Source organism: Paraburkholderia sp. BGA-UO-ETr-F12 (assembly GCF_059567945.1).
Genome location: NZ_JCAQOZ010000037.1, coordinates 1 through 57671, shown reverse-complemented (window position 1 = coordinate 57671; position 57671 = coordinate 1). Strand labels below are relative to the sequence as shown.

49 protein-coding genes (1 of these 49 running past the window's edge) are annotated in these 57671 nt (G+C 63.1%); 36 read left to right on the top strand and 13 right to left on the bottom strand.

Annotation, left to right across the window (positions count from 1 at the left end; all coding sequences use genetic code 11):
- The 9 genes from mhpD to AC57B6_RS16860 all read left to right on the top strand — a co-directional run.
- Nucleotides 1-810: the 3' portion of a 2-keto-4-pentenoate hydratase gene (gene mhpD, locus AC57B6_RS16900; RefSeq protein WP_281663175.1), read on the top strand. The gene continues 12 nt to the left of window position 1, outside the view; 810 of the gene's 822 nt are visible here — the last part of the coding sequence; the start codon falls outside the window, past its left edge; the stop codon is at nt 808-810.
- Nucleotides 811-821: 11 nt separating this feature from the next.
- A complete protein-coding gene (locus tag AC57B6_RS16895) occupies nt 822-1766 on the top strand; it encodes an acetaldehyde dehydrogenase (acetylating) (protein ID WP_106353601.1) in 945 nt (314 codons plus the stop codon).
- A gap of 25 nt (nt 1767-1791) precedes the next feature.
- Entirely contained in the window at nt 1792-2832 is a 1041-nt protein-coding gene (dmpG, locus tag AC57B6_RS16890) for a 4-hydroxy-2-oxovalerate aldolase (RefSeq protein WP_496421755.1), read from the top strand.
- Complete coding sequence (locus tag AC57B6_RS16885) at nt 2829-3602, top strand: 2-keto-4-pentenoate hydratase (protein WP_496421754.1); 774 nt, start codon at nt 2829-2831, stop codon at nt 3600-3602. The genes dmpG and AC57B6_RS16885 overlap by 4 nt, the downstream gene beginning before the upstream one ends.
- Nucleotides 3599-4030, top strand: a complete 432-nt coding sequence (locus AC57B6_RS16880; protein WP_496421753.1) for a RidA family protein — start codon at nt 3599-3601, stop codon at nt 4028-4030. The genes AC57B6_RS16885 and AC57B6_RS16880 overlap by 4 nt, the downstream gene beginning before the upstream one ends.
- Before the next feature lie 33 nt (nt 4031-4063).
- Nucleotides 4064-4588: a 3-hydroxyanthranilate 3,4-dioxygenase gene (locus tag AC57B6_RS16875; RefSeq protein ID WP_030103440.1), complete on the top strand. Its 525-nt coding sequence runs from the start codon at nt 4064-4066 to the stop codon at nt 4586-4588.
- Between the two features lie 15 nt (nt 4589-4603).
- Nucleotides 4604-5626, top strand: a complete 1023-nt coding sequence (locus tag AC57B6_RS16870) for an amidohydrolase family protein (protein ID WP_496421752.1) — start codon at nt 4604-4606, stop codon at nt 5624-5626.
- A gap of 56 nt (nt 5627-5682) precedes the next feature.
- Entirely contained in the window at nt 5683-6912 is a 1230-nt protein-coding gene (gene kynU, locus AC57B6_RS16865; RefSeq protein WP_408276125.1) for a kynureninase, read from the top strand.
- A gap of 137 nt (nt 6913-7049) precedes the next feature.
- Nucleotides 7050-8450, top strand: a complete 1401-nt coding sequence (locus AC57B6_RS16860) for an amino acid permease (protein WP_496421751.1) — start codon at nt 7050-7052, stop codon at nt 8448-8450.
- 932 nt (nt 8451-9382) lie between these two features.
- Here AC57B6_RS16860 and AC57B6_RS16855 read toward each other — a convergent pair.
- The 6 genes from AC57B6_RS16855 to AC57B6_RS16830 form a co-directional block, all read right to left on the bottom strand.
- Nucleotides 9383-9709 carry a c-type cytochrome gene (locus AC57B6_RS16855; protein WP_082094261.1) on the bottom strand — a complete coding sequence of 109 codons (327 nt, stop codon included), beginning with the start codon at nt 9707-9709 and terminating at the stop codon, nt 9383-9385.
- Between the two features lie 111 nt (nt 9710-9820).
- Nucleotides 9821-11614 carry an LVIVD repeat-containing protein gene (locus AC57B6_RS16850; RefSeq protein ID WP_102857346.1) on the bottom strand — a complete coding sequence of 598 codons (1794 nt, stop codon included), beginning with the start codon at nt 11612-11614 and terminating at the stop codon, nt 9821-9823.
- A 19-nt stretch (nt 11615-11633) separates the two neighbouring features.
- Nucleotides 11634-12674 (bottom strand): porin, encoded by a 1041-nt coding sequence (locus AC57B6_RS16845; protein WP_046565941.1) that lies wholly within the window; start codon nt 12672-12674, stop codon nt 11634-11636.
- 203 nt (nt 12675-12877) lie between these two features.
- Nucleotides 12878-13903 (bottom strand): porin, encoded by a 1026-nt coding sequence (locus AC57B6_RS16840; RefSeq protein WP_030103447.1) that lies wholly within the window; start codon nt 13901-13903, stop codon nt 12878-12880.
- Nucleotides 13904-14093: 190 nt separating this feature from the next.
- Complete coding sequence (locus AC57B6_RS16835) at nt 14094-15074, bottom strand: 2-hydroxyacid dehydrogenase (RefSeq protein ID WP_496421750.1); 981 nt, start codon at nt 15072-15074, stop codon at nt 14094-14096.
- Nucleotides 15071-15499: a VOC family protein gene (locus AC57B6_RS16830; RefSeq protein ID WP_028646208.1), complete on the bottom strand. Its 429-nt coding sequence runs from the start codon at nt 15497-15499 to the stop codon at nt 15071-15073. Before AC57B6_RS16830 ends, AC57B6_RS16835 begins: the two co-directional genes overlap by 4 nt.
- 218 nt (nt 15500-15717) lie before the next feature.
- Between AC57B6_RS16830 and AC57B6_RS16825 the strand changes: the two genes are divergently transcribed.
- Together AC57B6_RS16825 and AC57B6_RS16820 are read left to right on the top strand one after the other, a co-directional pair.
- Nucleotides 15718-16674, top strand: a complete 957-nt coding sequence (locus AC57B6_RS16825; RefSeq protein WP_106353587.1) for an alpha/beta hydrolase — start codon at nt 15718-15720, stop codon at nt 16672-16674.
- Between the two features lie 69 nt (nt 16675-16743).
- On the top strand, nt 16744-17691 hold the full coding sequence (locus AC57B6_RS16820) for a dihydrodipicolinate synthase family protein (protein WP_496421749.1): 948 nt from the start codon (nt 16744-16746) through the stop codon (nt 17689-17691).
- A gap of 119 nt (nt 17692-17810) precedes the next feature.
- Here the strand turns inward: AC57B6_RS16820 and AC57B6_RS16815 are convergent, their stop codons facing one another.
- Nucleotides 17811-18470, bottom strand: a complete 660-nt coding sequence (locus AC57B6_RS16815; RefSeq protein ID WP_030103452.1) for a GntR family transcriptional regulator — start codon at nt 18468-18470, stop codon at nt 17811-17813.
- 253 nt (nt 18471-18723) lie between these two features.
- On the opposite strand from AC57B6_RS16815, the gene AC57B6_RS16810 reads away from it, so the two are divergent.
- The 17 genes from AC57B6_RS16810 (at nt 18724) to AC57B6_RS16730 (ending at nt 40883) form a co-directional block, all read left to right on the top strand.
- A complete protein-coding gene (locus AC57B6_RS16810) occupies nt 18724-19644 on the top strand; it encodes a fumarylacetoacetate hydrolase family protein (RefSeq protein ID WP_496421748.1) in 921 nt (306 codons plus the stop codon).
- 66 nt (nt 19645-19710) lie between these two features.
- A complete protein-coding gene (locus AC57B6_RS16805) occupies nt 19711-20742 on the top strand; it encodes an ABC transporter substrate-binding protein (protein ID WP_106353583.1) in 1032 nt (343 codons plus the stop codon).
- Nucleotides 20743-20826: 84 nt separating this feature from the next.
- Complete coding sequence (locus AC57B6_RS16800) at nt 20827-21444, top strand: VOC family protein (protein WP_028646310.1); 618 nt, start codon at nt 20827-20829, stop codon at nt 21442-21444.
- A gap of 12 nt (nt 21445-21456) precedes the next feature.
- Nucleotides 21457-22200 carry an ABC transporter permease gene (locus tag AC57B6_RS16795; protein WP_454805306.1) on the top strand — a complete coding sequence of 248 codons (744 nt, stop codon included), beginning with the start codon at nt 21457-21459 and terminating at the stop codon, nt 22198-22200.
- Nucleotides 22200-23051 carry an ABC transporter ATP-binding protein gene (locus AC57B6_RS16790; protein ID WP_496421747.1) on the top strand — a complete coding sequence of 284 codons (852 nt, stop codon included), beginning with the start codon at nt 22200-22202 and terminating at the stop codon, nt 23049-23051. Before AC57B6_RS16795 ends, AC57B6_RS16790 begins: the two co-directional genes overlap by 1 nt.
- Nucleotides 23052-23953: 902 nt before the next feature.
- Nucleotides 23954-24457 (top strand): 2-thiouracil desulfurase family protein, encoded by a 504-nt coding sequence (locus tag AC57B6_RS16785; protein WP_030103457.1) that lies wholly within the window; start codon nt 23954-23956, stop codon nt 24455-24457.
- Nucleotides 24458-25006: 549 nt separating this feature from the next.
- A complete protein-coding gene (wecB, locus tag AC57B6_RS16780) occupies nt 25007-26194 on the top strand; it encodes a non-hydrolyzing UDP-N-acetylglucosamine 2-epimerase (protein ID WP_106353577.1) in 1188 nt (395 codons plus the stop codon).
- A 189-nt stretch (nt 26195-26383) separates the two neighbouring features.
- Nucleotides 26384-28588 carry a cellulose biosynthesis cyclic di-GMP-binding regulatory protein BcsB gene (locus AC57B6_RS16775; protein ID WP_338138178.1) on the top strand — a complete coding sequence of 735 codons (2205 nt, stop codon included), beginning with the start codon at nt 26384-26386 and terminating at the stop codon, nt 28586-28588.
- On the top strand, nt 28585-30798 hold the full coding sequence (locus AC57B6_RS16770; RefSeq protein WP_496421746.1) for a glycosyl transferase family protein: 2214 nt from the start codon (nt 28585-28587) through the stop codon (nt 30796-30798). Before AC57B6_RS16775 ends, AC57B6_RS16770 begins: the two co-directional genes overlap by 4 nt.
- Nucleotides 30795-33356 carry an NfrA family protein gene (locus AC57B6_RS16765; RefSeq protein WP_496421745.1) on the top strand — a complete coding sequence of 854 codons (2562 nt, stop codon included), beginning with the start codon at nt 30795-30797 and terminating at the stop codon, nt 33354-33356. The genes AC57B6_RS16770 and AC57B6_RS16765 overlap by 4 nt, the downstream gene beginning before the upstream one ends.
- Nucleotides 33357-33371: 15 nt before the next feature.
- Nucleotides 33372-34073, top strand: coding sequence for an alginate O-acetyltransferase AlgF (locus AC57B6_RS16760; protein ID WP_496421744.1), 702 nt, complete (start codon nt 33372-33374; stop codon nt 34071-34073).
- A 105-nt stretch (nt 34074-34178) separates the two neighbouring features.
- Complete coding sequence (locus tag AC57B6_RS16755; RefSeq protein WP_496421743.1) at nt 34179-35207, top strand: alginate O-acetyltransferase AlgX-related protein; 1029 nt, start codon at nt 34179-34181, stop codon at nt 35205-35207.
- Nucleotides 35207-36514: an alginate O-acetyltransferase AlgX-related protein gene (locus AC57B6_RS16750; RefSeq protein WP_496421742.1), complete on the top strand. Its 1308-nt coding sequence runs from the start codon at nt 35207-35209 to the stop codon at nt 36512-36514. Before AC57B6_RS16755 ends, AC57B6_RS16750 begins: the two co-directional genes overlap by 1 nt.
- A 5-nt stretch (nt 36515-36519) precedes the next feature.
- Nucleotides 36520-38205: an MBOAT family O-acyltransferase gene (locus tag AC57B6_RS16745; RefSeq protein ID WP_496421741.1), complete on the top strand. Its 1686-nt coding sequence runs from the start codon at nt 36520-36522 to the stop codon at nt 38203-38205.
- A gap of 33 nt (nt 38206-38238) precedes the next feature.
- Nucleotides 38239-38475 carry an acyl carrier protein gene (locus AC57B6_RS16740; protein WP_030103466.1) on the top strand — a complete coding sequence of 79 codons (237 nt, stop codon included), beginning with the start codon at nt 38239-38241 and terminating at the stop codon, nt 38473-38475.
- Nucleotides 38476-38482: 7 nt separating this feature from the next.
- A complete protein-coding gene (locus AC57B6_RS16735) occupies nt 38483-39982 on the top strand; it encodes an AMP-binding protein (RefSeq protein WP_496421740.1) in 1500 nt (499 codons plus the stop codon).
- Complete coding sequence (locus AC57B6_RS16730) at nt 39975-40883, top strand: alpha-amylase family protein (RefSeq protein WP_496421739.1); 909 nt, start codon at nt 39975-39977, stop codon at nt 40881-40883. The genes AC57B6_RS16735 and AC57B6_RS16730 overlap by 8 nt, the downstream gene beginning before the upstream one ends.
- A 49-nt stretch (nt 40884-40932) precedes the next feature.
- Here the strand turns inward: AC57B6_RS16730 and AC57B6_RS16725 are convergent, their stop codons facing one another.
- Nucleotides 40933-41559 (bottom strand): LysE/ArgO family amino acid transporter, encoded by a 627-nt coding sequence (locus AC57B6_RS16725; protein WP_030103469.1) that lies wholly within the window; start codon nt 41557-41559, stop codon nt 40933-40935.
- A 97-nt stretch (nt 41560-41656) separates the two neighbouring features.
- On the opposite strand from AC57B6_RS16725, the gene AC57B6_RS16720 reads away from it, so the two are divergent.
- Complete coding sequence (locus AC57B6_RS16720; RefSeq protein ID WP_030103470.1) at nt 41657-42550, top strand: LysR family transcriptional regulator ArgP; 894 nt, start codon at nt 41657-41659, stop codon at nt 42548-42550.
- 67 nt (nt 42551-42617) lie between these two features.
- Here AC57B6_RS16720 and AC57B6_RS16715 read toward each other — a convergent pair whose 3' ends face one another.
- Complete coding sequence (locus tag AC57B6_RS16715) at nt 42618-44063, bottom strand: NAD(P)/FAD-dependent oxidoreductase (RefSeq protein ID WP_496421738.1); 1446 nt, start codon at nt 44061-44063, stop codon at nt 42618-42620.
- 155 nt (nt 44064-44218) lie between these two features.
- Here AC57B6_RS16715 and AC57B6_RS16710 point away from each other — a divergent pair, with 155 nt between their 5' ends.
- The 3 genes from AC57B6_RS16710 to AC57B6_RS16700 all read left to right on the top strand — a co-directional run bounded on the left by AC57B6_RS16710 (nt 44219) and on the right by AC57B6_RS16700 (nt 48546).
- Complete coding sequence (locus tag AC57B6_RS16710; protein ID WP_035520682.1) at nt 44219-45202, top strand: LysR family transcriptional regulator; 984 nt, start codon at nt 44219-44221, stop codon at nt 45200-45202.
- Nucleotides 45203-45470: 268 nt separating this feature from the next.
- The gene (locus tag AC57B6_RS16705) at nt 45471-47087 is read left to right on the top strand and encodes a purine-cytosine permease family protein (protein ID WP_496421737.1); all 1617 of its coding nucleotides are present in this window, start codon (nt 45471-45473) and stop codon (nt 47085-47087) included.
- A 67-nt stretch (nt 47088-47154) separates the two neighbouring features.
- Complete coding sequence (locus AC57B6_RS16700; RefSeq protein ID WP_102857367.1) at nt 47155-48546, top strand: NAD(P)/FAD-dependent oxidoreductase; 1392 nt, start codon at nt 47155-47157, stop codon at nt 48544-48546.
- 93 nt (nt 48547-48639) lie between these two features.
- On the opposite strand, the gene AC57B6_RS16695 is transcribed toward AC57B6_RS16700, so the two are convergent.
- On the bottom strand, nt 48640-49011 hold the full coding sequence (locus AC57B6_RS16695) for a cupin domain-containing protein (RefSeq protein ID WP_030103475.1): 372 nt from the start codon (nt 49009-49011) through the stop codon (nt 48640-48642).
- Between the two features lie 203 nt (nt 49012-49214).
- Between AC57B6_RS16695 and AC57B6_RS16690 the strand changes: the two genes are divergently transcribed.
- Nucleotides 49215-50663, top strand: coding sequence for an aldehyde dehydrogenase family protein (locus tag AC57B6_RS16690; RefSeq protein ID WP_496421736.1), 1449 nt, complete (start codon nt 49215-49217; stop codon nt 50661-50663).
- Between the two features lie 90 nt (nt 50664-50753).
- The gene (locus tag AC57B6_RS16685; RefSeq protein WP_030103477.1) at nt 50754-51212 is read left to right on the top strand and encodes a hypothetical protein; all 459 of its coding nucleotides are present in this window, start codon (nt 50754-50756) and stop codon (nt 51210-51212) included.
- Nucleotides 51213-51223: 11 nt separating this feature from the next.
- Here AC57B6_RS16685 and AC57B6_RS16680 read toward each other — a convergent pair whose 3' ends face one another.
- Both AC57B6_RS16680 and AC57B6_RS16675 read right to left on the bottom strand, forming a co-directional pair.
- Nucleotides 51224-52600 (bottom strand): ATP-grasp domain-containing protein, encoded by a 1377-nt coding sequence (locus AC57B6_RS16680; RefSeq protein WP_496421735.1) that lies wholly within the window; start codon nt 52598-52600, stop codon nt 51224-51226.
- Between the two features lie 172 nt (nt 52601-52772).
- Complete coding sequence (locus AC57B6_RS16675; protein ID WP_030103479.1) at nt 52773-53723, bottom strand: LysR family transcriptional regulator; 951 nt, start codon at nt 53721-53723, stop codon at nt 52773-52775.
- A gap of 118 nt (nt 53724-53841) precedes the next feature.
- Between AC57B6_RS16675 and AC57B6_RS16670 the strand changes: the two genes are divergently transcribed.
- Both AC57B6_RS16670 and AC57B6_RS16665 read left to right on the top strand, forming a co-directional pair.
- Nucleotides 53842-55014, top strand: coding sequence for a M20 aminoacylase family protein (locus tag AC57B6_RS16670; protein ID WP_474633937.1), 1173 nt, complete (start codon nt 53842-53844; stop codon nt 55012-55014).
- A gap of 67 nt (nt 55015-55081) precedes the next feature.
- Nucleotides 55082-56437, top strand: a complete 1356-nt coding sequence (locus AC57B6_RS16665) for an MFS transporter (RefSeq protein ID WP_496421734.1) — start codon at nt 55082-55084, stop codon at nt 56435-56437.
- An 804-nt stretch (nt 56438-57241) separates the two neighbouring features.
- Here AC57B6_RS16665 and AC57B6_RS16660 read toward each other — a convergent pair.
- Entirely contained in the window at nt 57242-57532 is a 291-nt protein-coding gene (locus tag AC57B6_RS16660) for an integrase core domain-containing protein (RefSeq protein WP_496421733.1), read from the bottom strand.
- Between the last annotated feature and the right edge of the window lie 139 nt (nt 57533-57671).

Below are 57671 nucleotides of genomic sequence, written 5' to 3'. Positions count from 1 at the left end.
GACCTGAACGCCGCGCAGCGGATCGCAAACACACTCTGGCAGGCGCAGCAGAACGGCACACCGGTCGCGCCGGTACGCGCTGCTATCGCGGAGCTCGGCGGCGATGCGCTCGAAGCCGCTTACGCGGTGCAGCGCTTGAATACCGAGCGAAAGCTGGCGAGCGGCCGGCGCCTCGTGGGACGCAAGATCGGTCTTACGTCGAAAGCGGTGCAGACGCAACTCGGCGTCGATCAACCGGACTTCGGCATGCTTTTCGACGATATGTCGATCGCCGATGGTGAAGAAATCGCGATGTCGCGCACGCAGCAACCCAAAGTGGAAGCCGAGATCGCGCTGATACTCGCGCACGATCTGCCGCACGAACGGCATACGATCGCCGACCTGATTCGTGCAACCGCGTACGCGTTGCCCGCCATCGAGATCGTCGGCAGCCGGATCGCCAACTGGGATATCCGTTTGACGGATACCGTCGCCGACAACGCGTCGAGTGGTCTGTTCGTGCTCGGCAATCGCCCCGTCAAGCTTGATGCTTTCGATGCAATCAACTGCGGCATGGTCATGGAGCGGCGCGGCGATCAGGTGAGCATCGGCGTGGGTGCGGCGTGCCTCGGCAATCCGCTTTACGCGGCCGTATGGCTCGCCAACACGATGACCCGGGTCGGCGCGCCGTTGAAGGCCGGCGACATCGTGCTAACGGGTGCGCTGGGACCGATGGTCGGCGTCAGCGCCGGCGATGTCTTCACCGCCCATATCGAAGGACTCGGCTCCGTGAGCGCGAGTTTTGCCCATCACGCGGAATCCGCATCGTGAACGGAAACGCCATGCAAGAAAAACTGGACAAACAAGCCGTCGCCATCATCGGCTCCGGCAATATCGGCACCGATCTGATGATCAAGGTATTGCGCAACGCGAAGCACCTTGAAATGGGCGCAATGGTTGGCATCGATCCCGCCTCGGACGGTCTGGCGCGTGCCGAACGCCTCGGCGTGCCAACCACGGCGAAGGGGATCGAAGGTCTGGTCGGGATGCCGAACTTTGGCGATATTCGCATCGCGTTCGATGCGACCTCAGCCGGCGCGCATCATCGCCATGCGGCGGTGCTGCGTGAGCACGGCGTGACCGTGATCGATCTGACGCCGGCCGCTATCGGTCCGTTCGTGGTGCCGGTGGTGAATCTGTTCGCGCATCTCGACGCGCCGAATCTGAACATGGTCACCTGCGGCGGCCAGGCGACGATTCCCATCGTTCACGCGGTATCGCGCGTGGCGCCGGTGCGGTACGCGGAGATCGTCGCGTCGATTGCGAGCCGTTCGGCCGGTCCGGGAACGCGCGCCAATATCGACGAATTTACCGAGACCACCTCGAAGGCGATCGAAACCGTCGGCGGCGCGGCGCGCGGCAAGGCGATCATCGTGCTCAATCCGGCCGAACCGCCGCTGATGATGCGCGACACCGTCTACTGCCTGACCGAAGAAGACGCCGACACCGATGAAATCGAAAGCTCGATTCACGCGATGGTCGCGGCGGTGGCGAGTTACGTGCCCGGTTATCGTCTGAAGCAGGCGGTGCAGTTCGACCGCTATAGCGCGGAAAACCCGCTTGCGCTGCACGCGAACGAACGCCGCGCGGGGCTGAAGGTGAGCGTGTTCCTCGAAGTGGAGGGCGCCGCGCATTATCTGCCTTCCTATGCGGGGAATCTGGACATCATGACTTCGGCGGCGCTCGCCGCGGCCGAGCAGATCGCGGCTAGCCGCGTGGCGGCATGAGAGCAACACGCAAGGGAAACACACAATGACCGATAGCAACAAGAAAATTTATGTGTCGGACGTGACGCTGCGCGACGGCATGCACGCGATTCGCCATCAGTACTCGTTGGACGACGCCGTAGCGATCGCGCGAGCGCTCGATGAAGCCGGCGTCGACAGTATTGAAGTCGCGCACGGCGACGGTCTCTCAGGTTCGAGCTTTAACTATGGTTTCGGCGCGCACACCGATCTCGAATGGATCGCAGCGGTCGCGGGCACGGTCAAGCGCGCGCAAGTGGCGACGCTGCTGTTGCCCGGCATCGGCACCGTCCACGATCTGCGGGCGGCGTACGACGCCGGCGCGCGCATCGTGCGGATCGCCACGCATTGCACCGAAGCGGATATCTCGAAGCAGCACATCGAATACGCCCGCTCGCTCGGCATGGACACCGTCGGCTTCCTGATGATGTCGCATATGACCACGCCCGACGCCTTGGCGAAGCAGGCGAAGCTGATGGAAAGCTACGGCGCACAATGCGTCTATGTGGTCGATTCGGGCGGCGCGCTGAATATGCGCGACGTCGCCGAGCGTTTCGACGCTTTCAAGGCGGTGCTCGATCCGGCCACGCAAACGGGTATGCACGCGCATCACAATCTGTCGCTAGGCGTGGCGAATTCCGTGGTCGCGCTTGAACACGGCTGCGACCGCATCGATGCATCGCTGACGGGCATGGGAGCGGGCGCGGGTAACGCGCCGCTCGAAGTGTTCATCGCCGCGGTAGACCGGATGAAACTCAATCACGGTTGCGATGTGAAGAAACTGATCGACGCCGCGGAAGACGTCGTGCGTCCGTTGCAGGAGCGGCCGGTGCGCGTGGATCGCGAAACGCTGGCGCTCGGCTATGCCGGCGTGTATTCGAGCTTTCTGCGCCACACTGAGGCGGCTGCGGCGAAATACCGCCTATCGGCCTTCGACATCATGGTCGAACTCGGCAAGCGCCGCATGGTCGGCGGCCAGGAAGACATGATCGTCGACGTCGCGCTGGATATGCTGAAGGCGCGCGAATTCGCGAAGGAGGCCGCATGATCGACCTCGATGCGCTCGCGCAACGTATCGACGACGCCGCACGCCACGCGGAACCGATCGCGCAACTCACCGCGTCCACGCCGTTCTCGCTGGACGACGCGTACGGGATTCAACGCGCCTCGATCGAGCGGCGTATTCATCGCGGTGAAAGCATGGTCGGCGTGAAGCTCGGTTTCACGAGCCGCGCGAAGATGATCCAGATGGGCGTGGATAGCCTGATCTGGGGCTGGCTCACCGATGCGATGCTCGATGAAGACGGTGGCCGTGTTGCACTCGATTGTTTCATTCATCCGCGTGTTGAGCCGGAGGTCTGCTTTCTGACGAGCCGCGAGATCGACCGCCCATTGACGATGCTTGAAGCGTCGCGCTATCTGGAAGCGGTGGCCCCGGCGATGGAGATCATCGATTCGCGCTACCGCGACTTCAGGTTCACGCTCGAAGACGTGGTCGCCGATAACTGTTCGTCGGCGGGACTGGTGATCGGCCCGTGGAGCAAGGGTTTCGACAGTCTGCGCAACGCGGGCGTCACGATGCGAATCGACGGGCGCATCGTGCAGGCCGGGTCGACCGCCGCAATTCTCGGCGATCCGTTGCGTTCGATCGTGCAGGCTTCGCGCCTGATCGCGCAAAGCGGCCTCGTATTGCCCGCCGGCTCGCTGATCATGGCAGGCGCCGCTACCGCCGCTCATCCGCTGCCCGTTGACGCGCATGTGCATTGCGTCGTCAACGGCCTCGGCAGCACCGAATTCACAACCTATCGACTCTCATGACCAACGAACCGACCATTCAGGGGCGCGTAGTGCCCGGCAAAACCAAACCGCGTGGCCGTTTTCCTCACGTGACGCGGGCGGGCGACTTCCTGTTCGTCTCCGGCACGAGCTCGCGCCGTCCGGACAATACGATCGCGGGCGCCTGCGCCGATGAACTCGGCACGGTGCAACTCGACATTCGTGAGCAGACGCGCGTGGTGATCGAGAACATTCGCGATATTCTTCAGAGTGAAGGCGCGGACCTGTCGAACCTCGTCGAGATCTCGTCGTTCCTCGTCAACATGAACGACTTCGGCGGCTATAACGCCGTCTACGGCGAGTACTTCGACGAGACGGGTCCGACGCGCACGACGGTGGCCGTGCATCAATTGCCGCATCCGCATCTGCTGATCGAGATGAAGGCGATTGCGTACGCGCCGAAAAAGTAAACACGCATAGAAAACTAAACGACAGAGACAGCCATGCTTACGTACGGCAAACCGTTCAATTTCCAGCGCTGGATCGACGATCACGCGCATCTGCTGAAACCGCCTGTGGGCAATCAGCAGGTGTGGCAGGACAGCGATTTCATCGTCACGGTGGTAGGCGGCCCGAATCACCGCACCGATTATCACGACGATCCGCTCGAGGAATTCTTCTATCAGTTGCGCGGCAACGCGTACCTGCACCTATGGATCGACGGCAAGCGCGAGCGTGTCGACCTGAAAGAAGGGGATGTGTTTCTACTGCCGCCGCATGTGCGTCATTCGCCGCAACGGCCGGAAGCGGGCAGCGTTTGCCTCGTAATCGAGCGGCAACGCCCGCAAGGCGTGGTGGACGGTTTCGAATGGTACTGCGATGACTGCGGCCATCTCGTTCACCGCGTCGAGGTGCAACTGAAAAGCATCGTCAATGACTTGCCACCGCTTTTCAACGCGTTCTATGCGTCGGAAGAGAAACGCCGCTGTGCGCATTGCGGTCATGTCCACCCCGGCCGCGCCGTCTAAACAAACAGAATCACGATGACACTTCGAATCGACATGCATTCCCACTTTTTCCCGCCGATCACGCGGGAAGAGGCCGCGCGCCTGGACGCGGAACACGCGCCCTGGCTGAAGATCGACGCGGACGGCGAACGCGGCATGATCATGACCGGCGAGAAAAGCTTTCGCCCGGTGTATCGCGCGCTGTGGGACGCGGCCACACGGATTGCCGAAATGGATGCACTCGGCGTGGATATCCAGTTGATGTGTGCGACGCCTGTGATGTTCGGCTATCGCTACGATGCGGCCGCCGCGCACGATTGGGCCGCGCGGATGAACGACCACGCGCTCGAACTTTGCGCGCATGCGCCTGATCGGCTGATGGCGCTGGCACAGGTGCCGTTGCAGGACATTGAGCTGGCGTGCCGCGAGGCTACGCGCGCTCATCGCGCAGGGCATCGCGGCGTGCAGATCGGCAATCATCTCGGTCCGCGCGATCTCGACGACGAACACCTCGTGACGTTCCTCACGCACTGCGCGAACGACGGCATTCCGGTGCTCGTGCATCCGTGGGACATGATGACCGACGGCCGCATGAAGAAATGGATGCTGCCATGGCTGGTCGCGATGCCGGCGGAAACGCAATTGAGCATGGTGTCGCTGATTTTGTCGGGCGCATTCGAGCGGATTCCGAAATCGCTGAAGTTGTGTTTCGCGCACGGCGGCGGCAGCTTTGCCTTTTTGCTTGGCCGGGTGCAGAACGCGTGGGAGCAGCGCGACATTGTGCGCGAGGATTGCCCCAATCCGCCAGTGTCGTATCTCGATCGATTCTACGTGGATAGCGCGGTATTCGATCAGGGCGCATTGCGTCTGCTAGTCGACACGATGGGCGAAGACCACGTGCTACTCGGCTCCGACTATCCGTTCCCGCTCGGTGAGCAGAAGATCGGCGACCTGGTCGCGAATCATCCCCAACTGAGCGACACGGCGAAGACCAAGATCCTTGGCGCCAACGCTCAGCGCTTTTTCGATTTGCCCATGACGGTTGCACACACCGCCTAAACAGCAGATACCCCAGACTTTGCAATAGCAAGAAGAACACATAGGAAATTAGCCAGATGATCACCCGGGAACACTGCGCCGCGCTCGACGCCGCCGATACCTTGGCCCACTGCCGCGCGCGCTTCGATCTGCCCGCTGACACGATTTATCTCGACGGGAATTCGCTGGGCGCGATGCCTGCCAATGTGCCCGCGCGTATCGAACGGGCTTTGAAACAGGAATGGGCACACGGTTTGATTCGTTCGTGGAACGACGCTGACTGGTATCCGGCGCCACAACGCACCGGCAACAAGATTGCCCGCTTGATCGGCGCTGGACAGGACGAAGTGATCGTTGCCGATTCGACCTCGGTGAATCTGTTCAAGGTACTGGTCGCCGCCACGCGCATGCGTCCGGGCCGCAATGTGATCCTTGCCGAGCGAACCAATTTCCCCACTGATGTGTATATCGCTTCGAGCGTCGCCGAGATGACAGGTTGCGAATTGCGCTGTGTTGATCCGGATGACATCGTCGCGGCGATCGACGATACCGTGGCGATCGTGTCGCTCACGCACGTCAACTACAAAACCGGCAAGCGCTATGACATGGAAGCGGTGACGCGTCTCGCGCACGAAGCTGGTGCGCTGATCGTATGGGACCTTTGTCATTCGGCGGGGGCGATGCCGGTGAATCTGAACCGCTGCGACGCCGATTTTGCGGTGGGCTGCGGCTACAAGTATCTGAACGGCGGCCCGGGCGCACCGGCATTCGTGTTCGTTGCGTCGCGTCACATCGAAGCAGTGCGTCAGCCGCTGACCGGTTGGCACGGTCATTCGAAACCGTTCGAATTTACTCATGACTACGCGCCGCATCCCGGCATCGACCGGATGTTGACCGGCACCGCGCCGCAACTCGGCGTCATTGCGCTGGAGAGCGCACTGGAAGCATTTGACGATGTCGATCTCGACGTGCTGCGCGACAAGAGCGTGGCGCTCGGCAATCTGTTTATCGAGCTGACCGATCAGGAGTTGCAGGGTCTCGGTTGCACACTCGCTTCGCCGCGCGATGCCGGGCAACGCGGCAGCCAGGTCTCGCTGGGTCATGCGCAAGGCTACGCGATCATGCAGGCGCTGATTGCACGCAACGTGATCGGCGACTTCCGCGCACCGGACATTCTGCGCTTCGGTTTTGCGCCCCTGTATGTGCGTTACGTGGATATCTGGGACACCATCGCGCAACTCAAGGACATCATCGCAACGGATGCATGGAACACCGAGGAATTCAAAGCGCGCAAATCGGTGACGTGAGTGATGGCAAGAATACGGTGACTCAAAACGATTCAATGAACAGACAAGCGCCGCGATTCGAACGTACCAGGTAATACGACCGCGGCACCGGCGGTTGCGTCCAGGTACGCGACCGCATCCCAGGAGGAGACAGAAAAATGACGCAAGAGCAGCGAGGCTTCGACACGATTGTCGAACGTGAGAAGGGGTTGCACCGTGGGTTATCGACGGGGCAGTTGTCGATGATTGCGATTGGCGGCGCGATTGGCACCGGCCTGTTTCTTGGCAGCGGATTTGCGATCGGCTTCGCCGGCCCGAGCGTACTGGTGAGTTACGCGATTGGCGCGCTGATCGCATTGTTGTTGATGGGGTGCCTTGCCGAGATGACGGTGGCGCATCCGACCTCGGGATCCTTCGGCGCCTATGCCGAGCACTACATTGCGCCGTGGGCGGGATTTCTGGTGCGCTATGCGTACTGGTCGTCGATTGTGTTCGCGGTCGGCACCGAGGTGACGGCGATTGCTGTGTATATGAAGTACTGGTTTCCGGCGGTGCCGGGCTGGTACTGGATTGTGGGGTTCTCCGCGGCGCTGATCGGCATTAACTCGGTGAGCGTGAAAGTATTCGGCGCGGTCGAGTATGTGTTTTCGATGTTGAAGATCGTGGCGATTGTCGGCTTCATCCTGCTGGGTGCATATGTCGTGTTTGGCGCGCCGGCGAATTCGGGGATCGGGTTTGGTAATTACACGTCGCACGGCGGCTTCTTTCCGAAGGGCGTGTGGGGCATGTGGGTGGCGGTGATCGTATCGATTTTCAGCTATCTGAGCATCGAGATGATCGCGGTGGCGGCGGGCGAGGCACGCGATCCACAGAAGGCCATTACACGGGCGTTTCGCGCGACGATGTTCCGGCTGGTGTTTTTCTATTTGCTGACGTTGGCGCTGATGCTGGCGATCGTGCCATGGAGTGCGGCGGGTACGGATGAGAGCCCGTTTGTGCGGGTGATGGCGGCGACGCATGTGCCTGGCGCGGCGGGCGTGATTAATTTTGTGATTCTGGTGGCGGCGTTGTCGGCGATGAATAGCCAGCTCTATATCACGACGCGGATGATGTTCAGTTTGTCACGGGCGGGGTATGCGCCGAGGCGTCTGGGGGCTTTGAATAGCAAGGGCGTGCCGGTTGCAGCGCTTTGGCTGTCGACGATCGGGATTGCGTTGGCTACCGTGTTGAATGTGATTTATCCGGATGCTTCGTTTGTGTTGATGATGTCCGTGTCGATGTTTGGGGCAATGTTTACGTGGTTGATGATTTTTGTTACGCACTTCTTTTTTCGCCATCGGCATAGGGGTGTGCCTTTGGCGTTCAGGATGTGGGGGTATCCGGTTACTTCTCTGCTTGGCGCCGGGCTGATGGTGAGTGCGTTGGTGACTACGTGGTTTACTCGCGAGTTTCGGATGACGCTTGTGATTGGGGTGCCGTTTGTTGTTGCGTTGCTGGTGGTTTATTTTGTCTGGTATCGGGGGAGAGCCGCTGGGGCGGCTCGTGCTGAGATGGTATGAGGGTGGGGTTTTGGTTTTGCCTGCCCGGCAGGGGGGGCTTCGCGGCGCTTTTTCGTTGTTGGTCGGATTCTTTGGCCTTTCCTTGCTTTGTTAGTGGTCCGCTCTGTTGTTGGTCTTTTGGCCTTTCCTTGTTTTGTTAGTGGTCTATTAGCGTTGCCCCTGTGCGGGGCGGCACCTACTTTTCTTTGCCTGCCGCAAAGAAAAGTAGGCAAAAGAAAGCGGCTCAAACCGCCAGCTCATAAGTGGGTCCCCTGGCTTGGAGGGGGTAGTGGTGCATCTGGAATCTGTGTCCTCGCACATTCGGCGCCGGTGACAAGGGCGTCATACCTCCGGCGGCGCTGCGCGCGCCGATGCCCAGTTCATAAAACCGTCGGCTAATTTTTCCGCCCACGCGTCAGCCGGCGCAGTGGCGCAGGCTGTATTGTCCGCACTCCGCACTCCGCACTCCGCACTCCGCACTCCGCACTCCGCACTCCGCACTCCGCACTCCGCACTCCGCATTCCACATTCCACATTCGGCATTCGACATGCAGCGCTTCGCCGAGGCGAAGCCGATGGCCCCTGGTGCGCGAAGCAAACCCGCTGGTTTCCCAGGCAGACCCGTCCGCGACGCACGTAGTGCGGAGTGGGAGCTGATGAGTCCTTTGTCGCTCGCGCGGAGTGTGCGAGGCGACAGATTCCAGATGCACCACTACCGTGGCTGTGCGGGGGACCCGCTTAAGAGCTAGCGGGGTAAAGCCGCTTTCTTTTGCCTACTTTTCTTTGCGGCAGGCAAAGAAAAGTAGGTGCCGCCCCGCACAGGGGCAACGCTAATAGACCACTAACAAAGCAAGGAAAGGCCAAAGGCCCAAAAGACCAACACCAGAACAGACCACAAACCCATAGCACTAACAACCCGCCGAGCAGGCTTCTCAACCCGCCGAGCAGGCTCCCTATTTAATCCCCAAAATCCACCGAGCAAACCTCTCAGCGTCAGCATCCGAAATCGCATTGGCCGGCATCGCGGCCCCTGTACCCCACTTCCCGGAACTCCCCTCCAACATACTCTTCTTCAGCTTCGCGACCGCATCAGACTCCCCCCGATATCGCTCCGCGATAGCCCGAAACGGCGGCCCGACCTTGGTCGTGTCAATCGAGTGACAAGCGCGGCAAGTCTGCTCGCTAGCAGAAACCCCACTCGCAATACCAATCCCACCTCCGGGCGTCGCAGCAAACGAACTCCCACCCAAAACCCCAGCCAGCGCAGCAACAAAAACCATTCCTCTCACAATCCCACTCCAGTAAAAAACAAAAAACCCCGCCGGCGAAAACCACCGGCAGGGCAAAGCGCTCGACAAATCATCAAGAGAAAAGAAACGAACCCAATCGCGTTACCGCGGCGGCCACGGTTTGGACGGCGCGCCAATCACCGGCTTACCCAGCAACGGCGTCGACAACGCATACGCCCCATTCTCCGTAAAGGCCCAAATGATGTTGCGGTCATACTCGGTATAAATCGCCAGCACACCCTTGCCGAGGGTATAACTCGGCAGCTCGCTCTCGTCCGCCAACGCCGGCACAAAATACCCGGCGATAGTCGGCTTCTCCGGATTGCGTACGTCGAAAATCTGCACGCCGGCGTTATAGAACGAATACGGAATCACACCCTGACGCGCACCACCCGGCTGACCAATCGCGTTCGAACGCTTAGGACCGAAGTTGCCGCCACGCTGGCAGAAACTCGTGAACGGCGCACCCTCAGGCGGTGTCGGCTGCGGCAGCTTGCCCGCTACCTTCAGATGCGACGGATCGCGAGCATCGACGACGAAAATGTCCTTGTACGGCTCGTAGCAATCGCGGTTCATCGGATAACCACTCGTCAGCACGAAGCCCGTGCGTTCGTACTGGCTGACGTCGGCATTGTCGTACTCGGTACCCGCAAAGCTCGGCGCCGTATTCACGTTGCCAAGAATCTTCGGCTGCGCCGGATTGGACAGGTCGAATGAATAAAGACCCAGACCGCCCATCGCGCCGAAACCAATCTTGCCGCCTTGTTCCAAAGGCTTGGGCAAGAAGATTGGAATCCGTGAACCCATCCACGAAGTGCGATTGCCGGCGCGCGGGTTCAGCAGATAAGCCTGCTCGTCAGCTTCATTGCCGACTTTCTGCCCCGGCACCGAGATCTGCGAGACGAACTTCGGATCGGCGGGGTCCGACATGTCCCAAACCTGATAACCCGGCGAATACAGATAGTTCGGGTACTCGGTCAGCGCGTAGCTGTCATCCGGCGCGGCCGACAGGATCATGTACTTGCCGCCGTAATATTCCGGCGCGTCAAGCGAGCCCGAACCCTGCTGCTGGCCGACCGGCGCATCGGGATGCTTGTAGTCGGTCGTGCGCGTGGCGATCAGCTTCCATTGGCTCGGCAGCGGGCCGTCCATTTCGAAGACCTTGAAGCCCTTGAGCGAGTTGTAGTGGCGCTGCGCTTCAACCTTATCCGGCTGCTCGCTCTTGTCGGTCATCAGACCGTAGCGGCCAATTTCGAACGAGGCAACCAGCACGGGCTTGCCGAGCTTCTTGCTCCATACGATCGTGGCGCCGCCGAGATAGTCATGCACGTTGTTCGGATCGAACTTCTCGGTCGGTCCCTTGGGTCCCCACGTGCCGCCCTGCGAAAACACGATCTTGCCGTTGGCGGGATCGGTGACGTCCATGATCCGCATGTAGTCGCGATCGTGGATATAGAGGTAACGGCGGCCGTTGAAGTCGGCGATATTGTTCCAGGCGTGGAAGGGCGAGTCGACAAGAGGGTAGAAGGCCAGAACCTTGACGTCCTTGGCATAGCTCTTCTTGTCCCATGTGGTCATTTCCCCCGGGAAGTGCTGGCCCTGATGCACTTCAGGAGTGGCCTTCGGCCACACGAACTGGCCGGTTGCCGGGTCCATCCCGTAGTCGACGCCCGGCTTGAGCGGGGCAGGCCGGCGATCGGGCGTCAGGCGCAGCCACTGGGCAAGGTAGGGGTCCTTGACATTCGGCGTGCCGGGCGTCACTTGTGCAGCCGATGCCGCGGCGTCCGGCGCCGACGCGGCCGGCGCATTTTCCGTGGCGGCACAAGCCGCCGCGGACACGAACGTCAACAGGACGCCTGTTGCGAGAGTGGATTTGAAATTGCGTTTGCGAAGCATTGGCTTCCTCCTTTTTATATTAGAACGCGTGACGAATCCCGAACTGGAAGCCGCTCGGATTCTGTCCGCCGTTCGGATACACCTGGAACGTGACCGGATAGGGAACAGGCACATCATGCTGATGCGTCACGTGCGCGAAAGTCGCATACAGGTCGGTCCGTTTCGACAAACCGTAGATGTAGCCAATCACGCCACCGGTCGCGCTGGAAATGCTGGTGTTGTTGTCGTCGTGACGATGCACCACGCTCACGTACAGACGATTGCGCCCGTCGATGTTCCAGCGCGCGCCGATCTGTGCGTCCCACCCTTGCGAATTGAAGGCCACGTAAGGCGGATACGCGTAGTAGCCGTTGTACGTGTGATAGATAAACGTCGGCTCGAAACCGCCGAACTTGTAGACGGCGGAGAAATAGTTGTCGCGCGACGAATGAATCTGCGAGGACTTGAAAATATCGCGCGTGTATTGCAATTCGCTCACGGCGCCGAGGAAAACCGGTCCGTGCCGATATTCGATACTGGTGCTCAGGAAACGCCCCGCGCGCGTGCTGTCGCCCACGCCGGTGGTCGCCATGATCCGGCCGGTGAAGCCGTAGAAGCTCGGCGTCTTGTACTGGATCGCGTTATCCACGCGATACGACGCGTAGAAGAACTCCATGTTGTTGACCATACTGAAGTCGGCGGCCCAGCTCGGATCGGCGTAGCCCGCAATCCAGTACGAGGGCGTGAACTGCCGGCCCATCGTCACTTCACCCCAGTTGCCTTTCAGGCCCACGAACGACTGGCGGAACTGCGTCGACTGCACGCCGGTGTTGGCGGAGAACATCGGCTCGACGGTGAACACGGCCTTGTTGCCGCCGCCCAGATCTTCGACGCCGCTCAAGTTGAAGCGTGAGTTGTTCAGGCCGCCGCTCGACATGCGGGTCACGTTTCCGCCGGAACCGGACGAGATCAGATGTTCGATGTTTATGTCGACATAGCCCGACAGCCAGACGCTCGACTGCGCGTGTGCTCCGGCGCATGCAAGCATGACGGCGCCGGACACGAGTGCTTTCTTTTTCATTCAGTCTCCAAACCGATCGTTGTTTTTTTCGAGTGAGTGAGAGTGCTGTCGTCGCGCGCGACAGCCGCGGTTACATCCTTTTTCGTCGTGTATACACAAACTGGAGAAAATTATACCCACGGCAAAATTTGGATTCCGAGCTTTATTTTTTTATACAAAACAGCGGTTTAGTTATAGCGGGTTGACCCTGATGGCATCGCGCGTCAAAACAGATGCCTGATTCCGGCTGCATAGGTCATTGCGGTCCCAGAACCGGAAAGCTTGTCGTAGACAGTTACCAGGTAAAGATCGGTGCGTTTGGAGAGGAAGTAGTCGAGGCCCGCGGAGCCCGTATTGCGGCCGGTGACGGCGCTCTTCGGCGCGCTGCGGCGGGTGTACGACCATTCGGCGAGTGCGCTGAGTTGCGAGGTCAGCGGAACCGAGAGACCGGCTTCGTAGGTGTGTGCGCCGATGTCGGCCGCATCGGTACGCAGACCTTGCAGCGCGCCGTACAGTTTGAAGAGCGAAAAATCATAGGCGGCGCCGACGAGGTACGCGTTCTGTGTCGGCGACGCCACACCGGCGACCACCCGTGTGCGTTGTACGGTCGCGACAGCGGTGAGCGAGCCGCCTGCATAGAGGGTCGAGAGCGCGGCGTTGTACGTGCCGTTCGCACCCGCGAAACCGCCGGGCGCATACACCGCGGTGGTGGTCAGTCCGTTCAGGTTGGGGCTGGTGTACTGAATGCCGTTGTTCCAGACGGTATCGCCCGCAAGCGCACCGCCGTAAGGCGCGGTGAAGGTTTGCATGACCAGTGGCGAGAACAGGATCGAGGCCTGAAACGGATTGACCGCCTGCTCGGCAAGGTAGAGCAGATTGGTATGCCGGCCGAGCGTCACGCGTCCGAACGGCCCGGCGATGCCCACATATGAATTGCGCCCCCAGAACGGATCGGCGGCGGTGCGGCCGATGCCACCGTTCGTCGGCTGGAAGAAGCTTTCGAGCACGGCGATCGCGCGATAGCCGGCGCCGAGTTCCTCGTTGACGCGGATGCCCCAGTAAGGTGCCGTCAATCCCGGGCTCTGTTCGGCGATGGCGGCGGACGGCCCGTTGCTGCGTTTGGTGCTGGCGATATCGAGCCCGACGAGCCCATACAGGGTGACGGAGGTTTGCGCGTTGACGGCATGGGACGCAAGTCCCCATGCGGCGGCGCAACTGAGCGCGAGCGCGCCCAGCGATCGAACGTTCATGGCGGATCCTCTTATGCGGTTGGGAACAGCGAGAGCACAGCGAGATTGCAACGGGACATCAGCAGAACACCGGCGGGACGGCGATGAGGCAACAACATGACGGCAACAGGACAGCGACAGGACGACCCGGGACGACAGCAGTACAGCAATGCAGCATCAGGTGGCGGCGCGACGCTGCGCCGCCACGTTTTCAGGCCGTGCGCACCGCGAATTCGATAGGAGCGCGCGCGAAGTGCTGGGACAGACTGGCGAGTAACGCGTCCCGCTGCGCAATCAATGAAGCGGGCGAGCGGCCCGCGATGTGCGGGGTGATCAGCACATCGGGATGATCGACCAGGGCGGCCGGCACCACGGGTTCGTCTTCGATCACGTCGAGCCCGGCACCGGCGATCGCGGCGTGAGCGAGCGCGTCGATTAACGCTTGCGTGTCGAGCACGGAACCGCGCGACACGTTCACCACGTAGCCGTGCGGCCCCAGCGCTTGCAGCACTTCGCGATTGACCAGATGCCGCGTCGCGGCGCCGCCGTTGCAGGCGATGACAAGAAAATCGCTGTCAGCGGCCAGTTCGGTGAGTTCCGCGTAGTAGCGGCCCGGCGCGTCGGCGTGCGGCCGGCGTGCGTGATAGCCGAGCGTCATGTCGAAGCCCTGGGCGCGCGCCGCGATTAGCCGGCCGATGCGCCCCATTCCGAGCAGCCCCAGGCGGGCGCCGGTCAGGGTGGGCCGCTCGGCGCGCGAGGCCTGCCAACGCCCGGCACGCACCGCGTAGGTGAGCGGTGCATAGCCGCGTGCGAGCGCGAGCAGCAGACCGATTGCGTGATCGGCGACGGTCGCCGCATTCGCGCCGGGCGCATGGGTCACCACGATGCCGTGCCGCGTGGCGGCGGCCACGTCGACGTTCTCGTAGCCGGCGCCGAACGCGCTGACGATTTCCAGCGCGGGCAGCGCGGCCATCTGCGCAGCGGATAAGCCGGTCGAGCCGTTGGTCACCACCGCGCGCAGGGTCGCCGGATCGACCTCGGCTGACAGGGCCGCGTCCCACCCGTCGGGATGATAGTGAAGCGTATAGCCGCGCCGCAGCGCATCCAGTGTCGCGTCCGGCAGTGCGATCAGCGCGAGCACATGCGTGCCGCTCGCGCTCTCGTTGACGTTGACGCTGACAGGCGCGCTCATGCTTGTGGATCGGCGGCTTGCGCGGCAGGCGCGACTTCCTTCACCGCACCTTTCCAGCCGTTTTCGGTGATGTCGAACACGGTGCCGTCGGGCATGCGGTACTTCACTTCGTAGAACACGTTCGGATCTTTCTCGTGGCGCCCCGTCAGATAGGTGCCGCCCGCCGCGACCACGCGCGCCGCGGTGTCTTCGACGCTGTCCACCCACATGCCGAAGTGAATCACGCCGCGCACGTCCTTCAGCCCCGCGTAACCGGGAACGGTCTCGTCCTTGAAGTTGAGGAGCGCCACGTTCATCGTGCCGTCCGTCATATAGATGCCGCGCATCGCGTTACCGGCTCGGCGCATGCCGAATGCCTGTTCGAAAAATTGCGCGGCGGCTTCGGGATCTTCGACCGAAAGCGCGATGTGGCGGAGCTTGTCCATGAGATGTCCTTGGGTTGTCCCGGGGTTGTTCTGCTGGGTGAATCGCCTGTCGGCGTAGAGAGGGTTGTCGTCACTTTGAATCAAGTGTGTCCGCAACTTCACCAGGTATACTACGTATAATAAATGTATACACAAAAACGATTTGATATACCAGAATGGTTCTCATACGCGGATCGGTGCCGTTAGCGCCGATTCGCCGCACTGTATGAGGACCACCGATGCACACCTTGCAGGAACCGTTGGGCAGTCTTTCCGCCACGCTCAGGGAGCGCTTTGCGCGGATCGGACCGGTCTGGGGGCGCGATATCAATGCGCATCGCGACCTGGTGATCGCCGCGTATTCGCCTTTGGTGGCTGCTGCGCGCGATGCGGGAGAACCGCTCGAGGTAGCGCGCGATATTGCCTACGGTGACCACGAGCGGCAGCGTCTGGATGTGTTTGCGTCCGCGCGATCGAGGGAGAAGGGCAATGCCGATGTCGTGCTGTTCGTCCATGGCGGCGCATTCCTGCGCGGCAGCAAGAGTTTCAACGGACTCATTTACGACAACGTGTCGCGCTGGTTCGCCCGTCAGGGTTGTGTCGCGCTGAACGTCGAATACCGGCTCGCGCCTGAAGCGCCGTATCCCGCCGGCGCGGACGACGTCGCCGCTGCACTCGCGTGGGCACAGAAACACGTCGCCGGTTTCGGCGGCAATCCGCAAAGAATCTTTCTGGTCGGACATTCGGCGGGCGGCGCGCATGTGGCCACGTATCTGTGCGATCCGTTGTATGCCGGGCTGCGTGAAGGCGCTTCGGCTGTCGCCGGTGCGGTGTTGATCAGCGCCCGGCTGGCCGCCGACGTGCTGCCCGATAACCCGAACGCAGCCGGTGTGCGCGCCTATTTCGGCACGGACGAAACACGCTACGCCGTGCGCTCGCCGCTGACCCACGCGGCGCATTTCGACGCGCCGCTGATGGTGGTGGTCGCCGAATACGAGAACCCTTATCTGGACGCCTACGGCGCGGCTTTCTTCGAGCGCGTTCTGCTGGCGCGTCAACGTGCCGGCGACGGCGCACCCAAACGCGCACCGCGCTTCGTGCAGATGCTGCGGCACAACCACACATCGGTGGTCGCGCATTTCGATTCGGGCGAGACCTTGTTAGGCGATGCGATGCTCGATTTTTTCAGCGCCTGATTGTCCACGTCCGCGCCCACGTCTGCGTCCACGTCTACGCCTATCCGTCCAGCTAATCAGGAGATCCGCATGTCCGTCAGCCGTCTATCTGCTTTTGCCAAACCGCGCGTGTTTGCGCCGGTGGTTACGCCGTTCACCGCCGGGCTGGACGTCGATGCAGCGCGCTTTGTCGCGTTTTGCCGCTGGCTGGTCGGGCAGGGGGCCGGCCTCGCGCTGTTCGGCACGAATAGCGAAGCGAATTCGCTGAGTCTTGCCGAACGCCACGCGTTGCTGGATCAGGTGCTCGAAGCCGGTATCGCCCCCGCCCAGATGCTGCCCGGCACCGGTGCATGCGCGTTGCCTGACGCGATCGCCTTGACCCGTCACGCGGCCGAAGCCGGCTGCGCCGGCGCCTTGATGCTGCCGCCGTTCTTTTATAAAGGTGTCAGCGACGACGGCCTGTTCGCGTACTACTCGGACGTGATCCAGGCCGTCGGCTCGGATCAGTTGCGCGTGCTGCTGTATCACATCCCGCAGTTCACCGGCGTGCCGATCACCCATACGCTGATCGAGCGGCTGATCGCGGCCTATCCGCAAACCGTGGTCGGGATCAAGGACAGTTCAGGCGACTGGGCCAACACCGCGGCGATGCTTGAGAAGTTTCCCGGCTTCGCCGTGTTTCCCGCGTCCGAGGCTTTGCTCGGCAAAGCACTGCCGCTGGGCGCGGCAGGCTGCATTTCGGCTACCGCGAATATTCAGCCGCACGCGATCGCGAGTCTGCTGAACGCGGCGACGCGGGAAGAAAGGGCGATATGGGAAGGCAAGGTCACGACGGTTCGCCTCGCCGTGCAAGCACAACCGATGATCCCCGCGTTGAAAAGCATCGTCGCGCACTTTGCGCACGACCCGGAGTGGACGCGGGTGCGCCCACCGCTCACGCCGATGAATCCGGCGCAGTCGGGCGCGTTGTTGCAGCAGCTTCAGGCATTGGATTTTTCGATGCCGTCGGTGGCATCGCTGGCGGTGGTGGCTGCGTGAACGGGCCGCGATTTCAGCCGGCGCATCGGTGGCGAGCGGTGCCGCCCATGTCGCCTATGTCATCGGGGCAAGCCGCGAAGCGTCGGCAGGGTGCGCATGATCGCGCTACGCCCAGCGTTTCAGGCGTTTTCACGCTCGGTGCGTTGGCGCTTGAGCCGGCCGAGTACAACGATAGACAGCCGCGCCGTATGGTCGCGCATCGCGTTGTACGCACGTTCCGGCTCGGAGTTGAGGATCGCGGAGACGATCTCGCGATGCTCGTCGGTTGCCGCCTCGAAGCGCGACGGCGAAGCCGGCTGCGCGGCGCGAAAACCCGCCAGACGCTGCCGCTGAACGGACATGATCGACGCCAGCGATTTGCTTTGCGCGCCCTTGCAGATCAGTTCGTGGAATTCGCGATTGAGCTGGAAGTACTCCGTTTCATCGCCGCGCGCGATCGCGGCGTTCATTTCGGTCTGGAGTTCTTCGAGCTGCTTCTTCTCGACGAGGCTCATACGCTGCGCGCTCAACCGGCAGCACAGCGCCTCGAGTTCGCACATCGCTTCGAGCATATCGGCGAGTTCGTCGATGCTGAACTGCGCGACCACCACACCCTTGCGCGGCGTCAGTTCGACGAGGCCACGCGCGGCGAGCTCGCGCAGCGCCTCGCGGATCGGTGTGCGCGACGCGTTGAAGCGTTCGGCGAGTGCCGCTTCTTCGAGCTTCTGGCCCGGTTCAAGCGTGCCTTCGATGATCTCGTCGCACAGCAGGCGGTAAATCTTGGAGGAGAGCGTCGTCATCGTGATGGTTGTGGGTTGAGCGAAACCGTGAGCAAGCGGCCCCATTATGCGCCAGCGGCCCAACCGCCTCAATCGCCACCGCGCATATCCGGCCTCCGTAAGCCCATGCAGTGTAAGCGTGAACGTGTTCATGCCCCGATTGGTGTATACGAGAATTTCAATAAAAATACACAGATGACTGAATGTATACGAATTATTGAACCCTCGACCGCAGCTAACTAATCCCCTACAAACGCAAAAAGCGAGGCAATACGTGACCTGGTTTGGTATCGCAACTTATGAATTGAACGGCCGCACGGCCACTGGCCTGGCGGTTGGCGACAAGCTGTATGACGCGCGGGCGGTATTGAAGCAAAGCGCTTCGGCGCTGCCGTTTGCCGACGTCGGCGCGCTGATCGCCGCTTGGGAGACGGACGGTGCGGCGGCCGTCGAACGGCTCGAAGCCGCTGCGCGCGCGCTCGAGGCGGGCACGCTCGACGCCGCGCCGCCCGCCGGCCACACGCTGTGCGTGCCGTATCAGCCGCGCCGCATTTTCGCGGCGGCGTCGAACTATTACGAACACGCGCAGGAGATGGGAACCGAGCTGGCGCCGCGCGAAGAGAGCACGCCGTACATGTTCATGAAGGCCGAGACGAGCGTGGTGCCGACTCTTGCGAACGTGGTCATTCCACCGCACGCGGAGCGGGTCGACTGGGAGGTGGAACTGGCCGTGGTGATTGGCAAGGCCGGCCGCCACATCGCGAAAGAGGACGCTTACGACTACATTGCCGGCTACACGATTCTCAACGACGTCAGCGCGCGCGACCTGAATCGCCGCTCCGACTATCCGTTCAAACACGACTGGTTTCGCGGCAAGAGTTTCGATACCTTTGGCCCACTCGGCCCGTGGTTCGTGCCGAGCGCGTGTATCGCCGAGCCGCAGAATCTGCGCATGCGCCTCGCGGTAAATGGCGAAATGATGCAGGACGGCAACACGTCCGCGATGATTTTCAACATCGCCGAGCAGATCGAATATTTATCGACGATCCTCACGCTGCAACCGGGCGATCTGATCGCCACGGGCACGCCGACCGGCGTCGGCATGGGGCGAGGCATTTATCTGAAGGCGGGTGACGTGATGGTCGCTTCGATCGACGGGATCGGTTCGATCGAGAATCCGCTGGTCGCCGGCTGAGCGTCAGCAGGCTCCCGGTACTTTCCATTCACCCCACTCACTCCACTCATAGACGGGGAACACGACATGTTGCAGCGGATACGGCGCGCGGTACGACAGTGGGTTCGGCCACTCAGTCGGCGGGCTGCGTTGAGCGCGGTGGCATTGACCGCCACCGCGCTTTTCACGAGCGCCCATGCGGCCGACAAGGTGCGCGTCAATCTGGCGTGGCTGCCGCAGGGCAGCACCGGCGGCATCCTGCTCGCGCAGGCCAAGGGCTACTACCGCGACGCGGGCCTCGACGTCAGCGTGATGCGCGGATATGGCGGCCAGCGCACCGTCAATGAAGTGGACGAGGGACTGTTCGAGTTCGGCTATGGCGACCCCGTCAGCGTGATGCTGAACCGCGCGCATGGCGGCCATGCGGTGATGGTCGGCGCGATCAACACGCGTTGGCCCGGTGCGATGTGTTATCTCGAGCGGCCCGGCTTCAAAGTGACGACACTAAAGGATCTGTCGGGGATGACGCTCGGCGGCGGCGGTGCGTCGCCGGTGCAGAACATCATGCCCGCATGGCTGAAGCAGAACGGCATGGCGCCCGACGCGATCAAGACCGTGCGCCTCGATCCGGCCGTGATCAATACCGCGCTGCTGCAAAAGCGCATCGACCTGTCCGAGTGCTGGGAAGGCGCGAGCCTGCCGGTGCAAGCCGCGTTGGCGAAGCGGGCCGGACAGCAGCTCGGCAAGGTTTTCTACCGGGATTTTGGTCTGGACATGATGGGCAACGGTATTGTCACCACCGATACCTTTGTGGCGCAGCATCCCGACGTGGTCAAACGATTTGTCGCCGCGACTTATCGCGGTTATGCGCTGATGCGCGAGCACCCGCAGGAGGCCGCCGATGCGATTGCCGGGCTCTATCCGGTGCTCGACAAGACGATCCTGTTGCAGCAGATCGTCGAGACCAATGGACTGATCGCCGACGATCCCGCGCAGCACAAGACCGGCTGGTTGCGGCCCGCGCGCATGGATGCCACCGCCGCGTTTGTGTCGCGCGCGTTCGGCACCGGCTCGAAGGTGAAGGCGGCCGATCTTTATACGAATCAGTTTGTCGAGTAAACCCTATTGGGGGTGACGCGTCGTTGAAACGGCGCGCTCACTCCAACCAGCCCGCGCGAGGCGTGGGCACTGAGGAGACAGGCAATGAACAGTTTGCGTCCGAAGCGGCTTGGGCACATGGTGCTGATGGTGCGCGACATCCAGAAGTCCGCGCAGTTTTATACCGACGTGCTGGGCCTCAAAGTATCCGACTGGATCGGCGACCAGATGGTATTTCTGCGCGCCGGCAGCGATCACCACGATCTCGCGCTCGCGCAACTGCCGAAAGATTCCGCCGATTTCAACGACCTGCCGCGCTATTCGCGCCCCGGCCTCGAGCACTTTTCGTATCTGATCGACAGCTACGAGGAGATGGAACGCTCGGTGAAGGTCTTGCAGGAGCATGGTGTCGAGATCGTGCGTGGGATCGGCCGGCATGGTCCTGGCAACAACCTGTTCCTCGTGTTCAAGGACCCGGATGGCAACAACGTCGAGGTGTACTGCGAGATGACGCAGATCGGCGAGCGCGACGCACACGAGCCGCAGGTTTGGGAGCGCACGATCGAATCGTTCGACCAGTACCGCTTCGAACGCTTTGTCGTGCCGCCGCCACCGCATCTGGTGGCGCAAAAATCGGCGCAGGCAGCGGCGGCGACTGCGGCGTCGGGCGCCCCGCAAGATTCAACGAAAGCCGATCCGTCCAGCTCGGCTGATAGTGAATAATTCGGAAACCTCATGAAGAGAATGTTCGAAACCGTCCTGTTCTGGATCGTGATTGGTCTGATCTGGGAATTCGGCGTGCGTTGGACGGGCACGCGGGACTACGTGCTGCCGGCGCTGTCGCAGGTCTTTGCGGCCGGTTGGGAGATGCGTGGACAGTTGCTGTCCGACACCTTGGCTACCGCGTGGGAAGTGTTCGCCGGCTTCGCGCTGGCGCTGGTCGGCGGCCTGACGATAGGCTTGCTGGCGAGCATGTCGAGCATTGCGCGGCGTACCTTGTTTCCGCTGGTCACCGCATTGCAGAGCATGCCGAAGATCGCGCTTGCACCGTTGTTGATCGTGTGGTTCGGTTACGGGTTTGCATCGAAGCTGGCGGCGGCCGTGCTGTTCGCGTTCTTCCCGATCGTGATCGCGACGATGGGCGGCCTCGCCGGTGTGCCGCGCAACCTGGACGAGCATTTTCGGGCGCTCGGTGCGTCGCAGGCCAAGACCTTCTGGTATTTGCGGTTGCCTGCCGCGTTGCCCGCGCTGATCGACGGTTTGAAGATCGCGATGCCGCTGGCGGTCATCGGGGCGATTGTCGGCGAGTTCATTGGGTCGGAGTCGGGGCTTGGGCACCTGATCGTGTTTGCGACATCGAATGCGCAGACTGCGTTGTCGTTTGCCGCGATCCTGATGGTGACCGTGCTGGCGATGCTGTTTTACTGGGCTGTCGAACTGGTTTCGCGCGGCGTGTGGTGGAGAGGAGTGACGGTCTGATGGCACTGGTCGACAAGTTGCGTATTGTGCAGCGCGCCGCGGCAACCGGCGCACAGGTTCATCCTTTGCATCGCGACGAAGCGGCGCCTGCGCTGATTTCCGTCGAACAGGTCGGTAAGCGCTTTGCCGCGCGGGGTGGGGCGGAGGCATTCAGCGCGCTTGACGATGTATCGATGCAGATTCGCCAGGGCGAGTTCGTCTCGATCCTGGGGCCGAGCGGATGCGGCAAGAGCACCTTGTTGCGGATGGTGGCCGGGTTGGTGCCATCAGATGGCGGCCGGATTCTGCTTGGTGCTGAGCCGATCAGCGCGCCGGTGCCGGATATTGGCGTGGTGTTTCAGACCAGCAATATGCTGCCCTGGCTGAGCGTGGGGGCGAATATCCGGCTGGGCGCGAAGTTGCGGAATGTGCCGCGGGCGCAGGTGGAGGAACGGCTTCCTGGCTTGCTTGAGACTTTGGGGTTGACGGCGTTTGCCGACCGGTATTCGCATGAGTTGTCGGGTGGGATGAGGCAGCGGGCGGCGATTGGGCAGATTCTGTTGCTCGAGCCGCGGGTGATGTTGATGGACGAGCCGTTTGGGGCGTTGGATGCGTTGACGCGGGACCGGTTGAATGTCGAGCTTTTGCGGATCTGGCAGCGGAGTACGCTGACGGTTTTGCTGGTGACTCACAGTATTCATGAGGCGGTGTTTTTGTCTGACCGGGTGCTGGTGATGTCGGAGCGGCCGGGGCGGGTGATTCACGATGTGAAGATTGAGTTGGCGCGGCCTAGGGAACCTGATCAGGTTAAGAGTGATCCCCTGTACGGGGAGTATGTTTCGGTGCTTTCCAGGTTGATGGGGGTGTTTTAGGGGCTGCGCGGGCTATGGGGTTGGTTTTGCCTGCCCGGCAGGTGGGGGCCTTCGCGGCGCTTTTTGTTGGTGATCTGGATTTTGGGTGTTGGCTTGGTGTGGTAGTGGTCTGTTCTGTTGTTGGTCCTTTGGCCTTTCCTTGTTTTGTTAGTGGTCTATTAGCGTTGCCCCTGTGCGGGGCGGCACCTACTTTTCTTTGCCTGCCGCAAAGAAAAGTAGGCAAAAGAAAGCGGCTCACACCGCCAGCTCATAAGCGGGTCTCCCGCACAGCCACGGTAGTGGTGCATCTGGAATCTGTCGCCTCGCACATTCCGCTTTAGTGACAAAGCAGTCATACTTCCGGCGGCGCTGCGCGCGCCGACACCCAGTTCAAGAACCATCAGGTATGCCAAGCGTTGGCGAGGTTTCCCTGGCAGACCCGTCCGCGACGCACGTAGTGCGGAGTGGGAGCTGATGAGCGCCTTGTCGCTAACGCGGAGTGTGCGGGGGCACGGATTCCAGATGCACCACTACCGCGGCTGTGCGGGGGACCCGCTTATGAGCTGGCGGTGTGAGCCGCTTTCTTTTGCCTACTTTTCTTTGCGGCAGGCAAAGAAAAGTAGGTGCCCCCCGCACAGGGGGAACGCTAATAGACCGATAACAAAACAAGGAAAGGCCAAAAGACCAACAACAGAGCGGACCACTAACCCAGCAAGGAAAGGCCAAAAGACCAGCACAGGCAAATCCCAACGCCATAGGCAAACCACCGATACCGATACCAACACCACCGCCAACGGCAAAAAACAAAAAAATCAGCATCCCTAACAACAGAATAAAAAAACCACACCACAAAACAACCGAACCAAACCCGATTACAATCCCTCCACCCCCAAGCCAGCCCGCAGGGCAAAACCTCATCTTTTATGCTGAAGATCCTGATCAGCGCCTGCCTGGTCGGCCACCCCGTCCGCTACAACGGCAAAGCCAAAGCCAACCCCATCCACGACACGTGGCTAACCCACTGGCAGGCCGAAGGCCGCCTCATCACCGTTTGCCCCGAAGTGGCAGCAGGCTTCCCGACCCCGCGGCCGCCAGCCGAAATACAACTGCGCCGTACCGGCGCCGACGTCCTCGCGCATCGCGCCATCATCAACGACAACACCGGCACAGACGTCACCGCGCTCTTCATCGCAGGCGCCCAGCACGCGCTAAACCGCGCAAAAGCAGAAAATTGCCGCTACGCATTGCTCGCCGACGGCAGCCCCTCCTGCGGCAGCACCTTCATCCACACCGGCAAATTCGACGGCCAAACCCATCCCGCCACCGGCGTCACTGTCGCGTTGTTGCAACAACACGGCATCCGCGTGTTCGCAGAATCGCAGATCGCCGAACTGGCCGCGGAAATCGAACGCGCCTCCAGCAACTGAGACACACTGTCAAATCGACCTGACAATTCGTGATATTGATCCGCTCACCCAAAATTCCCCGGTAACGTTTGCGTAGCCTTAATCAGCGGGAAATTCAAATCGAGCCAGTGAGACGGAGTAAATGTTAATCAAGATTTGACATTTACAAAATCTGAAAATTATTGATCTGAATTTAACCTTCCGATAACTATTTGGAAAACGTTTGCGCCGCTTAATCCCCCGGCTTCGTCGGCAAAAATCACGCCTTCAGGTCAGCAAGCCAGAGTATCAAACGCCGGATGCAGCGGAAATCCGTTGTAAAATTGCGGAAGATACACGCTAGAATGCGCGTCGATTCATCGCTAATGACCAATCGTTCAAACGATGTTCGCGTGAGTCCAGTCGGCAAGTAATTGCATCCGATCGAATCGTTTCCCGCGCAGACGGGAATCGCCGGTAATTACCGGCTCAAGGCCTGTCAGATCGGTAAATACGGGGAAGCAATATTAACGCTTGCTCCGCAATGCCTGCCGCCAATAAAACATTTGTGTGAGATGCGGGGTATTGCCAATGAGGATTCTGTCGATTTTCGGCACACGGCCGGAAGCCATCAAAATGGCGCCGTTAGTCAAGCAACTGGAAGCCGATACCGGCATCGAGTCGATTGTTTGCGTCACCGGGCAGCATCAGCAGATGCTCGATCAGGTGCTCGAGCTGTTTCAGATCAAGCCGCATCACAACCTCGCGCTGATGACCGGCAACCAGACGCTCAACGGTCTGGCCTCGCGTCTGATCGCCTCGCTCGACGAAGTGCTCGCTGCCGTACAACCCGATCGCGTGCTGGTGCACGGCGATACGACCACCGCGTGCGCGGCGGCGCTAGCTTCGTTCCACCGGCGCATTCCAATCGGTCACGTCGAAGCAGGGCTGCGTACCGGCAATCTGATGCAGCCGTGGCCGGAAGAAATGAACCGCCGCGTGGTCGACGTGATGAGCGATCTGATGTTCGCGCCCACCGCGAGCTCGAAAGCAAACCTCGCGCACGAAACGCTGCACGGCAAGATCATCGTCACCGGCAATACGGTGATCGACGCATTGAACCTCACCACCGCGCGCATCGACCAGGACGCGGCATTGCGCGCCGAACTCGACGCACGCCTGCCGTTTCTCGATGGCGCCCTGCCGGTGCTGCTCGTCACGGGCCATCGCCGTGAGAGCTTCGGTGCGGGCTTCGCGAACATTTGCGCGGCCCTTGCCGAACTCGCGAAAACCAACACGGTGCAGATCGTCTATCCGGTCCACCTGAATCCGAATGTGCGCGGTCCCGTGCAGGAAACCCTCGGCACGGCGCGCAACGTTCATCTGATCGAGCCGCTGGATTACCTCGGCTTCGTGCGCCTGATGCAGCGTGCGTCAATCATCCTCACCGACTCGGGCGGCGTGCAGGAAGAAGCGCCCGCACTCGGCAAGCCGGTGCTGGTGATGCGCGACGTGACCGAGCGGCCGGAAGCGGTGGCGGCCGGCACGGTACGCCTCGTCGGCACGGAGCGCGAAGCGATCGTGCGCGCGGTGACAGGTTTGCTCGCAAACGCGGGCGAGCGTGACGATTTTGCGCATCGCGTCAATCCGTACGGCGACGGCCATGCATCGCAACGAATCGTCGCGGCGCTGAGCGGGCGTCCGTTCGACGAGTTCGTGAGCGGCGCAGCGGGCAGCACCGCGCAGCTGGCGGGCGCATTGGCCGTGCACGCACTGTAAGACTGACGTTCGCCGGCCGCCGTCGATCGCGACGCGCCGGCAAAGCTTCCGGCAATACGCACTGCCAAAGCGGCCTGCAAAAAAGCGGCCTGCCAAAGCGGCCTGCCAGAACCGGCATCGCAGTTTCAAACAATCCATGCAGCGCAAATTCGCCTCACTGTTTGCGCGCTAATTTCGAGACAAGACAACGTGACCACCCATTCGCTCATGCGCCGCCTGGCGCGCCCTCACCTGAAGGTTCTTGCCGCGCTGCTGTTGCTGGCGTCGACGGCCTATGCCCAGCAGCCGGCCGATGTCGCCGGCAGCTTCGCGCAGCTCGGCAGCGGCCGGCTCGCGACGCGCACGGTGTCGCTGGCCGAACTGGGCATGCGCGATCCGGTCGTGCTGCGTGCGCCGGACGGGCGTCAGGAGTTGTATCTGCCGGTGCCGGCCGGCGTACCCCTGAGCGATGCGGCCTTGCAGATCGACGGCAGCTATCTGCGCGGTAACGGCGGCCGCACGACCATGCTGGTGTCGCTCGACGGCTCGCCGGTACTCTCGCGCACCCCAACGCAGGATCAGGGCGATGCGTCCGCGAGTCTGGGCGTGGACGGCGCGGCGAGGCCGAGCGGTTTCGTGCGCGTGGGTCTCGACTGGTCGTCGGTGCTGAGCGATAACATCTGTACCGACCAGACCGCGATCGGCAACGTCTGGCGCATCGCGCCGACTTCGCGGCTGACCTATCGCTACGATCCTGACGCGATCGTCGATCTGCGCAGCGCGTGGGGCGCCTTGCCGAACAAACCGGTGGTGATGCTCGGTGCGCGCAAGCTCGGCGCACCGGCGTTCGATGCAGGCTGGCGCGTCGAAGCGCTGCTGCAACGCGAAGGCCGCACGCCGCTCACGCGGCCGTGGCCCGTAGTGGGCGACACGGTCGACCTGAGCGATATCGAGGTGCCGGCGCCGCTGCGCGCGATTCCGGCCTTCGCCGCGCTGGCCGCGGGCGGTTCGCACAAGCTGGCGAATCCGGCGGAAGCGGGCGCCCTCGTCGCACTGACGCCGCGCCCGGCATTCGCGCCGGACGTGATCGTCGCCGACGACACGCTGCGCAACACGCTGAAGACGTCGCTCGATGCGTTGCGTGAACAGGTTGTCGGCGCGGCCCCTGGTGCTGCCGACGCGTTCGACGCATGGCGTGCCCGCGCAATCGATCCGATCGCGAAGCCGCTCGTTTCGGGCGAAGTGCGCCTTGCCCACCTCGGCGGCCAAACCGCAATCGTGGTCGGCGATAACGACGGCGTGGCGATTCTCGCGCGCACGTGGCGTCCGATCGACGTGACGAGCCGTCTCGTCGTGCATCAGATCGATACCGCGCCGAACACGCGTGGCGACGAAATCGCGCTGTCGCTGCTGGGCGGCCTGCCGCGCACGCTCGACGTACAAGGCCGCGCCACCTGGGACGCGAATTTCGATCTGGGCGCGGTGTCGGGCAACGGCAAGCTGCCAGGCAGCGTGGTGCTCGACGTGGCTGCATCGCCGGCTCTGAACAACGCGGCGCAGACCGCCTCGATCTATTTCAACGACGTGCTGATCGGCTCGCAACTGCTGAACGCCAACGGCAAGCCGCAGCGCATTACCGCGCGCGTGCCGCACTACGCGCTGGCGCCGAACAATCTGCTGCGCGTGGTGTTTCAGCGCCAGCCGGAAGGCGGCTGCCAGCCGCGTAGCCAGGGTCATCCGATTGCCGTATTGCCGAGCAGTCATCTGACGCTCACCGACGCGAAGATCGGCGACGATTTCACCGGCATGGTCGCGCGTTTTGCATCGGAAGCGAATGTGCTGGTGCCGGCCGCGTACCTGAACGATCCCACGCAAGCACTGCCGCGCGTCGCGCGCCTCGCGAACGCAAGCGGCATTTCGCCGACGGGCGCGGCCTTCAGCGTCGCCCGTGACGGCGAAGCGGTGAACCCGAAGGGCGCCTTCCTCGCGGCCGACGTCGCGCTCGCCGATGAGAAGAGCCTCGCACGGTTGTCGAAAGACCGCTTGTCGCTGAGCGATGCATCCGGCAAGGTTCTCGCGGACGTGTCGGGTCTGAACCGTGTCGGCGTGATCGAAGCGGTGAAGTCGGGCAGCGTGTCGGGCATCGCGTATCGCACGGTGGGGGAGACGGCGGCGGTCTTGCCTGCGTCGTTGCAACTCTCGCGTGGCGATGTGGCGATCGTTGACGGCAGCGGTACGCTGCGCCAGTTCGATACGCGTCATCCGGGCGAAGTGGTCGACGCGGAAGACGTGCAAGGTCCGTGGTTCATGCAGAACTGGGTGCGCTGGGGCATCCCGGCCGCGCTCGTCGGCCTGCTGATCGTATTGCTGCTGGTGGCCAACGTGGCGCGCCGCAGGAATAAGGACAAGTCGTGAGCATCGCGCTGATCAAATGGTATGCGGGCTACGCGGTAGCTCACTACTACCTCGGGCTCGAATACGTCGCGGCGCTGGTGGCGTTCATCATTCTGCTGTCCAGCATCGACGATCTGTTCATCGACGCCTGGTACTGGACCCGCACGATCTATCGCCGCTTCACGGTGCAGCGCACCTACAAGCCGCTCACCAGCGCGCAGTTATATCAGCGCGACGAGCAGCCGATCGCGATCATGGTGCCCGCGTGGCACGAGTACGACGTGGTCGCGGCGATGATCGAGGACATGGTGCGGGTGATGGACTACCGCAACTATGTGGTGTTCGTCGGCACCTATCAGAACGACCCGCAGACCATCGCCGAAGTCGAACGGATGCGCCGCCGCTACAAGCAGTTGCGTCGCGTGGAAGTGCCGCATGACGGTCCGACCTGCAAGGCGGACTGTCTGAACTGGGTGATTCAGGCGATCTTCAAGTACGAGGGTGAGGCCGGCATCGAATTCGCCGGCGTAGTGCTGCACGATAGCGAAGACGTGCTGCATCCGGTCGAGCTGCGCTTTTTCAACTACCTGTTGCCGCGCAAGGACATGATCCAGTTGCCGGTCGCCTCGCTCGAGCGCAACTGGTTCGAACTCGTGGCCGGCACCTATATGGACGAGTTCGCCGAATGGCACGCGAAGGACCTGGTGGTGCGGGAGAGCCTGGTGGGCTCGGTGCCGTCCGCTGGGGTAGGCACGTGCTTCTCGCGCCGCGCGCTGCTCGCGCTGATCGCCGAAACCGACAATCAGCCGTTCAATACCGAAAGCCTGACCGAGGACTACGACGTCGGCGCGCGCCTGGGCAAGATGGGGATGCAGTCGATTTTCGCGCGCTTTCCGGTGCAGTTCGCCACGCGCCGCAAGGCATGGTTCGGCCTCGGCAAGGAGCGCGACATCACCGTGACGATGCCGCTGTGCGTGCGCGAATTCTTCCCCGATACCTTCCGCACCGCCTACCGGCAGCGTGCGCGCTGGACGCTCGGTATCGGCTTGCAAGGCTGGAAGCAGACCGGCTGGACCGGCTCGCTCGCCAATCGCTATCTGCTGTTTCGCGACCGCAAGGGGATCGTCACCGCGTTCGTCGGCATCATCGCGTATGGGCTGGTGATCCAGTTTCTGCTCTTCGCCGGCGCTGAACTCCTCGGCTGGATGCCGGACCTGATCGCTTCGCCGTTCTCCGATTCGCTGTGGCTGCAAGCGCTGCTATGGGCCAACGGCTGCGCGTTGCTGTTGCGCGTCGCGCAGCGGATCTATTTCGTGACGCGCCTCTATGGCTGGGAGCACGGCGTGCTGTCCGTGCCGCGCATGGTGGTCGGTAACTTCATCAACTTCATGGCTGTTTCGCGTGCGTGGAAAATGTTCCTCACGCACCTCGTGACGGGCAAGCGTCTGGCATGGGACAAGACCATGCACGACTTTCCGTCCGCCGATGGCTTCAACAACCGCCGCCAGCGTCTGGGCGAATTGCTGCTGTCGTGGCAGGCCATTGATCCGGACAAGCTCGAACAGGCGCTTGGCGAAAGCCATGCGCGTGAGGCGCCGCTGGGCCGCGTGCTGATGGCCAAGGGCTGGCTCGACGAGGAGACGCTCGCGGAAGCGATTGCCTTCCAGGCGGATTTGCCGCGTGGACGTGTGATGCTTGAACGCATCAAGGAAGACGCGGAGCGCCTGCCGCTCGACGCGATCGTGCGCCATCGCGTATTGCCGCAGATCGACGCCGCGAATGGCCGCACGATCTTGCTGACCGCGAGCCCGCTTGCCGATACGGCGGTGGCGGAACTGAACGGGCTGATCGAAGGACACGTTGCCCAGCAGATCGTCCGTGAGGGCGAAATCGCGGCGGGCCTGCGCGTGCTGCGCGGGGTCGAAACCATGGCGCCGGTGGGCGAGGTCGAGTCAGGGGGCACGGTTGGGGGCGCGCCGGCAGGTGTATCGCCGGACGACGCGAGCGGGTCTGTGCCGGCACGCAGCGTGCCGTTGATCGGCGATCTGCTGATCGAGCATGGCCACGTGCGCCGTGAAGCTTTCGAGTCAGCCATGCAGGACTATCGCCCGGATCGACATGGCCGCATCGGCGACTACATGGTGGCGCGCGGCGTGATCTCGCGTGCCGCACTCGAGAACGTAATTCAGCAACAGCGCCGCCTGCAGGGCGCTCTGGCGGCATCCGAATGAGCGATTCATTTTTCTTCAGCTTGCGTGCCGTTGCCGCTGCAACGGTGACGGGCGCACTGTGCCTGAGCGGCGCGGCGGCCTATGGGCAGAGCACGGCGGCCGCACCTCAGCCGGCCGCATCCGGACAGAACATGCTGCCGTTGAGCGGCGCCGCCTACCGCGTGGCGCAGACCGCATACGCCGCCTACGAGCGCGGCGACTACGCCGGTGCGGTGGAGCGGGCACGCGAGGCGATCCGCCAGCGCCCCGACGTCGTGTCGCTGCGGGTACTGCTAGCCAACTCGCTCGCCGCGCTGCGCCGCTATAGCGAAGCAAGCCGCTCGCTCGGCGACGCGATTGCGCAGATCGGCCGCGATCCGGCGCTGGTCTCGCGTCGCAAGCAGATCGACGCGCTGAACGTGTCGACCCGCGCAGTGGCACGCGCGGGCCGCCAGCAGCCGGCCGATCCGGACGTGCTGACCGGCGCCGCGTTGACGGCCGCGCAGCAGGCCTACAAAGCGTACGCGGCGAAGGATTTTGCGGGCACCGTCAAGTACGCGAACGAGGCGATCTCGCTGCGTCCCGACCTGCTGCGCCTGCGGCTGTTGCTGATCGACGCGGCGAGCGCGGCCGGTCAGGATACCGAAGCATGGAACGCCGATCTCGACGCAAGCGGGCGCTTCGGCGACACCGAGGAACTGCGCTTGAGGCGCAGCTTCATTGGCAACCGGCTGGCGCCGAAGTCGTCCGCTGCGTCGTATGAGGCTTTCAGGAAGGGCGACTACGCGCAGGCTGCCACGCTCGCGCGTGAGACGGTCGCCTATGCGCCGGATCAGGTCGGCTACCGCATCCAGTTGATGGACGTGCTGTTCGCCGCGAACGATCTGCCTGGCGTGCAAGCCGCGGCGAGCGATGCGATTGCCGCCGACGATACGGAAATCATGCCGCTCACGCTGCGTGGCTACGTGCTGGCCGCGCAGGGCAAGACGGCGGACGCTGAGGCGGATTTCGCCAGAGCGTTGCAGGCCAACGACGCGACGCAGCGCAACAAGCGCGTGGCGCGCGTGATCATCGCCGACGTATGGATCGCCGAAGGACAGCCGCAGCGTGCGCTCGATCTGCTCGCGCCGCTCAAGATGAATGGCGACGACACCGATCCGCCGATCGCGCTGCGACGTGCGCAGGCGCGGCGGTTGCTCGCGCATGCGCCGGCCGTCGCGGCGAACGCGTCGAGCACCGCAACCGCTTCAACCGCTTCAACCGCGTCGACCGATTCGCTTGCTCCAGCCACGCAAATCGACCCGGCGCACCGTCCCGTGATCGACTGCGTGGTCGATCAGTTTGGCGCAAGCTGCGACGTGTACGCCGCCGATCGCGGTTTCGCCGCGGCACGCGCCGCGGCCACCGCAGCCGCTGCAAACGACAAGGCCGGCGCGGTCGGCTACGCACGCGAAGCGGTCAAAGCCGCGCCGGACGATCCGCAGCACCGGGTCGATCTGATCAACGCGCTCAGCACGGCCGGCAACGACTCCGCCGCGTCGCGCGAAGCGCAAAAGATGATCGACGCCGGCATGCTCGACGCGATGCCGGACCTGAGCGCCGCGTACATCGCACAACGGGCCGGCGACAACAAGGTCGCGTTCCAGCGTTTCAGCATGGCCGACAAGGCCGGCACGATGCCGGCCAGCGCCTACGCCGACGCCGGCTATGCGGCCGTGAACGCGTACCGCAACCGCGAAGCCGCGCAGTACTTCGAACGCGCGATCGACGCGAGCGCCAAACCGGGCGACGACACGCCGCCCGCCACTCCCGCCCAACTGAACGAGATGCGCAGTGCGCACGCCGAAGCCACCCGCAACTGGGGCTTCGACGCGTCGCTGAATTATCGCGGCGCGGGCATGCAGCCGGGCTATGCGTCGTCGCCGACACCGGGCACGTCGAACAACTGGCAGGCGGGCGTGGAAGCCTACTGGCGTCCGTTCGGCAGTCTCGGCGACCGGATGTTCGAACTCTACGCACGCGGCTACGAGAGTTTCGGCGTGAAGAACGGCGGCGCGAGCGGCGTGGATACCTTGCAGGCCACGATTGGCGCGCGCGCCAAGCCGTTCTCGCAGATCGACGCGATCGTCGCCTTCGAACGGATCATTCCGATCGGCTCGCAGGTCAATCCCGACTGGCTCGCACGGCTCGCGTATTCGGGCGGTTACGGCATCGAGCGGCGGGTCGACGTGCCTTCATGGTGGACCGCGCAGATCTACGCCGAGACCGGCACCTATCTGAACGCGGGATCGGTCTATGCGACCACCAATCTCGAAGTGGGGCGCACCTATCGCATGGATCGCTACAGCCCGAAGTGGACCGTTTTCCCGTACGCGGTGATCGGCGCGGACTACGACTCGAGCGTCGACCACAGCATTCCGCTCGGCGCGGGGGTAGGGATTTCGACGCGTTACTGGTTCCGCGACAGCAAATACGACGCGCCGCGCTCGTATGTCGATCTGTCGGTGCAGTACCGCTGGAAGATCAGCGGCGACGATCGCGCGCGCGGGGTGTTCTTCGGCGCGATTTACTCGTATTGAATCCGGACGGATCAAATGAAAAAAAATAGCTTGGGGTATTCGAGGACGGCAGTTTTTCTGGCAGCGCTGCTGTCGGCCGGCGTGGCGCACGCGGCGGCGGACGACGTCGCGAGCCTGTATGGACCGCAACCGCCCGCCAACGCGTCGTATCTGCGCGTGTTGAACGCCTCGTCGCAGGCGGTGCGCGTCGCGCTCGCCGGCAGCGAAGCGCCGCAGACGCTGGCACCGGGCGCGGTCACGCGCTTCAGCGTGCTGACGCCGGGCACGCCGGCGCGTGTGACGGCCGACGGCAAGGCCGTCGCCGAGGCCACGGCTAATGCAGCAGCCGGCGCCGGCGACGCCGTCACCGTCGCGCTGCGTCATGACGCGAAGGGCTGGCATGCGACGCGGATCGTCGGCCGCTATGAACGCGTCGACGGTTTGAAGGCGACCTTGCGGGCGTTTAATTTCACGTCCGGTTGCAGCGCGAAGATCGGTGTGGACGGCAACGGCCCGACGGTGTTCGCGCAGGTGGCCGCGGGCGCGCAGGACGCGCGTGCCATCAATCCGGTCAGCGCGAAACTGGTGGGGCAATGCGGCGCGGCGGCCAGCGCGGCGCTGCCGCTGGCGGCGCTCGCGGCCGGCGACAGCTATAGCCTGTTCGTCACCGGCGATGCGGCCAAACCGGTCTTGAGCGGCGCGCGCGATGCGCTGGCGTGGCCGCCCGCCGCGAATTGATGGTCGCGAGATCGCGGGAGGTTCGTGGCGCGCTGTTTGCCTCCCGCTTTGCTTGGCGTTGCACCTGCATCACACGCTCCACATAAATCACGGGGACCCAACACAATGACCGATTCCAGCCGTTCGTTCATCCAGGCATCTGCCCAACCGGAACCGCTCAACGGCACGCGCCGCCGTTTGCTGCTCGCACTGGCCGCGGCGCCGCTTGGCGGCGCGCTGTCGCTGCTGCCGCGCCGTGCATCCGCCGCGGCATCGACCAGTGTGATCGAAGGCCGCAATCTGTGGCTCTATCCCGGTTGGGAGAGTCTCACCGACGACGCGACGCCCGCCTGTCTGAAAGCCGTCGATCTGATTCGTCAGGCGACGGACAAACTCTCGGCGCGCGGCATTCGCAGCGTGATCGTGATCGCACCGCTGAAAGCCCGTTCGTGCCCGGAGAATCTGCCGGACGGCACCGCATTATCCGCGGGTGTCGCGGGACGCTACGCCGCGATTCGCACGCATGCCCAATCGCTCGGCCTGCAGATCGTCGATGGTGACGCAGCCATTGCCGCGGTTGACCCGGCACAGGAAAAGTACATTCGCGCCGACTACCACTGGAGCGGCCATTCCGCCGAAGCGGTCGCGGCACGCGTCGCCAAACGGCTGGTCTCGGCCGGTCCGCTGAAGGGCGCGGCGGGGGCAGGAAGCAGGCTCGGCGCGTGGAATGAAGAAGTCCGCTATGGCGATCTTGCGGCCTTGTTGCCGCCGGAGCGCAAGAAGGCGGTCGGCAAGGATCACTTCATCGTGCGCACGGTGGTGGCGTCGCCGGGTCTCGTCGATAGCGGTCCGCCGGTCGTGCAGGTGGTCGGCAACAGCATGGTGCAGCCGTACCTCGGTTTTCCGCAGAAGCTCTCGAACGCGATCGATCGCCAGGTCGGCTTGACGTGGACCTTCGGCGACACCGGCCCGTGGAAGACGTTGCTCAACTATCTGGAGTCGCCCGAGTTCAAGGCCAATCCGCCGCAAGCGATCGTCTGGCAATTCAACGAAGGGCAGATGATGAATCTGCCGAGCGCAGCGGGCCAATGGGACGCGGCGTCGGTAATGGCCGACGGTGCGTTTCTCGCGCGCCTGAGCAAGGCTGTGGCCTGATGAGCGAGTCAGTCGGACGCCCGGCGGAACGCACGTCAAATCGCCCGGTGGCAGGCACGCCGGCGAGAGAGGGCGCCACCGCGCACGCTCAGGCGGGGACGGCGGCTCAACTCGCGCCGTCGCTCGCGCGCGCGCATCGGCGCATCGCGTGGCTGCTCGCGCTGCTGCTCGGTCTCGGTTGTGCTGGGGCAGTGACTTCGCTGGTCGTGCAGTCGCGCAACGGCGCGGCATTCGATCTGCATGGCTGGCGCGACGGCAGCCTCGGCCACAAACTCGATCGCGCAATCGACGTGCCGTACGCGCGCTCGCTGCACCGCTGGCAGGCGGCGGTGCGCTACCGCCTGTTCGGCGACCTCGGGCCGCAGGTGCGCGAGGGCTGCCCTGGCTGGCTGTTCTATGCGGACGGTTTGCGCGCGCCGGTGCAGGCGGGCCATGATCCCGTCGAACGCGCCGACGGTGGCGATGCGTTGACCGATGCGCGCATTGCCACGCTGCATCGTTACGCGGATGCACTGCGCGGCGCCGGAATTCAACTGGTGGTCGTGACGGTGCCCGACAAGGCGCGCGCGGAAAGCGAGGCGCTATGCGGGCTGCGCCAGGACGCGCGGATGACGCAGCGTCTGAACGTCTGGAACCGTGCGCTGACTGTGAGCCACGTCACGCACGTCGAATTGCTGCCGGCCCTGCAAGCCGCGCGTCCGGCGTTTTTCCGCACCGACGTGCACTGGAATGCGCAAGGCGCGCAAGCCGCCGCCCAGGTGGTCGGCGCGGCGGTGTTGCCCTTGCTCGGCACACCCGGAGAGACAAAATTCACGCATGCGACGGCGCAACCGGCGCCGCGGGTCGGCGATCTGCTGACGCTCGCCAACCTGAACGACGTGCCGGACGCCTGGCGGCCGGCGCCTGACGTCGTCGCGGAAGAGACCTTGCAGGCGCAACGCAGCGGCGGTCTGCTCGACGACGGTCCGGCAGCCGACGTGCTGCTTGCGGGCAGTTCGTTCTCGCGGCGCAGCGCGTTTGCCGAGCGCCTCGGCGAGCAGCTTGGCCGCGAAGTCTGGAACGTGAGTCTCGACGACGGCCAGTTCGACCGTGCGTTGCAGGCGATCTGGCGCGAGCGCGCCAACTGGCCGAAGAGTGTGCGCGTGGTGATCTGGGAAATGTCGGAAGACGCGCTGTCGATGCCGCTCGAGGGCGTAGCGCCGACGCCTGCCGCAGCGTTGGCTGCCACAGCAACGCCTGCCGCAGCAACGGCCGCCGACGCTGCGATGCCTGTCAACCCCGTTGCCGCACCGGCGAAGCAGGACTGAGCGCGATGCTATTCAATTCCTTTATCTTCCTCACGCTGTTCCTGCCGCCCGCGCTGGCCGGCTACTACCTGCTTGGCCAACGCATGCCACGTGCCGCGGCGGCGTGGCTGTGCGGTGCGTCGATCGTGTTCTACGGGTGGTGGAATCCGGCGTTCGTCGGCTTGCTGGTGGCGTCGATCGTGTTCAACTATGCGATGAGTTGTGCGATCGTCGCGGCACCCGCGCAGTCGGCACGGCGCCGCTGGCTGTTGGGTCTTGCGATTGCCGCCGATCTCGCACTGCTGGTGCGCTACAAATATCTGGCGACGCTGCTTACCGCGCTCGTGCACGCAAGCGGCGTGGCGCCCGCCGATTGGCTCGCGCACGGCATGCAGGACGTGATTCTGCCGCTCGGCGTGTCGTTCTTTACCTTCACTCAGATCGGCTATCTGCTCGACTGCAATGCGGGGATCGTCAAGGAGCGCGACCCGCTTGGCTACGTGCAATTCGTCACGTTCTTTCCGCATCTGATCGCGGGGCCGATCCTGCATCACAAGGAAATGATGACGCAGTTCGCGCAGCCGGCCACGTACAAGCTGCGCGCGGAGAATCTCTCGATTGGTGCGTTCGTGTTCACCATCGGTCTCGCGAAGAAGGTGCTGTTCGCCGACACCATCGCGCCGTTCGCCGACGCCGGATTTGCCGCGCCGCACGAATTGCAGTGGCTGGCGGCGTGGGGTACCTGCCTCGCCTATGCGCTGCAGCTTTACTTCGATTTCTCGGGCTACTCGGACATGGCCGTGGGCCTCGCGAAAATGTTCGGTGTGCGCTTTCCGTTGAACTTCAATTCGCCGTTCAAGGCGGCCAGCATCATCGATTTCTGGCAGCGCTGGCACATGACGCTCACGCGTTACCTCACGGCTTACCTGTATTACCCGATGGCGATGCGGATCAATCGCAGCCGTGCGCTGCGTGGCCTGCCGATCGGCCGTCTCGCGCAACGTTCGACGCGTGGCTTTCTGTCGACGGTCGCCGTGCCGACGTTCTACACGATGGCGCTGGCGGGCATCTGGCACGGCGCGGGCCTGCAGTATCTGATCTACGGCCTGCTGCATGCGTCGTATCTCACCGTGAATCACGCTTATCGCGCGTGGCGGGCAGCGGCTGCGCCGGCGGTCGGAGGCGCGGCAGCGGGGACGGCGGGGACAGCGGCGGGATCGGCACAGAAGACAGGATTGCCAGGAATCGCGGCGCCATTCGCGATGCGTTTCAAGGCGCGCGTTCGCCATGCCGGCAACGTGTTGCTGACCTTCGTGGCCGCGCTGGTCGCGTTTGCGTTTTTCCGCGCTCATGGCGTTGGCGATGCGCTCGCCTTACTGCAAGGCATGGCGGGGCTGCACGGCATCGAAGCGCTCGACTGGCCCGCATGGGGCACCGCAAACATCGGCGTTGGCGAGTGGCTGCATCTGGTCGCGGGCCGCTCGACGCTTGCCTTGCAGATCGCCGCGTTACTGGCGATTGTCTGGTGCACGCCGAATTCACATCAATTGATGGGCCGTTTCTCGCCGGCGCTCGAACGCGCGGCCGAGGACTTGCCCGCAGCGCTCACCTGGCGGCCGTCGCTGCGCTGGACGGTCGCGATGCTTGGGGTGCTCGTGTTCTGCGTCGCGCAGTTGCACGGCGAAGTGCGTTTTCTCTATTTCCAGTTCTGATTGCCGTAACGACCTTTGCACAAGGACAACACCATGACTCAAAACGAAACGCTGCATGCCGACGTAGCGGCGCTGGTCGAATCCGTCGTACTGCGCCTCGTGCGCGATGATGAGTTGCTGCTCGAAACGGGGCTGGTCGATTCGGTGCTGGCCGTCGAAATCGTGATGGGCGTCGAGATGCAATTCGGCGTGCGCATTCCGCCCACCGAGATCGCCGAGCATCTGGCATCCGTGAATGCGCTGAGCGCGTTCATTGCCGCCAATCGCTAGGCGCATCATGCGATTCGATCTGGGCACAAGCCGCTTTGTCGATACCGATGTGCGCGCCGACGCGTGGGCGGTGATCGGCGCCGATCGCGCGCTGCGCTGGCACGAGTTGGCGGAGCAGGCGCACGCATGGGCCGCGCAGGCACGCGCGTATGGTTTCGCCGCGGATGTGCCGGTGCTCGTGCGCGGCCACAAGGAAGCGGGATTCTTTGTGGCGATGACGGGGGCGTTGCTGCTCGGCGCGCCGTTCGTGCCGGTCGACACGATCTACCCGGATGAACGGATGCGGCGCATCGCGAGCACGCTCGGCGCGCGGACTTACTTCGACGCGCAGGCTGGCCGCTTCGTGAGTTTGAATGGGCAGGGCGCGGAATCGGTTGCTTCGGCATCGGCGGCACCATCGGCACCCGTCTTGCAGGAGAAAAATCTCGCCTACGTGCTGTTCACCTCCGGCACGACCGGCGAGCCGAAGGGCGTCCAGATCGGCCGCGAAAGCGTGGCCGCGCTGGCGGACTGGATGGCGGCCGACTTCGAGCTCGGCGTTGCGCCGGTGTTTCTGAACCAGGCGCCGTTCAGCTTCGATCTGTCGATGTACGAAGTGTTCGGCACGCTCGCGCTCGGCGGCACCGTGGTTCTCGCTTCGCGCGCACTGACCGCGCAGGGCGCGGCCTTGCTTGCCAGCCTCGCACGGCACGGCGTGACGACCTGGGTGTCGACACCGTCGTTCGCGCAGCAGCAGTTGCTCAATCCGCAGTTCTCTCAGGAGGGCTTGCCGGCACTCGCCACCTTCCTGTTCTGCGGCGAAGTGCTGCCGGTCGCGCTCGCGCGGCAGCTTCGCCAGCGGTTTCCGGCCGCACGGATCATCAATACCTACGGACCGACCGAAGCGACCGTGGCGACCACCTGGATCGTCGTCGACGATGCGGTGCTGGCCCATCACGCGCGCCTGCCGATTGGCCGCGCCAAGCGCGACGCCGAGGTGTTCGTCGATGACGGCGAGTTGTGCATTGCCGGCGTGCACGTGATGCGCGGCTATCTGAATCGCGCGGACCTGAACGCGGCGCGCATGTTCACCCGTCACGGCGAACGGGCGTTTCGCACCGGCGATCTGGGCGCGGTCGATGCGGACGGCCTGCTGTTTTGCCACGGGCGTATCGACGATCAGATCAAGATGGGCGGTTACCGGATCGAGTTGATGGAGATCGATGCGGGCCTGCGGGCGCTGCCTGGCGCCGCGAGTGCCGCCGCTGTGCCGCTGCGGCGCCCGGATGGCTCGGTCGCGCGGATCGTCGCGTTCGTGGCGACCGGCAGCGACGACGGCCGCCTGCCCGATGCGCTGCATGACTGGAAGGCGCTGCTGGCCGCGCGCCTGCCGTCGTATATGATCCCGTCAGAATTGCTCGCGTGCCGGAGCTTGCCGGTATCGGTCAACTTCAAGATCGACCGCGCGCAACTCGCTCAGGATTATCGTGACATTCATCTCAAGGCACAGCGGCAGCACAATGGGTAATTTGCATGAAATTCCGAGTCAGGCCGGCGAGCCGGTCTCGCCGCGCCGCCGTGCACTGCTCGCCGCGGGCGCCAACGTGGCGCTCTCGGCGCTGCTGTACGGCTGCTCGGCGCCGGGTTCGGCCGACGCCGCCGCGTTGGCGCAAGGCGTGGTCTGGCAACTCGACGAAGATCATGTCAATCCGCATGGCGACTGGAATCGTCTCGGCGTGACGGATCTGCTGGTGCAATGGACCGCGGTGGACGATATCTCGTTTCTGCCCGGCACCACGATGCAAACGGCCCAGCGTCTGCCGGACTGGACGCGGATCGGCGGTGAGCCGTGGGCGCGCAATGTGATCGTCGGTCTCGCCGGACGCTTCGACGAAACCACGGCCCGCGCGCAAGCGGCGCAACTGGTCGAGCAATCGAAGCAGTTGGCCGCGGTGCGGCCGGCAGTGCACATCGACGGTTACTATTTTCCGGTTGAAGTCGATCCGACCTGGAAGGATGCCGTCACGCTCGCGCCTTTACTCGACAAGCTGCCGCGGCCGCTGTGGATCAGTGTCTACGACAACTCGAATATCGGCGGTCGGGCACTGGCGGCGTGGCTGGACGGCTGGTTGCCGAAGGATGTCGGCGTGTTTCTGCAGGACGGCTGCGGTGTTTATGCACGCGGTCCGGCGGCTGCGCGTGAGTATGCGGACGCGCTGGCCGCGCGGCTCGGCAAGGACCGTGTGCGGATCATCGCCGAGGCATTTCGTCCGGCACAAAACGGTGCGTTCCGCGCCGCGACGGCCGCGGAACTGTCGCCGCAATTGCTGGCGTATCGCGGTTACCGGACCTATCTGTTCGACGGACCGCATTATGTGTCGGACCAGCTCGTGCAGGATCTGCTGGGTATGCAGCAGGCGCAGAAGTAGGGCCCTGGCCCGGCCGGCTCGCAAAAGCCAGGCATCTGCCGGCCCGGAGTTAACGCAACTGCGTCACCGCCAGCAGCAGCACCATGCTGCCGATCGCGCCATCCAGCACGCGCCACGCCGTAGCCCGCCGAAACAGCGGCGCGAGCGCACGCGCACCGTAACCCAGACCGATAAACCAGACCCCGCTCACCGCCATCGCGCCGAGAGCGAACGCCACCCGCGCGCCGTCCGGTTCGCGCGCGCCCGCCGTGCCGATCAGCAGGAAGGTGTCGAGATATACGTGCGGATTGAGCCACGTGAAGGCCAGCGTCATCAGAATGATCGGCATTGCGCGCTGGCTTGGCGCCGTTCCCGCCGCGCTGCCCGCGTTGGCGTCCAGCACCGCGTGGCCGGGCCGCACCGCGCGGCGCAGCGCGTTGATGCCGAACCATGCCAGATAGGCGAGCCCGACATACAGCATGGTGTGGACGAAGACCGGATAGCGTTCCACCAGCACCGATGCGCCGCCGACACCGGCGCCGATCAGAATGAAGTCCGACAGCGCGCACAGCGCGACGATCTTGCCGACGTGCGAGCGCATGATGCCCTGACGCAGCACAAAGGCGTTTTGTGCGCCAATCGTCACGATCAGTGACGCGCATAGCGCGGCGCCATGGGAAAAAGACAGCCAGTTCATAGTCAATCCAGTAGACGGGGGAAGCGAACGAAGCTAGTCTGCGGGTTTGCTGCTCGTAAGAGAAGCTAATTTAGTTAATGCCGATTAAGGAACGCTAATGCTCGACTATGCGTTGCTCGATGCGCTGGCCGCCGTGGTGCGGCACGGTTCGTTCGACCGCGCCGCCAGCGAACTGAATGTCACGCCGTCAGCAGTCTCGCAACGGGTCAAACTGCTGGAGGAGCGGGTGGGGAGCGTGCTGGTGAAGCGCGGCCAGCCGTGCGTTGCCACCACCTCGGGGGCACTGCTGTGTCGCCATACCGAACGCGTGCTGTTGCTGGAAGCGGAACTCGCCGGCCGGCTGCCGGCGCTGCCCGGCGCGCTGGTCGAACCGTGGCCGGCGCTACGGGTGGCAGTCAACGACGACAGTGTGGGCACCTGGTTTATCGACGCGGTGGCGCAATTTTGCGTCGAACGGGAGATGCTGCTCGATCTGGTGGTCGACGACCAGGACCACACCGCGCAGCGAATCCGCGATGGCAGCGTGCAAGGCGCGGTCACCACGCAGGCCGAACCGGTGCAGGGCTGCCGCTCGACTCGTCTCGGACGGATGCGCTATCTGGCGGTCTGCTCACCGGCGTTTCGCGCGCGCCATTTTGCCGATGGCGTCACGCGCGAGTCGCTGCGGCGCGCGCCGTGTGTGGATTTCAATCCGAAGGATCAGTTGCAGAAGCGCTTCATGCGCCGCATCACGCGGGCGGACCTGGACCCGCCCTTGCACTGGATTCCGCACGTGGCCGGTTTTCTGCGAGCTTGCGTGACGGGGCTCGGCTGGGGCATGTGCCCGGAACGGATGATCGCGCCGCATCTGGCGAGCGGCGAGCTGGTGGACATAGCGCCCGGCAAGCATATCGACGTCGATCTCTACTGGCAGAGCTGGCGCCTGTCGATCGGCTGGCTCGACGATTTCAGCGCGGTGCTGCGCAAGCGGGCGGCCGAGTTTCTCGATTGAGTTTGAGCGGCACGCGGGCGGCGTTTTCCGAAAGACGCCGCCCGCGCTGGCCGAAATGCGCCGGCCTTCAATGCAAGCGGATCACCGGATGCACGCGGCGGCGCAACCAGTGGCTTGCCGAATCGAGCGCCATGCGTGCGAAACCGGTCAAGGTCATCACGTGGCGGCGATAGATCAGCTTGTAGACGACCGTCGCCAGCCAACCGTCGACGAACACCGGTTGCGTCAGCAAGCTGTTGCTCAGGCTGCCGATCGTGCCTTCGCGGCCGAAACCAACCAGGGTGCCGGCGTCGCGATAGGCGAACTCCGGCAAGGGCTCACCCGCGATCCTGCACTTCAGCGTGCGTGCCAGAAACAGCGCCTGCTGGTGCGCGACCTGAGCGCGCGGCGCCAGGAACGCATCCGCATTGCTTGAAGAAGGGCAGGCCGCACAGTCGCCGAGTCCGAAGATGTTGGCGTCGTTCGTGCATTGCAGCGTACGGTTCACCTGCACCTGGGCGTTGCGATTCACCGCGATGCCGTCCAGCGTGCGCAATACAGGCGGCCCTGCAATGCCGGCGGTCCAGATCGCGATGTCGCTGGCGAGCGGTGCGCCTTGATCCGTCAGCACGGCGTCGGCGCGTACTTCGGTGACGCGCGTTGAGCTCAACACGTCCACTCCAAGTGTGCCGAGCATTTTTTGCGCACGCGTCGAAATCGTTTCGGACAGTGCGGGTAACACGCGCTCGCTGCTTTCGATCAGACGAATACGGAAGTCGCGCACCGGGTCGAGTGAAAACGGGCTATAGCGGTTCAACAGACGCACCGTATCGCGTACCGCGGCGGCGAGTTCAACGCCGGTTGCGCCGGCGCCGATGATATTGATCGACACCGGCGTGTCCGCCTGAGCGGTCCGCGCGCGGCGCGCGTGGTTCGCCCGGAGGCAGGCGTCGAGCAGCTTGCGGCGAAACGCTTCCGCATGGGCGACCGACTCGAGCGGCAACGCGTGTTCAGCCGCGCCGGGCACGCCGAAATATTGCGTGACGCTGCCCATCGCCAGCACCAGCGTATCGAATGCCAACTGCCGTGAGGGCAGGATTTCGCGGCCGTCGGCGTCGTGCAGCGCGTTCAGCGTGATGTGCCGGTTGGCCCGATCGAGCGCGGCGAGTTCGCCCTGTTCGAATTCGAAGCCGTGCCGCTGCGCCTGCACAGCATATTGCAGTTGATGCGTAGCCGGATCGATCTGGCCCGACGCGGCTTCATGCAGCAAGGGCTTCCAGAAATGCGTTGGCCAGCGATCCACCAGCACGACCTGAGCGAGACCGGCGCGCCCGAGGGTCTCCGACAACCGCGTGGCAAGCCCAAGACCGCCGACTCCGCCGCCGACGATCACGACGCGATGCGCCGCTGCCGGCGTTGCGTGCGACGCTTCCTGCGCGTGCTGAATGGGTTGCTGAATGGGTTGCGTAATAGGTTGTCTAGTGGGCTGCGTACATTGCGCGTCAGAGGTTGTTCGCTGATCGATTCCGGCCATGATCCTGATCCTCCTGAAGTTGTCTATGCACAGCCGATGAAAGTGCTGGCGGGCTATACCCGGAATTCATCGGTCTGATCTGTCGGGGTCAGTATAGAATCGGCGGAAACCGCAGCACAATTTAATGTTTATACAGAACATATAGGTTTTCACTTATGTTAAAAGCCGCCACGTTCCGTCAATTGAAAGCGTTGCATACGGTCGCGAAACTCGGCAGTGTGTCGCGTGCGGCCGAGGAACTGAAGCTCACGCAACCGGCGGTGTCGCTGCAGGTGCGTCTGCTCGAAGAGGCGGCCGGGGCGCCGCTATTGCAGCGGGTGGGCCGTGGCGTGCAGTTGACCGCGGCGGGCGAAATCCTCGCGCGCTATGCGCTGGAAATTCTCGACCTGTGGAACGGCGCGGCGGACGATCTTGCCGCGTTGCACGGCGAGCAGGGCGGCACGCTGCGCATCGGCGCGATCACCACCGCCGAATATCTGATCCCGCCGTTTCTGGTGCGCTTCACTGAATTGCGCCCGCAGGTGAAGGTGCAGTTCAAGGTGGGCAATCGCGCCGATATCATCCGCATGCTCGCCACCCATGAGATCGATCTTGCGGTGATGGGCAGCGCGCCGCGCGAATTGCGCACGGTGGCGACGGCTTTCGCGAAGCATCCCATGGCGTTTGTCGCCTCGCCCGGCCATGCGCTGATGAAGAAAAAACGCCTGTCGCTGGACGATCTGCAAACCGCGAATCTGTTTGTGCGCGAACGCGGTTCGGGTACGCGCTCGACCGTCGAGAATCTGTTTCGGCTCGCCGGGCACAAGCTGCATATCGGCTCCGAGCTCTCGAGCAACGAGGCGATCAAGCAACTGGTCGAAGCGGGTCTCGGCATTGCGTTTCTGTCGCTGCACGCGTGTTCGCTGGAATTTCAGGCCGGTTTGCTGGCCTTGCTGCCTTTGCCTGCCAATCCGATCGAACGCGACTGGTATGTGATGCATGTGTCCGATAAACGCCTGCCGCACGTCGCCGGACTGTTCCGCGATTTTCTGCTCGAGCACGGCATGTCCGGCGCGGTACCGGTGCCGCTGCCCACCGTCGCCGCAGCGAAGCGGCGCCGTCAGGGTCGGGAAGCGGGGCGCGCGGCAGATCCGGTCTGAGGCGCGGATTCTCACGATTCGCTTCGACGTTTGCGCGCTATCAGGCCCGAAGCATGTCCTCACGCGGCCCTTCGTTACCGCGCAGCGCCTTATTTGACAGGGATTTCGGGTTACATCGCCCGGGATCGAAGTAAAGGTTGGGCGGCCGATATTTTTGCCCACGCCGATTGTCTTTACAGTGACGTCCAGACATCTGAAAAAAGTGGACGCCACCTCCGCGTGGCGAGCCATCGTGATTGAGACCTGGCCGTTACAGGAGTTGGAGACAATGAGCAGCAACAGCATCACCCAAGTCGAAACATTCGGTTTTGAGCGCATTCCCGACCGCTCGCGCTATGCGCGGCCGATCGATCTGTTCCGCTTGCTGTTCGGCGGGTGCAATACTTTTTCCACGTCGGTGCTCGGCAGCTTTCCGGTGCTGCTTGGTTTGTCGTTCAAGGCGGGCGTTTATTCGATCGTGCTCGGTGTGCTGATCGGTTCATGCATACTCGCGCCGATGGGCCTGTTCGGTCCGCGCAACGGCACGAGCGATCCGGTTTCTTCCGGCGCGCATTTCGGTATTCATGGCCGGATCGTCGGCTCCTTTCTGGCGGTGCTGACCGCGGTCGCTTTCTTCTCGCTGGCCGTATGGAGTTCGGGCGACGCGCTGGTGGGCGGCGCGAATCATCTGCTCGGCCTGCCGGTCAACTGGATGACGCTGAGCTTCGCGTACGGTCTGTTCGCGGTGCTGGTGCTGACCGTCTGCGTGTACGGCTTTCGCTTCATGCTGTGGGTCAACAAGATCGCCGTATGGGCGGCGAGCCTGCTGTTCGTGGTCGGCATCGTGGCATTTGCCGGGCCGTTCAATAGCGCGTACGCCGGCAAGGTTGCGCTCGGCTCGGTGGGTTTCTGGCCGGCCTTCGTGAGCGCCGTGCTGGTTGCGATGAGCAATCCGGTCTCGTTTGCCTGCACGCTCGGCGACTGGGCTCGCTATATTCCTGAAAACACGCCGAAGAAGCGCACGATTCTCGCGGTGTTGCTCGCGCAACTGGCCACCTTCGTCCCGTTCTTTTTCGGGCTCGCCACGGCGACGATCATCGCCGGCAAGGCGCCGGAATTCATCGCATCGAATAATTATGTGGGCGGCTTGCTGGCCATCTCGCCCAACTGGTTCTTTCTGCCGGTGTGCCTGATTGCGATCATTGGCGGGATGTCGACGGGCACTACGGCGCTGTATGGCACCGGGCTCGATATGTCGAGCATGTTCCCGAAGTTTCTGAACCGCGTGCGCGCCACGCTGCTGATCGGCAGCCTCGCCATCGGCTTTATTTTCCTTGGCCGCTTCGCGTTCAATCTGGTCGAAAGCGTGTCGACGTTCTCGGTGCTGATCAATGTCTGCAGTTGCCCGTGGATGGTGATCATGATCATCGGCTTCGTGACGCGGCGCGGCTTCTATCTGTCCGACGATCTGCAGGTGTTCAATCGCGGTGGCCGCGGCGGTCACTACTGGTTCACGCATGGCTGGAACTGGCGCGCGATGGGTGCGTGGATTCCGAGCGCGGTGATCGGCCTGTGTTTCGTCAATCTGCCGGATCAGTTCGTGGGTCCGCTCGGACAACTCGCCGATGGTCTCGACATCAGCATGCCGGTTTCGCTGACGCTTGCCTGCGCGCTGTATATCGCGTTGCTACAGTGCTTTCCTGAACCGGATGGCGTGTACGGGCCACTGGGCCGCCGCTGGTTGCGTAACGGTTCGCAACGCAACGTGACTGTGCATCCGGTGGTGCCGGCGACTAAGCTCAAGGCGGGTGGGGCGCGAATCACGCCGCAAATGAAGGATCAAGCGGAGCAGCGCACCGCGCGACGCGAACGCGAGGAAGCACTGGACATGCAGGACGCGGGTTGAATCGTCCGCACCGAAACGACAGTTACGCGGTAAATGCAATGGTATTCAAGTTGAGTAGGCAAACAAGATGAGCGAGTCAGTAAAGCGCGCGTTTGAAGGGGTAAAGCTGTTTCCGTTCTGGTTGGACAATCCGCGCGCGCCGGCTGTCGAACGGGAACTGATCGGTCCGACGTCCGCGGATCTGGTGGTGGTCGGCGGGGGTTTTACCGGGTTATGGGCGGCGATTCAGGCGAAAGAAGCGGACCCGTCGCTCGACGTCGTGCTGGTCGAAGCGGGTAAAGTGGCCTACGGCGCATCGGGCCGTCCGGGCGGGATCATTTCCACGTCCGTGATGCATGGTCTGCCGAATGCGACCCGGGTGTTTCCGCAAGACCTCGACGTGCTGGAAAAGCTGGGTCAGGAGAATCTCGATGGCTTCAAGGAATCGTTGACGCGTTACGGCATTGAAGCGGACGTCGAATGGAATGGCGAGATGACGGTCGCGGTCGACCCGGGCCACCTCGATCATCTGAAGGGCGACTACGAGTTGCACCTGTCCCACGGGCACGACGTGGTGCTGCTCGACAGCAAAGGCGCCAGAGAACAACTCGATTCGCCGCTGTTCGCGGGCGCAATGTGGTCGCGTAATCGCAGCGGCACGATTCATCCGGCCAAGCTCGCTTGGGGTTTGAAAGCGGCTGCGTTGAAGCTCGGTGTGCGTTTGCACGAGCACTCGCCGATCACACGCCTGGAAGATCTCGGCGCAACGATGATCGTGCATACGCAGGCGGGGCGCATCGAAACCCCGCGTGTGCTGCTCGGCACCGGCACGGCGGACGTGGGCGTGACCGACATCAAGCGCCGCGTGATGCAGGTGCGCGATCACATCATCGCGACCGCGCCGCTGAGCGACGAGCAGATGGCACGGATTGGCTGGAACAATCGCCAGGGCATTTACGACACGCGTACGCAGCTCAATTATTTCCGGCTCACCAAAGACAACCGGATCATCTTCGGCGGCCGCGTGAGCTATCACTTCGGCGGCGATCCGAATCCGGCCGCTGATCGTGACGAAAGCACCTACTACAAGCTCGCCGAGGCGTTCTATCGCACCTTCCCGCAATTGCACGACGTACGCTTTACCCACGCATGGGGCGGCCCGATCGACTACTGCTCGCGGGGCGCCGTGTTCGCGCGCCGCTATCACGGCGGCAAGAGCGTGTTCGTCGCGGGCTACACGGGCTTCGGCGTGGCGGGCAGCCGATTCGGTGCGAAGATGGGCCTCGATATGCTGTGGAATCGCGATACCGTGATCACGTCGCTGGATATTTCGCGCAAAGGGCCGTCGTATATTCCGCCTGAACCGCTGCGCTGGATCGCCGCGAAGATCACCTTCAACGCCTTCGACGGCGCCGACGATCGCGGCGGCTGGCGGCGTCTGTGGATCAATTCGATCAAGGCGCTGGGTTTTCCGATGTAGCGGCGGCGTTTTTTATTCGTTGCCGCCGGAATAAAAAAACCGCACCTTAACGGGTGCGGTTCCTGTTGCAGCAACGGTGTGAAGCAGTATGAATCAACCGCAGTACACGATGCTGTACTTCTTGGTCGCCACCGGCATATGCCACGTGCCCGAGAAGCCCTTGTGCAGGATGAAGGCGTCGCCGGCGGCATAGCGGTCGCTGCGGCCGTCGTCGCTGGTGATCACGACTTCGCCTTCGATCAGCACGCAGACTTCGTGGATCGGCAGGTCGGCCAGCTTCAGCGTGCCCGCATCGCATTGCCATACGCCGGCGGACAGCATGTTGGTCGCGTCGGAGAAGGCGTTGAGGGCGTGCGGCGCCTTGGCGCCTTCCAGAATGACGTCGGCGGGATCGTGCAGGGCCGGGTTCAGTCCGGAAGCGCCGGGGCCTTTAGCGTCGATGCGGGTGAAAGTGATGGTGCTCATTGTCTCTCCTGGTTGATCGGATTCGAGGGGGATTCGATGAAGAAATCGAAGCAGACCGGAGTCTGAGCCAAAGCTGCGTAGCGATGAATTTCGATTTGAAGACATTCAGATTGAGCGGCGTCGATGTAAACCTTCGATACCGCTACGGGCGCGATCCGCGGCCCACGATCTGACCTGACACAATCCATGTAAAGGACTAAGCCATGCAAGCGCAATTCCAACATGCCCGGCAGTTTTATATCGACGGCCAATGGGTCGACCCGTTAAACGCAGCCGGCGCGGCCACGCTCGACGTGATCGATCCGTCCACGGCCACGCCGTTCGCGCAGATTTCGCTCGGCAGCGCGGCCGATGTCGAGCGTGCGGTAGCCGCTGCGAAGCGTGCTTTTCCGGCTTATAGCGAGACGACGATCGCGCAGCGAATCGATCTGCTGCAGGCGATCCTCGACGTCTACCGCAAGCGCTACGACGACATGGTGCATGCGATCAGCCGCGAGATGGGCGCACCGCTGCAATACGCGAACGACGCGCAGGCGTGGACCGGCGTCGCGCATCTCGAGACGATGATTCGCACGCTCGACACGTTCGAATTCGAATACGTGAAGAGCAGCATTCTGATCCGCAAGGAAGCCGTCGGCGTGTGCGGGCTGATTACGCCGTGGAACTGGCCGGCGCTGCAGATCGCCACCAAGGTGGTGCCCGCACTCGCGGCCGGTTGCACGATGGTGCTCAAGCCTTCGGAACTGGCGCCGCTGTCCGGCATTATCTTCGCCGAGATTCTCGACGAAGCGGGCGTGCCGGCCGGCGTGTTCAACCTCGTGAACGGCGAGGGCGCGACGGTGGGCGAGGCGATGTCGCGTCATCCGGATATCGACATGATGTCGTTTACCGGTTCAACGCGGGCGGGCGTGCTGGTCGCGAAGGCCGCGGCGGATACGGTCAAGCGCGTGCATCAGGAACTGGGCGGCAAATCGGCCAACCTGATTCTTGAAGATGCCGATCTGAAACACGCGGTGATGCGCGGTGCCCGTGCGTGTTTTGACAACAGCGGCCAGTCGTGCGACGCGCCTACCCGCATGTTCGTGCCGCGCGCTCGCCTTGCCGAGGCGCTCACCTACGCGAAGGAAGCGGCTGACGCGCTGGTCGTCGGCCCTGCGGATGCGCAGGGTGTGGATCTTGGACCTGTCATCAGCGAGCAGCAGTTCGACAAGATCCAGCGGCTGATCGGCGTGGGCATCGAAGAGGGCGCAACATTGGTGGCCGGTGGCCTCGGGCGCCCTGAAGGCCTGAAAGACGGCTACTTCGTACGCCCGACGGTGTTCGGCAATGTCACGCCGAACATGACGATCGCGCGCGAGGAGATTTTCGGGCCGGTGCTGTCGATCCTCGGCTACGACTCCGAAGACGAAGCGGTCGCGATGGCCAACGACAGTCTCTACGGTCTCGCGGGCTATGTGCAATCCGCGTCGATCGAGCATGCGTATGCGGTGGCGAAACGCCTGCGTACCGGCACGATCTATCTGAACTACGCGGACTACAGTCCCGATGCGCCGTTCGGCGGCTTCAAGCAATCGGGCAACGGCCGCGAGTATGGCGAGTTCGGTCTCGAGGACTTCCTGGAGATCAAGGGCGTGGTCGGCTACGCGAGTTGAGGCCGCTTGCCGATGGCGGTTCCGAACCTGTAGGCGCCGCTTGAGGGCGTCTATAATCCTCACCGGAATTCGCCATCGGATCTTCAACCCGTGAAAACAACGATCGTTATTGCGCTTGCCGCGCTCGCCCTCAGTGGCTGTATGTCCGCCGAGAAAGAGCAGGCGCAGGAGCGCGACTTCACCCGCTCCGAGAACCTGCTCGATGCCGCGCAGCGTAACGCTGCCATTGCGTGCGCGGATCAGGCGCAGTGCGACAAGGCCTGGTCGCTCACGAAGGACTACGTGGCGAAGCACTCTTATACCTCGATCGTCCGCGCGGACGCGGTGGCGATCGAGACCGACGTGCCGGGCCGCTCGGGCAAGGCCGTCTATTCGGCTACGCGAGTGGCCAAGGGCAGCGGCGCGACCATCACGCTGTATGCGCAGTGCCGTGACATGTATGGTCCGGATCGCGCGATGGGCTCCGATTACGACGACTGCGTGAAGCAGATCGGTCCGACGCAGAACGGCTTTGTGCCGTATCTGCGCCAGCATCTGTCGAGTCAGTAACGGACCTATCTTCAGACCGGCGTGCGGCGCGTCATCATTCGTTCGAACGCGTCGACGATGCGTTGCACGTAGGGATTCTTGTGCGCGAGCACGCCGCTCGCGCGCTCGAAGTGCGCCAGCATGGTCGCGTTCGCTTCGAAGACCAGCACCTGTCCGCTTGGCAGCAAGGTGAAGTCGATCCCGCCGTAGTCGAGATCGAGCTGCCTGCCGATTGCCTTGATGGCATGCATCGCACGTTCGCCAAGCGCGGCATGCGGATCGTCCAGAAACCGCCGCTCTTCCTCCAGCTTCCACGCATGCTGCTCCATGTCGGCGGAGTAGTAGTGGACCATCCAGTGCGATGAAATCGCCAGATGGTAGGGAAACGGCTCCCGATCGACAAAAATGATCCTGTATTTGCGGTAGAAGCCGTCGGTGCTGCGATAGTCGCGAAACGCCGTCAGATAGGAAACCCCGGCTTGTGTCGAGCACCATGCTTCGAGCGCTGCGGGGTTCTCGCATAGCACCAGTCCGTCGCCACCATGCGTAGCGGCGGGGCGCGCCAGAACCGGATAGTCGAGGCCACCCGCCGCCAGCAGCGCGCCAAGCGCGGCGCTTGAGACCGGGGCGGCATCGCTCTGCACACACGGCGCCACCTGTACGTCCGGCAAGCCGTTGAGCAGGCTCGCGCTCAGGTGCCGTTGAGTTCGAGCGACAAGCGCGGGCGGATTAAGCATGGGCCGCGCACAGCGCGAGACGAAGCGCGCGAGCCGGCCGGAGAGCGGGGCGGCGATATCCGCATCGCCAATCGCGTTGAATACGAGATCGTAGGGCGGCAAAAGATTGTCTTCTTCGTCGGCGGCGTAGTCGATCGCGTACTTGATGCGGCACCAGTCCACGCCAGACAGCAAGGCATCGAATGGCACATTGCCGGCGGTGCGCGCCGCGCAGAGGAGCAGCACGCGACGCTGTTCCGTACCGCTTCCTTCGACAAAGACGCGCTGGATCCGGCAGGCACGTTCCCGGTATCCGGCGGCTTCATCCACCCGTCCTGCGTTTGCAAGGACGGCAGCCAGATTCTGGCAGGCAGTCGCGACTTGCGGATCGAGTGTCAGAACCAGGCGGTACCAGTATTGCGCGATCGCGTGATCGCCTTTCATGAAGTATCCGGTTGCCACGTCGCAGAGATTCGCGGCGCTGGCGTCGGGTGCCGAGCCGGCGTAGGCGTCCAGCGTGTGGGCGGCGATCAGATGCGCAAGCGCGCCCAGTTCGTCGCCGTCGCCGCGCCGGATTTCGGCGAGGGCTCGGTGGCGGGCTGGATCGAGCGGGGCGCTTTCGCCAACGTGCCCGGCTGACGCGCCCGGAGACGGTGCTTGGCGGACAGCTTCGTGGTGGGCGTTCTGGGTCACGGTCGGTCGGGATAGCAGCAGGCGACGTGCCGCCGCGCCTTCGAAGCATAGCGGGCGTGGCTGCGATTCGGCTTACAGCGCCGCGTGCCTGTAACGCCGCCAGGGGGCCCATGCCACGCCACGCTATCCCTCGCTATCCCAGGTCGTTTGCCTAAGCCATCCGCTCGCGCCCCTACAGCAGCAACTCGATCGAATGAAACAGCCGGCGCATCTCGGGGTCTTGCGAGCGGGCACCTTCGTCGATGACTTCGCGCAGACAGTCGAGAAAACAGGCAGCCGCCGGACTGGTCGGTGCCCCGCGCCGCGACGTGATGCTGACGATGGTTTCATCCACGGTTTCGCGCAAGGGCAGCGCCCACAGGTTTTCCTTCGCGATGAGCACCTCGACGAGCGGCCACGGGAAGATGCTGACCATGTCCGTTTGCGCGAGCAGACCAAGCACGACCGAGAGCGAATGCGCGAGGTGGATCGTGTGCGGCACCTTCATGCCGCGCTTGCGAAACAGGTTGTCCGAGATCGATTCGCGGCTTGCCGGGTCCCAGTTCAGCACCCATTCGGCGTCTTCGAGTTCGAGCAGCGTGCGGCAACCCGCCTTTGGATGATCGCGCCGCGCGCACACCGCCGAATGCGTTGAGAACAGCGGGACGTTGTGAAACTCCGATTGCGGCGATGCGGGCGGCGGACGACCGATCGAGAAGTCGAGGCTGCCGTCGCGCAGACGCGGTTGCACGACGCCCAGCAGCCCCTCGAAAAATTCCAGTTGAACTTCCGGCATGTGCTGCCGGAACCGCTGCACCGCATGCGGCAGAAACGTCAACGCCACCCACGGCGTGACGCCGATCGACAGTTTGCCGGCCGCCGCGCCGCGCAGCGCTTCGATCTCCGCTTCCGCGCGTTGCAACTGACCGAGCACCAGTCGGGCATGCACGACCAGCGCGCGGCCGAATTCCGTAAACGCGACGCCGCTCGCTCCGCGCAGCAAAAGGGGCGCTTGCAGGTCGGCCTCCAGTTCGCGCATGGCCTTGGTCACGGCGGCGGGCGACAGATCGAGTGAACGCGCGGCGGCCCGGATACTGCCGGTATCCGCGATGGCCGCCAAGGTGCTGAGCTGATGGAGTTTCATCTGGAAAACCCGTAGGAGGGTGGCAACTGCTGGTTGCCGCCGTAACGATTTTACGCCTGCCGCCAGTAAATCGGCGTCGTTATGCTTGGTGCACGCTTTCATAGACGGAGACGACATCGTGAACACCATGGCCATTCCGGCGGGCATCGCCGAACTCGAAGACGAAATGATCGCGCTGCGCCGCCGCATCCACGCGCAGCCCGAACTGGCTTACGAAGAGTTCGCCACCGGCGATCTGGTCGCCGAGCGCTTGCAGGAATGGGGTTACACCGTGCATCGCGGGCTGGGTCAAACCGGCGTTGTCGGGCAACTGAAAGTTGGCAGCGGTACCCGCAGACTCGGCCTGCGCGCCGACATGGACGCGTTGCCGATCCACGAAACCACCGGCCTGCCTTATGCGAGCACGGTGCCCGGCAAGATGCACGCGTGCGGCCACGACGGCCACACGGCGATCCTGCTGGCGGCTGCCAAGCACTTCGCGCAGGAAAAGAATTTCGACGGCACGTTGAACCTGATTTTCCAGCCTGCTGAAGAAGGTCAGGCCGGCGCTAAAAAAATGCTCGAAGACGGCCTGTTCGACAAGTTTCCGTGCGACGCGGTGTTCGCGATGCACAACATGCCGGGCTTTCCGACGGGCAAGTTCGGTTTCCTGCCGGGCTCGTTCATGGCCTCGTCGGACACGGTGATCATTACGGTGACCGGCCGCGGCGGTCATGGCGCGGTACCGCATAAGGCTGTCGACCCGGTGGTGGTGTGCGCGCAGATCGTGCTGGCGTTGCAGTCGATCGTGTCGCGCAACGTTGCGCCGCTCGACATGGCGATCATCACGGTCGGGGCGATTCATGCTGGCGAAGCGCCGAACGTGATTCCTGAAACCGCCGAGATGCGCCTGTCCGTGCGCGCGCTTCGCCCCGAGGTCCGCGACCTGTTGCAGGAGCGCATTACGGCAGTCGCCTGCGGGCAGGCGGCGGTGTTCGGCGCGCGGGCGCACGTGGACTATCAGCGCCGTTATCCGGTGCTCGTCAACGATGCACAGATGACCGGCCTCGCACGGCAGGTCGCGCTCGACTGGCTCGGCGAAGACGGGTTGATCACCGAGATGCAACCGCTGACCGGCAGTGAGGATTTCGCGTTCCTGCTGGAGCGTTGCCCCGGCAGCTACCTGATCATCGGCAATGGCGACGGCGAGGGTGGCTGCATGGTGCACAACCCGGGCTATGACTTCAACGACGCTTGCCTCGCTACCGGCGCGGCTTACTGGGTGCGGCTTGCGCAGACCTTCCTCGTCTGAGGCGGGTTGGATATTTGCCAAAGCGGCCGTAGAGCCGTGCATCGGCAGGTGCTACATGGAGACACAGATGGACTATTCCGCTACACCGCAGCCCGCAGGCACTGAAGCGTTGAATCTCGCTGGCGCGCCGGCCGCGCAGCCTGTTGAACGCGCGAGCCAGGCCAAAGCGATTGCCGCGATTACGCTTGGCAACGGCCTCGAATTTTTCGATTTCACGATCTACAGCTTCTTCGCGACGATCATCGGCAAGCTGTATTTCCCGGTGGAGGGGCAGCTTGCGCAACTGATGCTGGCGGTCGGCACTTTCGGCGTCGGCTTCATCATGCGGCCGGTGGGCGGCATCGTGCTCGGCGGGTATGCCGACCGCGCCGGACGCAAGGCCGCGATGAGTCTCACGCTTTGGCTGATGACGCTCGGCTCGGCGATCATCGCGTTTGCGCCGACATACGCGATGATCGGCGTTGCCGCGCCGTTATTGGTGATCCTGGCGCGCCTGATTCAGGGGTTCGCGTTGGGCGGCGAAGTCGGTGCGTCGACCTCATTGCTGCTTGAATATGGCAGCGACAAGACGCGCGGATTCTACGGAAGCTGGCAATTCGTGAGTCAGGGGTTGAATACCGTATGCGGTTCGCTGCTGGGCGTGGCGCTGGCGGCGGCGCTGTCCAAGGCCGCGCTGGAGAGCTGGGGCTGGCGGGTGCCGTTCGTGATCGGCATGGCGATGGGGCCGATTGGTATTTATATCCGACGGCATCTGAACGAAACGTTGCCGGGTGTGGAAGACGGCACCGGTTCGGTGGCCGAGGCGCCTGACGCGCAACCGGTTCGCAAGCTGTTTCGCGAGCATTCGCGCGTGATTACGACGGGTGTGTTGACGACGATCGGTGGCACGGCGGCGAACTACATCGTGCTGTTTTATCTGTCTACCTATGCGATTCAGATTTTGAAATTGCCGATGTCGTCGGCGCTGTGGGCTGCGTGGACTGCGGCGATCGTCACGGTGATCTGTTCGCCGTTTGCGGGGGCGTTGTCGGATCGGGTTGGGCGTAAGCGTGTTTTGTGGATTTCGCGGGTGTTGTTGATTGTGGCTGTGTATCCGGCTTTTTTGATTATTAATGCTTCGCCGACGGTGCCGGTTTTGTTGTCTGTTGTTGCGGTGCTGGCGGTGTTTGTGGCTTTTACTGCGGTGCCTAATATCGTCATGTTGCCCGAGTTGTTTCCGCGCGCGATTCGCGCTACTGGCATGTCGATTGTTTATTGTTTAGGGGTGTCGATTTTTGGTGGGTTTGCGCAGTTTTTTGCTACCTGGCTGATTCAGATGACGGGGAGCCATCTGGCTCCGGCGTGGTATTTGATCGGGTGTGGGGTGGTGTCGTTGTTGCCGTTGCCGTTTATGCGGGAGACGGCTGGGAAGGCTATCGATTAAAGGTTAGGCTGCGCGGGCTGAGGGTTTTGGAGTTGGGTTTTTGCCTGCCCGGCAGGGGGCCTTCGCGGCGCTTTTCGTTGTTGGTCTGACTCTTTGGCCTTTGCTTGCTTTGTTAGTGGTCCGTTCTGTTGTTGGTCTTTTGGCCTTTCCTTGTTGTGTTAGTGGTCTATTAGCGTTGCCCCTGTGCGGGGCGGCACCTACTTTTCTTTGCCGGCCGCAAAGAAAAGTAGGCAAAAGAAAGCGGCTCAAACCGCTAGTTCTTAAGCGGGTCCCCCGCACAGTTACGGTAGTGGTGCATCTGGAATCTGTGTCCTCGCACATTCGGCGCTGGTGACAAGGGCGTCATACCTCCGGCGGCGCTGCGCGCGCCGATACCCGGTTCATAAAACCGCTCCCAGGTTTTTGCTCCCCCGATTTACCCAGTTCCTGACTCGTCGCTGCCTCACGGCTGCAAGCGCCACCGCGGCAGCGATCGCAAAGCAAGAGCAAAAGCGACGTACTACCATCTCATTTGAAGTGGGTTGGCCAATCAGAGCGGGGGCATCTCGCCGAGGCGAAGCCGATGGCTCCCGCTGCGCGAATTAACCCCACTGGTTTCCCTGGCAGACCCGTCCGCGACGCACGCAGTGCGGAGTGGGAGCTGATGAGCGCTTTGTCGCTAACGCGGAGTGTGCGGAGGCACGGATTCCAGATGCACCACTACCGTGGCTGAGCGGGGGACCCGCTTATGAGCTAGCGGGGTGAGCCGCTTTCTTTTGCCTACTTTTCTTTGCGGCAGGCAAAGAAAAGTAGGTGCTGTGGTGGTCAAGTAATCCTGGACACTTTTTCCGCTTTCCACTTTTTCTGCATGGTGACTTCGTATTCGGCGGGCGGCATGTTGCCGGCCGCCGAATGCAGCCGCTGCTGGTTGTAGAACGTCAGGATGTAATCAGTGACATCCGTCTTTGCTTCGAGATAGCTCCGGTACGGACGCAGCCTGACCCGCTCGGTCTTCAGGCTGCGGAAGAAACGTTCTACTACCGCGTTATCCCAGCAGTTGCCCTTACGACTCATGCTCTGCGTGATCCCGTTCTGGCTGAGGAAGTATCGGAACACATGGCTGGTGTACTGACATGTATTAGCCTGGACTCGATCTGACAGGTAGTCGGGAAACGAAGTAACGAAGCCGATCAGTGAGGGATCAGTTTCTCCCTGGCAAGATCAAGGGAGTCGAGAAACGTACGCATGGGCGTCT

What these genes read in the sequence shown, in the direction of transcription:
- AC57B6_RS16730 (WP_496421739.1), top strand. Translation starts at nt 39,975, where the DNA reads ATGGGTAATTTGCATGAAATTCCGAGTCAGGCCGGCGAGCCGGTCTCG.
- AC57B6_RS16715 (WP_496421738.1), bottom strand. Translation starts at nt 44,063, where the DNA reads ATGGCCGGAATCGATCAGCGAACAACCTCTGACGCGCAATGTACGCAG.
- AC57B6_RS16745 (WP_496421741.1), top strand. Translation starts at nt 36,520, where the DNA reads ATGCTATTCAATTCCTTTATCTTCCTCACGCTGTTCCTGCCGCCCGCG.
- AC57B6_RS16805 (WP_106353583.1), top strand. Translation starts at nt 19,711, where the DNA reads ATGTTGCAGCGGATACGGCGCGCGGTACGACAGTGGGTTCGGCCACTC.
- AC57B6_RS16855 (WP_082094261.1), bottom strand. Translation starts at nt 9,709, where the DNA reads ATGGTTTTTGTTGCTGCGCTGGCTGGGGTTTTGGGTGGGAGTTCGTTT.
- AC57B6_RS16760 (WP_496421744.1), top strand. Translation starts at nt 33,372, where the DNA reads ATGAAAAAAAATAGCTTGGGGTATTCGAGGACGGCAGTTTTTCTGGCA.
- AC57B6_RS16755 (WP_496421743.1), top strand. Translation starts at nt 34,179, where the DNA reads ATGACCGATTCCAGCCGTTCGTTCATCCAGGCATCTGCCCAACCGGAA.
- AC57B6_RS16710 (WP_035520682.1), top strand. Translation starts at nt 44,219, where the DNA reads ATGTTAAAAGCCGCCACGTTCCGTCAATTGAAAGCGTTGCATACGGTC.
- AC57B6_RS16725 (WP_030103469.1), bottom strand. Translation starts at nt 41,559, where the DNA reads ATGAACTGGCTGTCTTTTTCCCATGGCGCCGCGCTATGCGCGTCACTG.
- AC57B6_RS16705 (WP_496421737.1), top strand. Translation starts at nt 45,471, where the DNA reads ATGAGCAGCAACAGCATCACCCAAGTCGAAACATTCGGTTTTGAGCGC.
- wecB (WP_106353577.1), top strand. Translation starts at nt 25,007, where the DNA reads ATGAGGATTCTGTCGATTTTCGGCACACGGCCGGAAGCCATCAAAATG.
- AC57B6_RS16845 (WP_046565941.1), bottom strand. Translation starts at nt 12,674, where the DNA reads ATGAAAAAGAAAGCACTCGTGTCCGGCGCCGTCATGCTTGCATGCGCC.
- AC57B6_RS16795 (WP_454805306.1), top strand. Translation starts at nt 21,457, where the DNA reads ATGAAGAGAATGTTCGAAACCGTCCTGTTCTGGATCGTGATTGGTCTG.
- AC57B6_RS16895 (WP_106353601.1), top strand. Translation starts at nt 822, where the DNA reads ATGCAAGAAAAACTGGACAAACAAGCCGTCGCCATCATCGGCTCCGGC.
- kynU (WP_408276125.1), top strand. Translation starts at nt 5,683, where the DNA reads ATGATCACCCGGGAACACTGCGCCGCGCTCGACGCCGCCGATACCTTG.
- AC57B6_RS16735 (WP_496421740.1), top strand. Translation starts at nt 38,483, where the DNA reads ATGCGATTCGATCTGGGCACAAGCCGCTTTGTCGATACCGATGTGCGC.
- AC57B6_RS16695 (WP_030103475.1), bottom strand. Translation starts at nt 49,011, where the DNA reads ATGAGCACCATCACTTTCACCCGCATCGACGCTAAAGGCCCCGGCGCT.
- AC57B6_RS16840 (WP_030103447.1), bottom strand. Translation starts at nt 13,903, where the DNA reads ATGAACGTTCGATCGCTGGGCGCGCTCGCGCTCAGTTGCGCCGCCGCA.
- AC57B6_RS16860 (WP_496421751.1), top strand. Translation starts at nt 7,050, where the DNA reads ATGACGCAAGAGCAGCGAGGCTTCGACACGATTGTCGAACGTGAGAAG.
- AC57B6_RS16790 (WP_496421747.1), top strand. Translation starts at nt 22,200, where the DNA reads ATGGCACTGGTCGACAAGTTGCGTATTGTGCAGCGCGCCGCGGCAACC.
- AC57B6_RS16675 (WP_030103479.1), bottom strand. Translation starts at nt 53,723, where the DNA reads ATGAAACTCCATCAGCTCAGCACCTTGGCGGCCATCGCGGATACCGGC.
- AC57B6_RS16785 (WP_030103457.1), top strand. Translation starts at nt 23,954, where the DNA reads ATGCTGAAGATCCTGATCAGCGCCTGCCTGGTCGGCCACCCCGTCCGC.
- AC57B6_RS16750 (WP_496421742.1), top strand. Translation starts at nt 35,207, where the DNA reads ATGAGCGAGTCAGTCGGACGCCCGGCGGAACGCACGTCAAATCGCCCG.
- AC57B6_RS16835 (WP_496421750.1), bottom strand. Translation starts at nt 15,074, where the DNA reads ATGAGCGCGCCTGTCAGCGTCAACGTCAACGAGAGCGCGAGCGGCACG.
- AC57B6_RS16690 (WP_496421736.1), top strand. Translation starts at nt 49,215, where the DNA reads ATGCAAGCGCAATTCCAACATGCCCGGCAGTTTTATATCGACGGCCAA.
- AC57B6_RS16825 (WP_106353587.1), top strand. Translation starts at nt 15,718, where the DNA reads ATGCACACCTTGCAGGAACCGTTGGGCAGTCTTTCCGCCACGCTCAGG.
- AC57B6_RS16720 (WP_030103470.1), top strand. Translation starts at nt 41,657, where the DNA reads ATGCTCGACTATGCGTTGCTCGATGCGCTGGCCGCCGTGGTGCGGCAC.
- AC57B6_RS16700 (WP_102857367.1), top strand. Translation starts at nt 47,155, where the DNA reads ATGAGCGAGTCAGTAAAGCGCGCGTTTGAAGGGGTAAAGCTGTTTCCG.
- AC57B6_RS16800 (WP_028646310.1), top strand. Translation starts at nt 20,827, where the DNA reads ATGAACAGTTTGCGTCCGAAGCGGCTTGGGCACATGGTGCTGATGGTG.
- AC57B6_RS16880 (WP_496421753.1), top strand. Translation starts at nt 3,599, where the DNA reads ATGACCAACGAACCGACCATTCAGGGGCGCGTAGTGCCCGGCAAAACC.
- AC57B6_RS16765 (WP_496421745.1), top strand. Translation starts at nt 30,795, where the DNA reads ATGAGCGATTCATTTTTCTTCAGCTTGCGTGCCGTTGCCGCTGCAACG.
- AC57B6_RS16875 (WP_030103440.1), top strand. Translation starts at nt 4,064, where the DNA reads ATGCTTACGTACGGCAAACCGTTCAATTTCCAGCGCTGGATCGACGAT.
- AC57B6_RS16885 (WP_496421754.1), top strand. Translation starts at nt 2,829, where the DNA reads ATGATCGACCTCGATGCGCTCGCGCAACGTATCGACGACGCCGCACGC.
- AC57B6_RS16850 (WP_102857346.1), bottom strand. Translation starts at nt 11,614, where the DNA reads ATGCTTCGCAAACGCAATTTCAAATCCACTCTCGCAACAGGCGTCCTG.
- AC57B6_RS16815 (WP_030103452.1), bottom strand. Translation starts at nt 18,470, where the DNA reads ATGACGACGCTCTCCTCCAAGATTTACCGCCTGCTGTGCGACGAGATC.
- dmpG (WP_496421755.1), top strand. Translation starts at nt 1,792, where the DNA reads ATGACCGATAGCAACAAGAAAATTTATGTGTCGGACGTGACGCTGCGC.
- AC57B6_RS16870 (WP_496421752.1), top strand. Translation starts at nt 4,604, where the DNA reads ATGACACTTCGAATCGACATGCATTCCCACTTTTTCCCGCCGATCACG.
- AC57B6_RS16830 (WP_028646208.1), bottom strand. Translation starts at nt 15,499, where the DNA reads ATGGACAAGCTCCGCCACATCGCGCTTTCGGTCGAAGATCCCGAAGCC.
- AC57B6_RS16820 (WP_496421749.1), top strand. Translation starts at nt 16,744, where the DNA reads ATGTCCGTCAGCCGTCTATCTGCTTTTGCCAAACCGCGCGTGTTTGCG.
- AC57B6_RS16665 (WP_496421734.1), top strand. Translation starts at nt 55,082, where the DNA reads ATGGACTATTCCGCTACACCGCAGCCCGCAGGCACTGAAGCGTTGAAT.
- AC57B6_RS16740 (WP_030103466.1), top strand. Translation starts at nt 38,239, where the DNA reads ATGACTCAAAACGAAACGCTGCATGCCGACGTAGCGGCGCTGGTCGAA.